Source organism: Variovorax sp. efr-133-TYG-130, assembly GCF_030208835.1.
In the GTDB taxonomy this organism is placed as follows: domain Bacteria; phylum Pseudomonadota; class Gammaproteobacteria; order Burkholderiales; family Burkholderiaceae_C; genus Variovorax.
The window spans coordinates 54,588-112,258 of record NZ_JARVTD010000001.1; the positions used below are offsets into that span (position 1 = coordinate 54,588).

The following is a 57,671-nucleotide window of genomic DNA, read 5'->3' on the forward strand; positions in this document are numbered from 1 at the left end:
CGCAGGGGCGGGCTGCGCATCCTGGTGCTGTCGGCCTCCGAAGATCCGCATGACGTGGAGACCGCGCTCGAGGCCGGCGCGCAAGGCTTCGTCCACAAGTCGGCCGACAGCCGGCAGTTGCTGGATGCGCTGCGCCGTGTGGTCGGCGGCGAGCAGAACGTGGTGCATGTGTCGCCACAGGGCGCTTCGCCGCTGCCGGTGCTGTCGATGCCGACCGACAGCCTGAGCCAATTGACCGCGCGGCAGACCGAGGTGCTGCACCTGCTGTGCGAGGGCCTGCGCAATGCGCAGATCGCACAGCGGCTGGAGACCTCCGAGAAGACCGTCAAGGCCCACATCTCCGCGATCTTCGCGGCGCTCGGCGTGTCCAACCGCACGCAGGCCACGATCGTGGCGCGCCGCGCCGGCATGCTGGGCAAGCCACGCTAGGCAGCGCGGCAGCCCTTTCCGCCGGCCGCCTTTACCCGCGGTTCACCCGGCAGACAACTTGTGCCGCTCCGCACGTGGCTCAATCCGGCCTCATGCATTCGGACGCAACGGTATTCACGGAGATGCGCTTCTGGGGCCTGGTGCTCTGCTCGCTGGTGCTGCCCACCGCCATCTTCATCATGCTCTTCGTGCGGCGCGAGTTCTCGAAGGTCACCGTGCTGGGCTTCGGCCTTCTGCTGATCCTGCTGGCGGGCGTGGACATCTTCCTGCTGCGCGCTCTGGCCACCATGGCCCGGGCCACGCCGTCGCTGGCCGACGACCTGGTGTTCTCGTCGGCGCTGTCGATCGCGCTCTATATCTTCCCGGCCGCCTTCGGCACCTTCGGCCTCAACATGGTCTCGCATGTGCTCATGCACTACCTGAAGCAGAAGGAGCTGCGCTTCGAGCGGCACCAAGTGCCGCAGCGCCAGCGACAGACCGGCGCGCCTTCGCGGACTCGCGCACCGGCCGTGCGGCGGATACGGCCACAAGCCGATGCTGAGGAAGATGCCCGACCCGATGAATCCCCAGGCCGTGCGCCTGGCTCGCGCTGGCTCCACGCCAGTCCGGGCGTTCGCCGGCGGCGAGGCGCCGCGGCGCGCCCGCCAAGTGCATCGAGATCTTCGTGAGCAGGAACAGCATCAACCCGGCTCTGCCTCTCGAGGCCGAGCGTTCCCGTCGGCCGCGAGCAGCAGCCTGTCGACCCACTCGCGCAGCGCACCCACTTCCACCGGCTTGTGCAGGATCGGAATGGAACGCGCGGCCGCTTCGATGAGGCGCGCAGGATCGGTGTCGCCGCTCACCAGCAATGCGGGAATCGCAGAGTCGTTGTATTCCTCGTGCAAGCGGTCGATGGCCTCGATGCCGGTCTCGTGATCGCGCAGGCGATAGTCGCTCACGATCAGCCCGGGCTTGCCGGGTACCTCGGCTATCTGCTCGACCAGTTCGTCCGGCCCGGCGGCCGCGATCACGCGATGCCCCCAGCTTTCGAGCAGCAGCCTCAGCCCTTCGCGGTTCTGCGCGTCGTCGTCGATCACCAGGATCAGTTGCCCTGTGGCCGGCTTCGCGTGCGCGTGCGTGGCGGCGACGGATGCGCGCGCTTGCGTGGCGGCTGTCACGCCGCCCTCGGCACCGGTGATGTCCGGCGCCGATGCCTGTTGCTGCGCATCGACGCTCAGCATGAAGACCGTGCCGCGGCCCTCGGCCGAGTGCAGCGACAGCGGGTGCCCCAGCAGCGCGGCGGTGCGCCGCACGATGGCGAGGCCCAGGCCCAGCCCCTTGCCGCGGTCGCGCTCGGGATTTCGCAACTGATGGAACTCCCAGAAGATGCGTTCATGCTCGTGCTGCGGAATGCCCGGGCCGGTGTCCCAGACCTCGATGCGCACCGCGTCGCCGCCGCGCCTGCGGCAGCCGATCAGCACGCGCCCGTGTGGTGTGTGCGCTATGGCGTTGCTCACCAGGTTGCGCAGGATGCGCTCCAGCAGCATCGGGTCCGAGCGCACGAAGGCGGCGCAGGGCCGCACTTTCAGCACCAGTCCCTTCTGCCGGGCCTGCGGCGTGTATTCGGTGCGGATCTGGTCGAGCAACCGGTCGAGCGAAAAACCCTGGATGCGCGGATGGATCACGCCCGCATCCAGCCGCGAGATATTGAGCAGGGCATCGAACAGATGCCCCATCGCGGCACTGGCCTTGGTGATGTTGTCCAGCAGGTAGCGGCCATGCGACGACAGCCGCTCGTTTGCCAGCAGGCCGAGGAAAAGGCTCATCGCGTGGACCGGCTGCCGCAGGTCGTGGCTCGCCGCCGCGAGAAAGCGCGACTTCTCCAGGTCGCTGCGTTCGGCGGCTTCCTTTTCAAGGCGCACTTGCTGCAGCAGCGCCAGGTTCTCATAGCCCAGCCGCAGCGCGTTCAAATGCGTGCGGTTCATGCGATGGATGAAGGCGACAGTAGCCACCAGATAGGCCGCGCCGCTGGAAACCAGCGCCAGGTTCACCGCCGAAGGCTGGGCCGCGAGCGCTATGAAGGTCGGCGCAAAGGTCGGCACGACGAACGCATACACGGCGGGCAGCACCATGTAGTTCGAATACGTGGCGCCGGTGCCCAGGCCGAGCAGTATCACGAGAAAAAAGAGTTGGTACTCCAGTGGGACGAAGAAGGTCCAGTAGGCGAACGGCAACCCCCACAGGATGCCCGAGGCGATGTTGCCGAACACCATCTGCCGCAGCCATCGCTCGCCCGCCCCAGGGCGGCTGCGCGTCCGCGCGTAGTACAGCATCGCGCCGAACCGGAAGGCCGCGACGAGCAGCGTTGCCGAAATCCATGCGGCCACCTGCGTGCGCGACACGACCGCCAGCATCACGTACGCCACCACGCAGGCCGAGATGACAGAGCCGGCCAGCGCGAACGGGAAGCTGCGCAGGAGGACGGAGAGTTGGACTTCGAAGATGCGTTCGGATTCGGACGGGGAGGAGGGGGAAGGAGTCATGTGGATTCGCCTGGACTCAGACTTCGGAGCGTGTTCAGGCGCTATCGAAAAATAGCAGGGAACGAATTCGATAGCCGGTTTAAATCGTGTGGACGATGACTTGGCGCATGCCTATGGCGCTCGAGTTTTGGGTGGCAGCAGGCCACAGAATACATTTTTTATCATTCCGTCCTCAGGATGCTCACTGCTCAAGGCCAAGGTGTAGGAGGTGATCTTCTTCTTTCCGACTGTCATTCCCATCATTTTGGCCTCCCCGTTATGGCGAAGATAGACGATTATTCCGTCGAAGCCTTCTTCTATAAATTCATCCTTGTAATTTTTAAGAATTTTCTGCAGTTTCTTTTGGCTGCTCCAATCCTTTTTCAGAAACACTCTCTGAACCAATTCATTGTCGATGTTCTTTGGGCGCTTCTTCATGTAAAGCCGAGATTGCCCCACTATCCAGTTGCCGTTGCAAGTTGTCGCTTCGTCGCTAAAGAATTGTTCAATTTTCTGGTCGACCACCTTTCCTTCGGCCGATTGGTCCAGATTCACCCAGACGGCGTAGGGGCCATAGACGTACCCCGCCGATACTGAAGAAATGGCCAAGGCACCTGCTAAAAAAAGTAAGGTAAATCGAATGTTTCGAATAAAAAATGACATGATTTCTTAGGGTTTAGTCGATGGATGGTTTTTTCGATTTTTTGGGCTTTTCATTTTTGATATTCATCGACTCGTTGAGCGCGTCTGCATCTTGAATGTCGAGTCCTGGCGCGAGTAGATCCTTCTTTGACTGTTCGAAGTAGGCGGTCGGGATGAAGTATTTGAAATTCTTTGCAGCCCCCAGGGGCTTGATATTTCGATTTTTCCTGTCTGGCGGCGTAGGGATTTCTGGTATTGTCGACGTGAATGCCGAGAAATTTATTCTCTGATTTTGATTTCCTCCCAGCAGAATTGGGTTGCCGGATTTGCTTATCGCGTAGATGAATCCGACATGTATTCCTTGTCCGTACTTGGTGGTTTCCACGGCTATGGCACCATATATCGGCCTTTCAAGCTCCAAAAACAACGGATTCCTGATCTTCGACGCCTCCTTCTTGGATTTTTCTTTTGGTCCAAATACTTCGTAGAAACCATGTGCTCGGGCCTTGTCTGATTTACGATCCGGATAGCCAGCGTTTTCGATGGGGTATCCTGCTCGCATCAGGCACCAGTTCACGAACGCCGCGCACCAGGCATTGTTGCGGCCTTCCAAGGATTTGAGGCCATCGCCGATTTCCGCGTGATAGTTGATTTTGTTTTGCAGCGTGGTCTCGACTTCTCCAGCTCTGAGCTTCGCTTCCGCGATGGCAATCGGCATCCACGGCGCGCGGCCAAGCGTCGGATTGAGGAGCGCTAGAACCTTTCCGGTTCCTTCTTTGGATCGCTCCTGATCCGTCGTCCTTGCGCTGGATGGGGCAGGTGGTGATGGCCTATGAACCCCCGCATTTTTCTTGGCATTTCCGGAAATAAATAAAATTTCGCCGGGAAAAATAAGATCACTGTGCAATCCATTGCGCTCCTTGATTGAGGCAATACTTGTTCGATATAGTTTTGCGATTTTCCCGAGACTATCGCCCGGCTGAATCACATAGCTCACGGGTCCTTTATTTGCCGGTGAAGAGCTATTGATCTTTTCCGACCCCGCAACGCCCTTCCATTTCCTGAACTTCGCCAGCAGGTTGAAATCCTTGCCCGTCTCGCCGCCGATGGATCCAATCTGCACCGGCTCCTTGGCTTTGGGACTGATCACCTTGACGGCCACGGTCGATCTGTCCACCGGATGAATCACCGGAGGAAACCGCCCGGTGGCATCCGACTTCAACCTCTCCTCGCCGTTTTCCCTCTGCAGAATGATTTCCGCATCAGGCACGGGCTGGCTGCCATCCGTCGCGTTGATCCTGCTCACGGCCGCCCATGTCTCCTTGCGGGTTTCCGGCCGTGCGTGAAAGCCTTCTATCGTCGCGATGCTGTCGACGATCTTTTCAATCTCGGCGCCGGTGCATTCGTTGATCTTCCTGTCGGCCGGGATGCCGCTCGTCCTGAGCAGGTCGTCGATGTATTTCCCGGTGTTGTTCTCGTGCTTGGGTGCGTAGTTGGGAATGGCCTCCGGAATGGTCCGTTCGCCGTGCATGCGCTTCAGGTTCGCCTTCAGCTCGGCTCGACCTGCGTCTTCGTCGGGGAATATCAGGAATGTCCTGCCCGACCGGGTGGTGGCGAACCCGACGTAGCCCCGCGCTTTTTTCGGCGCAGGCAGGCCGTCCACCATCCGGGCTGTCAGGTCCCCGGGGTTGTTGATGCGCCACGGCAGCGTTCCGCCCGAGCGAAGCAGGTGCCGGCCGTCTTCGCAGATGAACTCGGCGACTTCGATGTTGGGATGGTAGGTGGCGGATATCAGCTTGGGCATGGTCGTTTTTTGCTGTTCAGCCCGGTCCGTTCAGGTAAGCCTGCACGGAGGACTCGGAGAGAAAGTGGTCGGTGCCCGTGCTCCCCCCGGGCGGTGCGTACTTCGAGCCCTCGAGATCCGGCGGGTCGTCGTCCAGACCGTCGCTGTCCTCGGGCCCGGCTGCATCGGAGTCGTCCTCACGCGTGCGGATCGTCGGAACCTCGCTCCAGTCCCAGGCCTCCTCGCCCACGATCAGCACGGCCTCGTCGGGCGTGTCGAATTCGATCCGGGGCAGCCTGCCGTCCTCGGGGATGACGCCTTCGGCCCTGGTCTGCTGCTTCTCGTCAACGATCCGGTAGGGCAGGCCGGTCATGGCCATGTGCCCGAACACTTCGTCGCTGCCCAGTGGCGCGAAGCGCACGCTGTACCTGTCGTCGAGGCTCACGCCTTCCATTCGCTGGAGCTTGGCCATGTCCATCGGGCCGGCGTAGCTGTGGGTGCGCGCATGTTCACGCCAGAGGCCTTGGGTGCCATGCACGATGCCGGCGCGGTTCCACTTGGTGAAGCTGCCGCCGCCGCTGACCACGATCTCTTCCCGGGCGGTGATGCTGATCCGGTCGGCCTCCTGCTTGATGTCGAGCCTGGCCAGCAGGTTGATGCTGTTCTGCAGAGCGACGATGTCGATGCCGGCGGTGGCGGCAGTCAGGCGGATGGCCTTGTAGGCAAAGAGGCGCGCGGCTTCCCTGACGCTGACCAGGAAGCTCCTGCCCGCGCTGATGCTGGTGTGGCCGCCGCTGCTCAGTGCGTTGTGCGTGATGCTGGCGATATGAGTGGCGCCGGTCGCGGTGCTCTGGATGCCGGCCGCGCTGGCGAGCACGAGGTGCGGCTCGCGGAGCTCGGGAAACGTGCCGTGTTGCGAGCCGCCCTTGATGGCGTCGTTCTGTTCCTTGAGAGCTTGCGTGACCGCGTCCTGGTCGCCCGCTTCGTGCGCCTTGGCCTCCTGCGCGGTCCGGCCCTGGCGTTCGTGCAGGTCGCGCGCCGCCGTCAGGCGGGCGACGGTCTCCCCGAGGTCGGTGATGTGCGCTTGCGCATCGGGGCGCGCCTCGGTGGTGAGCAGCAGTCCCTTGGCGGCGCGAACCGACGCATGGCCGTCCGTGCGCAGTTCCGCGCCTTCGCCCCGGTCATCCGCGCGGCCTTCCGTGCCGTCGATGCGCCCGATGTGGCCAAGGCTCAGGCTGCTGCAGAGGTGATCGCTCTTGAGTTGCGCCTGGATCTTGCCGGGGTGGTCGTCCAGTGCCAGGTGGTTGCCGCGCGCGCCGCCTGCGCGGCCCGAGCCGTCGTCGGCACGCAGTTCGCGGCTGCGGATGCCTGACAGGTTCGCCTGGTCGGGCAGGCGCCATGCAGGCATGTTCGTGGCGTTGAACACGCGCCCGGTGACGATGGGGCAGTCGGGGTCGCCGTTCAGGAAATCGACGACGACCTCATGCCCGACGCGCGGCAACGCCGCCGTGCCGAAGGTGTCGCCCGCCCAAGACATCGACACGCGCACCCAGCAACTGGAGTTCTCGTTGCGCGCGCCAAGGCGATCCCAGTGGAACTGCACCTTGATACGGCCGTGCCGATCGGTCCACGTCTCTTCGTTCTTCGGGCCGACCACGATGGCCGTTTGCGGCCCGCGCGTGCGAGGCCTCGGCGTGACGCGCCGGGGCCGCCATGCATGGTCGGCAGGTTGCGCTTCGAAGGCAAAGCGTTGGACGGAACCTTCGCCGGCACCCGTGCCTTCGCTGGCCTGGATGTTTTCCTGCAGTTCGTACTCGACGCTGGTCAGCAGGTACTTGCGGTTCTGATCGTCCCTCGGGTGATTGGCGAGTTCGAAGACATGGCCCGGCGCCAGTTCGCGCCTGTTCGAGCGCCCGCTTGCGACGCAGCGTTCGCTCAGCTGCTCTTCGGTGCGAATGCGCGTATGGATCTCGCCGTCATCGTGCTGCGTGTAGCCGCCGGGCCATTCGTAGCATTCGAAGTCGTCGTGCGTGTGCCCGGCTGGCGCCTGTCGCTGGCTCGAGAGATCGGCCGCTGGCTTGAGAAAGTCGTAGTCGTCGGTGAAGTGAAGGCCGGAGCGCACTTCTTCACCGGGCCTCCATTCGAAGATGCGCTCGCCCGGGTTGGCGCGGTTGCCGCCGGTCATGCCCGCCTTCTCCGATGGATGGAAGCGCACCGTCTCGCCGCCCGGCAGCGGGTCGTGCGAGGCTGCGATGTCGTCGGCGAACACCAGAACATGGCGCTGTGCCTCGTGCCTGAAGTAGTAGCAGATGCCTTCCAGTTCGCACAGGCGAGAGACATACGAAAAATCGCTCTCGTTGTACTGAACGCAGTAGTCCCGCACCCGGTATTCGCGGCTGAGCCTTTGCTCCACCGGATAGCCATAGCGGCCGAGCACTTCGGCGAGGATATGGGGAACCGACTTGTCCTGGAAGATGCGAAAGTCGCTTCGAAGCGTTGCGAGCCACAGCCACGGGCGCAGCCTCATGCGGTAGAAGCTCTGGCGGGCGTCCACTTCGGCCAGCCCGAAGAACGCGGTGATGCCGCCCAGGTAGCGCATGTCGCCGCTCTCGGTCTGCACTGCCACGGTGGCGGGCTTTCCGAGCAGCATCTTCGCGTCGATGCCGTTGCTGTTGCCGAGCAGGTCGACTTCGAAGTCGTAGAGCCGGCTCAATGCCTCGCGCCCCGCCAGCCGGTGAAACTGAAGCGCCTCTCCCAACGGCGTCTGAATGGTGACCCGGCGCGTCATGGCAAAGCCGGGCCATCGAAGATGGACATTGGTGGTTCCTCCCTGATATCGCGGCCGCTTCAGTCGCAATCGGCCATTGGTTTTTGCGGAGTATGAAAGCGCTCGGGGTTTCCCCGGTGCCCGTTGCGAGATACGCCGCGGATTCGTGAATGAGTACACGTGCCTGTGTGCGCCTGCAAGCATTGGCAATCTGTGTGAGCCGAATGTGCGCGGGGCGGCAAGACTTGTCGCGTGCTCATGGTTTTCCCGAAGCTGGTGCATGCGCTCGTGCCGCATGCACCGCAATGTCGCTGGGCGCGCGCGAGGGGAACTATTTTTTAGTTCGCCCGTTGCGAAAAACGGTGCTTGGTGCGCGCGCACTGCACTCCTAGCATTCGCCTCGCTGCCTCACATGCCTTCGTCCGCATCGCAAGGCGGCACACAAGAGCCGAACGACTTCACCTCATCGCATCGAAGAAAAGGAATCCGACATGGCCAACCTCCGCGACCCGGGTCGCCGCAGCCTTCTCAAGACGTCGCTCATCGCGGGCGGGCTCTCCGCCGGCGGACTGCTCTCGGTCGACGCCTTCGCGCAGGGCAAGGCGCGCATCAACATGCAGCTGGGCTGGATCGTCGGCGGCAACCAGATCGGCGAAGTGGTCGCCAAGCGCATGGGCTTCTACGAGCAGGAAGGCATCGACTTCGCGATCCAGCCCGGCGGCCCGAACATCGACGGCGTGGCCATCATCGCCTCGGGCCGCTACGAGGTGGGGCAGGTTTCGTCGAGCCCGTCGATCATGCTGGCGGTGTCGCAGGGACTGCCGATCAAGTGCTTCGCGGTGGGCGCGCAGAAGCACCCCTACACCTACTTCTCGCTCGCCAGGAACCCGGTGCGCAAGCCGGCCGACCTGGTCGGCAAGCGCGTGGGCATTCCTTCGACGGCGGCCATTCTTCTGCGCGCGCTGCTGGCCAAGAACAAGATCGCCGAGAAAGACGTCAAGGTGGTCTCCATCGGCGCCGACATGTCGCCGCTGCTCACCGGCCAGGTCGACGTGGTGACGGGCTGGCTCACCAACACCACCGCCATCAAGGTGCTGGGCCCCGACATCGCCTCGCTCACGCAGTGGGATGCGGGCGTGCGCCTCTATGCGCTGCCTTACTACGCATCGACCAAGACCCTGGAGACGCAGCCCAAGGTCATCGAGGCCTTCCTGCGCGCCACCGCCAAGGGCTGGCATTACGTGCGCGCCAATCGCGATGCGTCGGTCGACATGCTGGTGAAGGAGTACCCGAACCTCAAGCGCGAGGACGAGCGCGTGGCGGTCGACGCGATGCTCGAATACGCCTTCGGCGGCCTCGCGCAAACGCAGGGCTGGGGCGCGATGGACCCGGCCGTGTGGCAGGAGCAGATCAACACCTACGCGGAGCTGGGCCAGTTCACCGCGCGCACGCCGAAGGTGGAAGACGTGATCTCGCTCGACGCGCTCAAGGCCACCGCCGCCGCGCGCGCCATGAAGGGCTGACGCGCCATGGCCGCCGTTCTCAGTACACCGCCCGCCATCGCCTGCCGCGACATCGGCGTGCGCTTCTTCACCGAGCGCCGCGACGTCACCGCCATCAAGAGCCTGGACCTCGACGTGGCGCAGGGCGAGTTCCTCACGCTGCTGGGCCCCTCGGGCTGCGGCAAGTCGACCTTCCTGCGCGTGGTGGCCGACCTGCTGCAGCCGAGCAAGGGCCGCATCGAGGTGCTGTCTTCCACGCCGCAGGCCGCGCGCAAGAACCGCGACATCGGCTTCGTGTTCCAGGACGCGGCGCTGCTGCCCTGGCGCACCGCGCTGCAGAACGTGGAACTGCCGCTGCAGGTGGGCGGCGGCGCAAGCCGCAAGGGCCGCCGCTCGCCGCGGGAGCTGCTCGAGCTGGTGGGCCTGAAGGACCGCCTGAACGCCTTTCCGCACGAGATGTCGGGCGGCCAGCGGCAGCGCGTGTCGATTGCGCGCGCACTGGCCAGCGACCCCAAGATCCTGCTGATGGACGAGCCCTTCGGCGCGCTCGACGAGATCACGCGCGACAGGCTCAACGAAGAGATCCTGCGCGTGTGGCGCGAGACCGGCGTGACCATCCTCTTCGTCACCCACAGCATCCACGAGGCGGCCTTCCTCGGCCAGCGCGTGCTGATGCTGGCCGCCAACCCCGGCCGCGTGCGCGAGATCGTGCCGGTGGAGCTGCCCGCCGAACGCACGCTCGAAATGCGCGAGACCCCCGAGTTCGTCCGACTCACGAGCCACCTGCGGCGCGTGCTGGAAACCTGCTGAGGCCGAAGCCATGAATACCCGTTCCATCGATACGACCGTGCCTGGGGCGCCAGGCGCCATCGGCGCGCCGCCCTCGGCCGATCCCGAATACCTCGCCTGGGCCGCCGCGCGGCAGAAGCGCATCTGGCGCCGCCGCATCCTGCCGGCGCTGGGCATCGTCGGGCTCATCGCCCTGTGGTGGCTGGTGATCGTCGCGTTCGGCGTCAAGCCCTTCATCGCGCCCACGCCGTGGGCCGTGCTGGAAACGCTGTACGCCAAGCGCGACGTGCTGCTCGACAACCTTTTGCCCACAGCCTTCGAGGCGGCCGGCGGCTTCGTGCTGGGCAACCTCGCGGCCATCGCCGTTGCAACGGTCTTCGTGCACAACAAGACGCTGCAGGACATCTTCTTTCCTGTGGTGCTGATGTTCAACGCCGTGCCGCTGGTGGCCAAGGCGCCGGTGCTGGTGCTCATCATGGGCAACGGCATGGAGCCGAAGATCACCATCGCCGCGCTGGTGTGCTTCTTCCCCACGCTGGTGAACATGGTGCGCGGGCTGGAGTCGGTCAACCCGCAGGCGATGGAGCTGATGCGCGTGCTGTCGGCCAGCAAGACCGAGATCTTCTTTCGCCTGCGCCTGCTGAACGCGTTGCCCTACCTGTTCTCGGCCCTGCGCATCGCGGCGTCGATGTGCGTGATCGGCGCGGTGGTGGGCGAGTGGGTGGGTGCCACGGTGGGCATCGGCGCCATGATTCTGCAGGCCACCTTCAACTTCGATTCGCCGTTGCTCTACGCCGCGATCGTGATGAGCGCAACGCTCTCGGGCCTGTTCTTCTTGCTCGTGACGCTGGCCGAACGCTGGGTCATCCGCTGGCAGCCGGAGGCCGCGCCCTGACCGTTCGGGCGCATTCCAAAAACACAACCAGACATTTCAACAGGAGATTTCTATGAGCCGTATTGGCGACTGGATGCAGGAGCCCGCGCACGACGTTCGCGTGGCAGCCGAATCGGACGTGGTGGTGGTCGGCGGCGGCCCTGCCGGGCAGGCCGCGGCATTGGCGGCCGCGCGCAACGGTGCGAGCGTGACGCTGCTGGAGCGCTACAACCACCTGGGCGGCCTGGCCTCGGGCGGCATGGTGCTGGTGCTGGACGACATGTGGGACAGCCACCAGCAGGAGATTTCGGTTCGCGGCATCTGCCTGGAAATGATCGAGCGCATGTCCGCGCTCGGCCTGGCCGAGTACCCGCGCCAGCAGGACTGGGGCACGCTGCCCGAATCGGTGCGCCGCTGGAAGCGCTGGGGCACCTACGACTTCCACAGCAAGGAGAAGCCGCACCCCATCTGCTTCGCCGCCGCCTTCGACCCCGATGCGTGGAAGCGCACGTCGCTGGAGATGGTGCTGCAGGCCGGCATCGACCTGCGGCTGCACTCCTGGTTCTCGCGCACGCTGGTGGAAGACGGCAAGGTCAGGGGCGTGGTCTGCGAAACCAAGGGCGGGCGCGAAGCCATTTTGGGCAAGGTGGTGATCGACACCACCGGCGACCTCGACGTGGCGGCATCGGCCGGTGCGCCGCACATCAGCGGCAGCTACATCGTGACGACGGTGTTCCGCCTCGGCGGCGTCGACACGGAAGAAGCCGAACGCTTCGAGCGCGAGGAGCCCGTGGCCTGGCAGGCGCTGGACCGCGAGATCAAGCACATGCTCGGCGGCGCCTGGGAAGCGTGGTGGCTCAAGACGCCGCTGCCGGGCGTGGTGTGGTGCAACTGCCCGCACATGCCGGGCCTCGACGGCCTGAAGGTGAGCGACCTGACGCGCGCCGAGGTGCAGGGCCGCGCCACCATCCACAAGGTGATCGAGTTCGTGCGTGCCCATCTGCCGGGCTTCTCGAAGTGCGTGCTGATCGACATGGCACCGCAGACCGGCATCCGCCAGACCCGCCTGCTCGAAGGCGCCTACGTGATGACCAAGGAAGACGTGGCCCAGCGCACGCGCTTCGAGGACAGCGTGGCGCGCGGACGCGACTACTACTACCCCTACCGCACGCTGCTGCCGCGCAGCGTCGAGAACCTGCTGGTGGCCGGGCGCCACTACTCGGCCACCTCGGCGGCGCAGAAGATCTCGCGCGAGATTCCGCCCTGCATGGCGATGGGCGAGGCCACCGGCACCGCCGCGGCGCTGGCCCTGAATGCCGGCGTGACGGTGCGCGAGGTCGACATCGCGAAGCTGCAGAAGACGCTGCGCGCCCAGGGCGCCGACCCCGGCGACCAGAAGGGGCCGAACGCCGACGTGCCGGCCATCGCCCGTTCTTTCGCGAAGGAGGCCGCATGACGACCGCTGCCGATGCACTGCCGCTGGACGGCATCCGCGTGATCGACTTCACGCAGGTCATGATGGGCCCGGTCTGCACGCAGATGCTGGCCGACCACGGCGCCGACGTGATCAAGGTCGAGCGCAAGGGCGCGGGTGACCTGAGCCGCTCGACCTTCGCGCCGGTGGCGGGTGAAGACAACCCGATCTTCTGCAGCCTCAACCGCAACAAGCGCAGCGTGGAAATCGACCTGCGCGACGCGGCGCAGATGGAACTGGTGAAGGCGCTGATCGCCAGCGCCGACGTGGTCACCAACAATTTCCGCGCCGGCGTGATGGAGCGGCTGGGCCTGGGCTACGAAGACTGCAAGCGGCTCAACCCGCGCATCATCTACGCGGTGGGCACCGGCTTCGGCGAGACCGGCCCCTACGCCCACAAGGGCGGCCAGGACGTGCTGGCCCAGGCGCTCACCGGCGTGATGGCGCGGCGCGCCGACGCCTCGGTGCCGGTGTCGATCTACCCGACTGCGCTGGCCGACTACACCGCCGGCATGCACATGGTGCAGGGCATTCTGCTGGCGCTGCTGCAGCGCGAGCGCACGGGCGAAGGGCAGAAGATCTCGGTGTCGCTCTACAACTCCATGCTGGCCATGCAGATGCAGGAGGCGGCCATGGTGATGATGGAAGACTCCGAGGTGAACTGGGCCGCCATGCCGCTGTCGGGCGTGTTCGACACGCAGACCGGGCCGCTGGTGCTGGTGGGCGCTTTCAAGGCCAACCCGCTGCGCGACATCTGCACCGCGCTGGGCATCGAAGACCTGTCGCTCGACGCGCGCTACGCCACGCTGTCGGCGCAGTTCGCCAACAAGGCGGCGCTGCACGCGATCTTCCACGAGCGCTTTGCGAGCAACACGCGCGAGCACTGGCTTGCGAAGCTCGAAGAGCAGGACCTGCTCTCAGCCCCCGTGCGCGACATGCGCGAGGCGCTGGTCGATCCTCAGACGCTGCACAACGCGATGATCCTCGAGGGCGGCACGCCGTCGGGCCGTGCGCTGAAGTTCATTGCCAGCCCCATCCACATGTCGGGCGCCAGGGCCGGCCTGCGCCGCGCGCCGCCCAAGCTCGGGCAGCACACGGCCGAGGTGCTGGCCGAGGCCCGCGCGCTGATCGAGGAGGCCGATGCATGAGCGTGCTCTACGAAGTCATCGACCACGTCGCCACGGTCACCATCGACCGGCCGGATGTGCTCAACGCGGTCGACCTGCCGACCGAGGCCGAATTGCAGCGCATCTGGAGCGACATCGAGTCGCGCAGCGACATCCGCGCCGTGGTGCTGACCGGCGCGGGCGAGCGTTCGTTCTGCGCCGGCGCCGACCTGAAGAACACCTCCAACCTCAAGGGCGTGGACTACTGGGCGGCGGCGCGGCCAGGCGGCTTCGGCGGCATCGCGCTGCGCGAGACGCTCGACGTGCCGGTGATCGCACGCGTCAACGGCCTCGCGCTGGGCGGCGGCTTCGAGATGGTGCTGGGCTGCGACATCGTCGTGGCCTGCGAGGAGGCCAGCTTCGGACTGCCCGAGCCATTGGTCGGACGGCTCCCGCTGGACGGCGGCATGCTGCTGCTGCAGCGCCAGATTCCCTACCGCCAGGCCATGGGCATGATGCTCACCGGCCAGCGCGTGAAGGCGCAGCGCGCGCTGGAAATGGGCCTGGTCAACGAGGTGGTGCCGCGCGCCGAGCTCGACACGGCCGTCAACCGCTGGGTGCAGCAGATGCTGGCCTGCGCGCCGCTGTCGCTCAAGGCCATCAAGCAGGTGGTGCGCCGCACCGGCACGCTGGCGCCGGCCGAGGCGCACCGCGTGCGGCTGCCGGCGCTGGTGGCGGCACTGCAGTCGCAGGATGCCGACGAGGGCGTGCTGGCCTTCCAGCAGAAGCGCAAGCCGCAGTGGCTGGGCCGCTAGGCCGGCCGCGTCAGCGAAGGTACGTGCCATGCCCCACGTCATCACCGGCGCCTGCATCGACATCAAGGACGGCGCGTGCGTCAAGTGCTGTCCGGTCGATTGCATCTACGAAGGCGAGCGCACTCTGTACATTCACCCGGATGAATGCATCGACTGCGGCATTTGCGTGTCCGCCTGCCCCACGCAGGCGATCTACGAAGACCTTCGGCTGCCGCCCGAAATGGCACATTTCACGGCCATCAACCGCGAGTTCTTCGCGGCCGGCGTCAGCGGGCTGGGCTCGCCCGGCGGGGCGGCCGACACCGGGCCGGTGGCCTGCGACCACCCCGGCATCGCCCTGGAGCGCGCGAGGCCGGCCGGATGAGGCCTGCGCGCGAGGAAGGGCCGGCTGATGCACGCCAGCATCCTCAAATACTTCATCGAAGTGGCGAGCTGCGGCTCGGTGCGCAAGGCTTCGGAGCGGCTCTACGTCGCGGCGAGCGCGGTCAACCGGCAGATCCACAAGCTGGAAGACGAGCTGGGCGTGGAGCTGTTCGACCGCATGCCCAACGGCCTGCGCCTGAACGCGGCCGGCGAGCGCCTGCTCAAGCACGCGCAGGAAACGCTGCACCAGTACCAGGTGATGCGCACCGAGCTCGACGCGCTCAAGGGCGAGCGCACCGGCCACGTGAAGGTGGCGGCCATGGACTCGTTCTTCGAGGAGCTGCTGCCTTCGGCGGTGGAAGACTTCCTGCAGGTGTTCCCGGCCGTCACGTACACCATCACCGCGGTGCAGCCGATGGACGTGCCCCAGATGGTGATGTCGGGCCAGGTCGACGTGGGCATGACCTTCGTGAGCCGGCTACCCGGCGGCGTGGCAGCGGTGGCGCTGGCCAACCTGCCGATCGGCGTGGTGATGCCGCCGGGCCATCCGCTGGCCAACCACGCGCGCGTGTCGCTGAAGGAGTGCGCGCGCTATCCGTTCCTGCGATCGAGCTCGCACCCGGTCATCAGCGCCGCGCTGTCGCCCGAGTTCGCCGCGTTCTGGGACGACATGGAGCCGGCCGCCACCTGCAATTCCACGCCCATGCTCAAGCGGCTGATCATGGCCGGCAAGGGCATCTCGTGCTTCTCGAAGATCGCCTTCATCGAAGACCTGAAGCGCGGCGACCTGATCTGGCGGCCCTTCGAGCTGCCGGCGCTCGACCAGCTGCAGGTCGGCATCGTGGTGCCGTCGCAGCGGGTGCTGCCGCACGTGACGCAGAACTTCGTCGGCCGCATGGCGCGCCGGCTGACCCAGCTGGAGATCGCAGCCGCCGCCGTGTGAACGCGGGTGGCGGGTGCGCCCGTTTTTCAACCCAAGGAGACACGACGACATGAACGATCTGAAGGACAAGGCGGTACTGGTCACGGGCGCGAGCACGGGCATAGGCGCGGCGGTGGCGCGCGCGCTGGGGCAGGCCGGCGCGCGGGTGGCGGTGCACTACCGGGGCAGCGCAGACGAGGCGCGCAACGTGGCGCGCGACATCGAGGCCGCCGGCGGCCGCGCGCTGCTGGTGCAGGCCGACGTGGCCGACACCGCCGCCGTCGACCGCATGGTGAAGACGGTGCATGCCGAGTTCGGCCGCATCGACGTACTGGTCAACAACGCGGGCGGCTTCGTGAAGCGCTCGCCCATCGTCGATGCGGACGACGACTACATCGACGCGGTGTTCCGCCTCAATGCGCGCTCCGTGGTGGCGGTGAGCCGCCGCGTGATTCCGCTGATGGCCGCCAGTGGCGGCGGCGCGATCATCAACGTGACCACGCAGGCCGCGCGCACCGGCGGCGGGCCGGGCGCGGGGCTCTACGCGGCTTGCAAGGGCTTCGTGTCGACCATCACGCGCACCATGGCCAAGGAACTGGTGAAGGAGAAGATCCGCGTCAATGCGGTGGCGCCGGGCGTGATCGAGACGCCTTTTCACGACGGGCATTCGAGCCCCGAGGTGCTGCAGAACTTTGCCAATGCCATTCCCATGGGGCGGCTGGGCACGGCCCAAGAGTGCGTCGGCGCCTTCCTGTTCCTGGCGAGCGAGGCGGCCAGCGGTTATGTGACCGGGCAGGTCATCGAGGTCAACGGCGGGCAGGTGATGCCCTGACGGCCGTGCGCGCCGCTCAGCTCAGGTCGACGTAGCCGCCCAGCTTGCCGCAGTGCAGGCAGCCGAACACGAACACCGCGAAGCTGCGCTCGCGCGACGGCGTGTCGAGCAGCCATTGCCAGCCTTCGCCGGCATCGAGGTGCGCGTCGTCGCAGGTCTCGCGCACGAAGTCGGCGGCCGGCTCCGACGCCAGCAGCGCGCGGTCGACGTGCTCGATCTCGCCGAGGAAGCGGCCGGCGTCGTTGCAGTGCGCCCACCATCGCTCCTGCTGCCAGCTGAAGAAGCTGGGCGTGCGTTGCGACACTTCTTCGATGATGCGCATTGGCAGCTCGACCTCGCCCATGCCCACGCCGGCCGCGTCGTTGAATTCGCCGTCGAACTTCGCCGCGGCCGAGCCGTCGGCGATGCACCAAGGGCAGAAGTGCGATTCGTCGCCGATGGCGTAGAAGCTGCCGCCGTAGATGTAGCCGGTGGCCTGGCCGCAGCACTGGCAGGTTTCGCCGGACGTACGCATCACGCCCGATTCGAACGGATCGGCGTAGTAGCGGAACACGGGCAGTGCACGCGCGGGGTCGGGCTGCACGGCCTCCGGCACGCGGGCCTGGTCGATGGCCGCCTGCAGGTCGCAGGCATACGGCGCAGAAAATTCACCGGTGTGCACGTCGAACAGCAGGATGTCTTCGGCGATGTTGCCGCTCGCGGGGTCGCGGCGCACGAAGAGCTGGCGGTACATCGAGTAGTCGTGCGCAATGCTGATGCCGTCGCGCGGAAAGCGCGCGTCCTGCAGCGCGAGCCGTGTGTAGTGGAGAACATCTTCGGCGGTGCGCTTCATCTGCTTGCGGTCGCTGGCGTCGAAGACCGGATGCAGCTGCCACTCGGCATCGCGTTTGCGCGGGTCGCCGAAGCTGCCGCCGTTGGACGCGGCATAGCGGCTTCGCAGGATCGGGGGCAGGGCGGCGCCCAGTTTTTCTTCGAGCGCGCGCAGTGCGCTTTCGGGTGCGGGTGGGGGCTGAGTGTGTCGATTCATGGAGACGAATGAAGGACCGGGTTGCAGTATGCCGAACACCGCGCGGCCCATCGAACGCCTTCTAGAATCGTCCTCGCATTTCTTCTTGCGGCCGCATGCGGCTCGCCCGGAGCGCAACGCTCCTCCTCACGTTTTTTTCCCTTTTAATGCCTTCCAGATTCCGACTCGCTCTTTCTTCCTTTTTTCTTACCCTGTCCGCTGCCACCGTCTGCGCCGCATCCACGCCTCAGCTCGTGCGCGTGCCCGAATCCGAGTCCGAGCGGGCGACGCAAGCTTCACAGGTTCCGGCGCTCGACCGCGCCGTGACCGATTTCGCCGGCCTGGCCTCCGGCTCCTACTACTGGCCTGAAGGCCTGAAGGCCTGCTGGCAGAACAGCTGATCGCCGGACTGGCATCGCGGCGCCACCGGCAGCAGCAGGCGCTGCCGGACGGCAAGCGTCTGCTGTCGTCGTACCGCTTGCCCAACGGCGGCAGCGAGCGCTCGGCCCTGCTGGTGGACGACCGAAGCGGCGAGGTGCTCGCTGCCGCGCTGGCGCACCGCGAATGCGGTGTGAAGTCGTCGTCCACCGGTTGCCGCGACGACCAGCACGCAGTGCTGTCGATCTTCCTGCGCCCCGGCGTCGATCGCGCACAGGCGCAGCCACTGGTCGACTGGAGCCGCACGGTGCCGAAGGAAGACCTGGACTCCGGCAAGGAAGAGAAGTTCGAGAAGACCGAGTACACGACCATGGACGCCGCGCACACCAACGCCCGGCCGGTCGCGCGGCCGAAGGGCTTTTCGCAGTCCGTGCCGCTGTATCCGAGGGCTGTGCTGCACTACACCGGACAGGACGCCCTGAGCGACGCGAAGGCCAGGCGCGTGCTGCGCCTGCAGACCGTCGACACCGTGGCGCAGGTGCTCGACTTCTACAGGAAGCTGTCGCCGCCGCTCGAGGGCATGCAGTCTGAAGCGGACGAGCGTTCAGGCTATGTGCTCGGCAGCCTCAAGGGCACCGCCTTCTCCGTCAACGCCAAGGTGCCGCGCGACATGCCGGCCATCACCAACATCGAAATCGAGATCGCCGAATGAGCGCGCTGTTTCCAGGGAAGGCACTGGCCTCGCTGCTGCTCGCCTGCACGCTCGGCGCCTCCGTGCACGCGGCGCCCGTCACCACCGAGCTGCCTCCGCCCCGGCTGAAGCTCAGCGAACAACCCAAGATCCGCAGCGCCGTGACTGCCATGGTCGGCTATGCGCGCGGCAGCTACACCGATGGCGACAGGCTCATCGCGGCGCAGGTGCTGGACGGCATGCGCTCGCGCTTCGACGTCACGCGCACCGTGTGGCCCGACGGGCGCACGGTGATCGCGTCGGTGAGCGGCGAAGGCCACGGCGAGGAGCGCTCCGCGCTGCTGCTCGACGGCGAAGGTCGCCTGCTGGCGATCGGCCTGGTCAACGGCCACTGCCGCGATTCCACCAAGCGCGACGAGCCCAAGGTGTGCAACCCCGACCCCCAGGCCGTGCTGACGATCTTCCATCCCGCCGACGCCAGGCCGTCGGATGCCGAGCCGCTGATCGCATGGGCCAGGACACTGCCTTCGTACCACGCGCTCATGGCCGAGAGCGATGACCCCGCCGAAGCAGCGGCTGCGCAGAAGATCGCCACCGTCGAATACATCGCGGGCCAGCCGACGGCGCCGGGCTGGCGCGATTCGGAGCTCCCGGCGGGTTTTCCGGCTTCGTTGAAGCCGCTGCTCGTGCAGGCGGGGGAGGTGAACAGCACCGCCAGCGCCGGCAAGATCGTGATACCGAAGGGGCTGGCCGGCAAGCCGATGTACACCGACCGCGAGAACGCCGAGCTCAAGGGCGCCCGCTGGCCCGATGCCGAAGTGACGCTGCGCAGCTACGCGGCATTCGACGACCTGGTCGCCACCTACCGCGAACTGGCCAAGGGCGCGACCCTGGAAGCCGGCAACAGCGAGCGCGAGGCCGTGTTCAGCGGCACCGACGGCGCGGGCCGCTACACCGTGCGGCTGCGCGATGCGAAGGAAACCGGCGTGTTCATCACGGTGTCGAGCTGGAAGCGCAAGTAGCGATGCGCAGCCAGGGCCAGCGCGACTGGTAGTCGCGCGCCTTCGCGTTGAACATCTCCGGCATCGGCAGCAGCGGATTCATGCGCAGGATGCCGGCGGCCAGGTCATCGAGCCCGTCGGGCGCGTAGAGCGAGCCGTCGGCCAGGTCGATGCCCACGCGGGTGCAGGCGATGAGGTAGCGGTCGATGCCGTCGCGCGCGGACCGCAGGCGCGGGTATGGCGCCTTGAAGCGCTGTTCGTACCAGAGGTGCACGCGCGCCTGGTTCTTGACCTCGACGGTCGCGCCCAGGTCGGCGACGGCTTCGTGCACGCGGCGGATGACGGCGTCTTCAGCCTCCCATGACAGGTCGCTGTCGTCGAAGTAGAAGACGTCGTAGTCCTTCACGCCCCAGCCTGGTGGCCGGCCGGCGGTGTGGTTCCAGGTGGCCTGGAACAGGCAGCCGGCGGTGAGGAAGCCCTGTTTCAGGCCGAGGCGGGGGAGGCGTTTTGCGAGCGCCGCATTGACGGGGTCCCGCATCGCCTGCGCGATGAGGTCGTCGGGCGTCAGCGCCAAGGCGATCAGCCGATCTCGGCGATCAGTTCGATTTCCACGCAGGCGCCCATCGGGATCTGCGCCACGCCGAAGGCGCTGCGTGCATGCGCGCCCTTTTCGGGGCCGAAGACTTCGGCGAAGAACTCGCTCGCGCCGTTGGTCACGAGATGCTGCTCGGTGAAGGTGCCGACCGAGTTCACGAGGCTCATCACCTTGACGATGCGCTTGACCTTGTTCAGGTCGCCCACGGCGGCGTGCAGCGTGCCCAGCAGGTCGATGGCGATGGCGCGTGCGGCCTGCTTGCCTTCCTCGGTGCCGATGTTGGCGCCCAGCTGGCCGGCCCAGACCTTGCCGTCCTTCTTGGCGATGTGGCCCGAGAGGAACACGAGGTTGCCGGTCTGCACGAAGGGCACGTAGGCGGCGGCGGGGGCGGCGACCGGGGGCAGGGTGATACCGAGGCTGGAAAGTTTGTCGTAAACGCTCATGGAGACTCCTTGTCTTGGGATTGCGATTGTGTCTGTGTTTGCGGTACCGCCTCGAGCACTTCCCCCACCGGCTGCACGGTCACGCCGACGCGCAGCGTGTGCCTTGCGCCGCCATGGAGTACGCCGCGCATCGGCGACACGTCGGAGTAGTCGCGGCCGATGGCCAGCGTGACGTAGTCCTCGCCGGGCTGGCGGCCGTTGGTGGGGTCGAAGTCGGCCCAGCCGCCGGGGCTGTTGCCGCCGTCCCCGCTCTTGCCGGGCAGGTACACCGACACCCACGCATGCGAAGCGTCGGCGCCCACCAGCCGGGGCTGGCCGGGCGGCGGCTGCGTGAGCAGGTAGCCGCTCACGTAGCGCGCCGGCAGGCCCATGGTGCGGAAGCACGCGATCATGATGTGGGCGAAGTCCTGGCACACGCCCTTGCGCTGCGCGAGGGCCTCGACGGCGGGGGTGTTGATCTCGGTGCTGTCGGCGTCGTAGTCGAAGTCTTCGTACATGCGCACGGTGAGGTCCATCGCCACGTCGAAGGCGGGCCGCCCGGGCACGAAGCTGGCGCGCGCATAGGCGGTGAAGTCGTCGTGCCGCGGCACGTAGGGCGACGGAAAGACGAACTCCGAGGCGGCGTCGAAGGTGGCGTCCTTGCGGAAGCGGAAACGCTCGCGCACCGCCTCCCAGGGCAGCTCGCGCGCGATGGCCGGCGAGAGCACGGGCACCGAGGTCTCGACCACGCTCTCGGCGGTGACGACCAGCTTGTCGTGCGTGGCCTCGAGCGCGAAGAAGGCGCGGGTGTTGCCGTAGAGGTCGGGCGTTTCGTTGCGCTGCGCGGGCGTCGGCTCGATGGAGAGCTTGTGGCTCACCAGGCGCTGCGAGTCGGTGGCCAGCGGCCTCAGGTGGGCCAGGTGCTGTGCCGTCTCGACCGGCGGGGAGTATTCGTAGCGGGTTTCGTGCGTGACGTGCAGCAGCATGGCGTTGGCCCCGGCTCGTTGGCTACTTGCCCGCTTGCTTCGGCTCGGTGCCGAAGTGCGAGGCGTAGATCCTGGCGTAGGTGCCGTCGGTGCGAATTGCCTCGAGGCCCTGGTTGATCCTGGCGAGCAACTCGGCGTTGCCCTTCTTCACGGCAATGCCGTACTTCTCGACCGGGAAGCTGGCGTCGCTCACCGTCTTGAAGCCGCCCGCCGCGTTGTTCGCGAGGTAGTGCACGACCACGCCGTTGTCGGCCACCACGGCTTGCACGCCGCCGGCTTCAAGTTCCTTCAGCGCGAGCGGGGTCGACTCGAAGCGCTTGATGGCGGTGCTCGACTTGCCGAGCAGCTTGCCGACCACCTCGTCGCCGGTGGTGCCGTTCTGCACGCCGACCTTCAGGTTCTTGATGTCCTCGAACCTGGCCACGGGCGAATCGCTCTTGACTGCGATCAGCTGCTTGGCGTCGAAGTACGGCTGCGAGAAGTCCATCGTCTGGCGGCGCTCGTCGGTGATGGTGATGGCCGACACCAGCAGGTCGCGGTCACCCTGGTCGAGCGAGTTGAAGATGCCTTCCCACGGCGTGTTGACGAACTTGACTTCGATGCCGGCCTTCTGCGCGACGGCCTTCACCACGTCGATGTCGAAGCCCACGATGTCGCCCTTGTCGTTCTGCGACTCGAAAGGCGTGTAGGCGGCGTCGGTGCCGACCACCAGCACGCGGGCGGCGGCCGGCGGTGGCGATGGAGGCGCGCTGGCGGAGGCGGCGGGCGTGGCTGCTTCCTGCTTGCCGCAGCCTGCAATGGCCAGGGCCGTGAGCAGCGCGGCGGCGGTGAGTGCGAAGCGGCGGTTGATGATGTTGCTGGGCATGGATGTCTCCTGGATCTGTCGGGAAACGCCGCGGAACCGGCTTTGCCGGGCCGCGGGCGTTGCCCCCGGTGAGGGGGAGTGCGAAGCGACACGAAGTGCGCGAAGCATGGGGGAGAGCGAGTTCACGCGCCGACCGAGCGCAGCGATTCCGAAGTGAGGGTGAAGTAGCGCGTGCCGATGGCGTCGGACACGTGGTACGCGGCCGACTCGCAGTTGGCCAGCAGTTCGGCGAGGGCCGGGTAGTTGGCGTCCGGGCCGGCGGCGCAGAGGTGTTCGAGCGTCCAGCCGGCAGGGTCGGGCAGCTCGTACGACAGGGCGGTGAGCTTGCCCGGCGCGCTGCCGGCCAGCCGCGCGATGCGTCCGCGCAGCGTCTGCGTGACCCAGGCGAGCGAGCGCGGGTTCTCGGCGTCGAGCACCAGCAGGTCGACCATGGTGGCGACGTCGCGGCGCTGCTGGTAGCGCGCATGGAAGGTGATGGTGCTGTCGAAGAGGGCCACCATCGCCTCGAAGCCGCTCACCTCGTGCACCGCGCCGTTCTCGAAGCCGGCCTGCAGCGCGTTCGACAAAAAGCCCAGGCGCTCGATGTGGCGGCCGATCGAAAGCAGCCGCCAGGCGTCGTCGCGCGTCATGCGGTCGGTCTGCGCGCCGGTCATGGCGGCCAGCGCGGTGCTGGCGGATTCGAGCGCGCGCAGCGCGGCGCTGGAGGCGAAGCTGCCTTCGCCGGCCTGCTCGGCGGCGCGGCGCAGGAATTCGGTCTCGGCGCGAACGATCTGGTTCCAGTTGTCCTGCGACAGCCGCTCGCGTACGGCGGCCGCGGCCTGCCGTATGCACCGCAGGCTGAAGCCCACGCTGCCGCCCCGGTCGACGTCGCCCAGCTCGGCGATCAGCGCGCGCTCGAACACGCGGCGCGACTTCGGCGCGCTGGGCGCCTCGGCCGGCACCAGCGCATTGCGCAGCGCCACGCGGTGCAGCCAATCGAGCAGCGGGCGCGACGACTGGTCTTCGCCGCCCAGCAGGTTGAGCGTGAGGCGCGCCATGCGCACCGCGTTCTCGGCGCGCTCGGTGTAGCGGCCGAGCCAGAACATGTTCTCGGCGGCGCGGCTGGTGACCGGCGCGCGGTGCCGTGCCAGCGATGCCGGCGTGGCATGCGGCTGCAGCAGCGTGGTGCGGTCGACTTCGCCGAGCGTCTGCACCCACACGTCGGCGCTGCTGCCGCCGCGCTGCATGGAGGCGATCTGTGCGTCGGGCCCCGCGAGCCGGGCCAGGCCGCCGGGCAGCACGCGCCACGACTGCGCGCCGTCGCTCACCGCGAACACGCGCAGCATCACCGCGCGCGGCGCGATGTGGCCCGGGCCCAGGTCGTTGGCCCAAGTGGGCATCTGCGACAGCGGCTGGTAGCCCTGCACGGTGTGGACGTCGCCCTCGCGCACGATGCGGCCGGCCCACTCGTCGAGCTCGCGCCGGCCGAGCTGGCTGCCGAGCACCGCGTCGAAGCTGGCGCGGCCTTCGAACCCGGGGTAGGTGGGCTTGATGGCGCAGTCGGCCAGTTGCGGCAGCACGGCTTCGAGCGCGGCGCGCTCGCCGCACCACCAGGTGGGCAGCGCGGGCAGCTTGAGCTTCTCGCCGATCAGGCGGCGCGCCAGCCCCGGCAGGAAACCGAGCAGCGCCGGCGATTCGAGGAAGGCCGAGCCCGGCATGTTGGCCACCAGCACGTTGCCCGCGCGAATGGCCTGCAGCAGGCCGGGCACGCCGAGCGTGGAGTCGGGCCGCAGCTCCAGCGGGTCGAGGAACTGGTCGTCCAGCCGCTTGATGAGGCCGTGCACCGGGCGCAGGCCCTGCAGCGTCTTGAGGTAGAGCCGCTGGTCGCGCACGGTGAGGTCGCTGCCCTCGACCAGCGTGATGCCCAGGTAGCGCGCGAGGTAGGCGTGCTCGAAGTAGGTTTCGTTGTACGGGCCGGGCGTGAGCAGCGCGATGTGCGGCGGCACGCCGGCCGGGCACATGCGCTGCAGGCCTTCCATCATGGCGCTGTAGGTGGCGGCCAGGCGCTGCACCTGCAGCGCCTCGAAGGCCTGCGGAAACTGCCGCGTGATGGCCAGCCGGTTTTCCAGCAGGTAGCCCAGGCCCGAGGGCGCCTGGGTGCGCTGCGACACCACCCACCAGTTGCCGTCGGGGCCGCGCGCGAGGTCGAAGGCGGCGATGTGCAGCCAGGTGTCGCCCGGCGGCTTCACGCCGTGCAGGGCGCGCAGGTAGCCGGGGTGGCCGCGCACCAGCGCCGGGGGAATGAGCCCCTCGGCCAGCAGCTGCTGCGGGCCGTAGACGTCGGCCATCACCCGGTCGAGCACCCGCACGCGCTGCAGCACGCCGGCCTCGATCTGGCTCCAGCTCTCGGGCGAGACGATCAGCGGGAACAGGTCGAGCGACCAGGGGCGCTGCGGGCCGTTGGCGTCGGCGTAGACGTTGTAGGTGACGCCGTTGTCGCGGATCTGCCGCTCCAGGCTGACGGCGCGCCGGGGCAGGTCGTTGAAGCCGCCCGGGCCGAGCTGTTCGAAGAAGTCGTGCCAGGCGGGCGTGAGCGGCGGTTGCTCGCCGGAAGGTTCCTGGGACTGGGACTGGGACTGTGACTGCGTCTGGGACTGAGATTGCGACTGAGAAGGCGAAGGCGACTGCGAAGCCGCCGGCCGCTGCTCCGCGGCGGCGTCGTAAAGCAGCGGGGCCGCGGCGGGCGCGGCCGCGCCACCCGCCGGCCGAGGGGCCGTCACCGGGGTGGCCTGCCCGCGCAATTCGTCGAAGTGTCCGGGCTGGGCGGCCGGGGCGAGCGCCGACGCCAGGGCCGCTGGAAATTCCAGTGCCTGGGCGCCGAACAGGGATTCGTTCAAGGGTTCCACAGGAGGGGGATTGTCACACCGCCGTCACGGCCCGGCCGCTTCGGCAGTGTGGTAGGCACCCCTTCAGCGCCGCAGGTCGAGCGTGAACGGGAACTCGCGGCTGCCCGGCAGCTCGATGGTGGCCGGCGGCGTGCGCATGAGGCCGGGCGTATGGCCGGTGCGCGTGAAGCGCGAATGGCGGCGGCTCTCGGCCTCGTAGGCGTTGACGGGGAAGGTGTCGTAGTTGCGGCCGCCCGGGTGGGCGACGAAATACTGGCAGCCGCCCAGCGAGCGCTTCATCCAGGTGTCGACCAGGTCGAAGGTCAGCGGGGCGTGGGCCTTGATGCTGGGGTGCAGCGCCGAAGGCGGGTTCCAGGCCTTGTAGCGCACGCCGGCCACGAATTCGCCCGTCACGCCCGTGGGCTGCAGCGGCAGCACCTTGCCGTTGACGGTGACGACGTGGCGGCTTTCGTTCAGCCCGGTCACGCGCACCTCGATGCGCTCCAGCGAGGAATCGACATAGCGCACCGTGCCGCCGGCCGAGCCTTCCTCGCCCATCACGTGCCAGGGCTCCAGCGCGTTGCGCAGCGACAGCTCCACGCCCATGGCCTGCATCTGGCCCACAAGCGGGAAGCGGAACTCGAAGTGCGGCGCGAACCAGTCGGGGTCGAAGGCGAAGCCGGCCTGGCGCATCTCGCTGATGACGTCGTCGAAGTCCATCTTGACGAAGGTCGGCAGCAGGAAGCGGTCGTGCAGCTCGGTGCCCCAGCGGGTGACGGGTGCCTTGTAGGGCTCATCCCAGAAGCGGGCTACCAGCGCGCGAATGAGCAGCTGCTGCGCAATGCTCATGCGCGCATGCGGCGGCATCTCGAACGCGCGCAGCTCCAGCAGGCCGAGGCGGCCGGTGCTGGAGTCGGGCGAATACAGCTTGTCGATGCAGAACTCGCTGCGGTGCGTGTTGCCCGACACGTCGATCAGGATGTTGCGCAGCGTGCGGTCGACCAGCCATGCGGGCATGTTCTGGCCGTAGATCTCGCGGTTCTTGGCGATCTCTTTCAGGGCGATTTCGAGCTCGTAGACCTGGTCGTTGCGGGCCTCGTCCACGCGCGGCGCCTGGCTGGTCGGGCCGATGAACATGCCCGAGAACAGGTAGCTCAGCGACGGATGGTTGTGCCAGTAGAGCAGCAGGCTGGCCAGCAGCTCGGGCCGGCGCAGGAAGGGGCTGTCGGCGGGCGTGGCGCCGCCCATCACGAAGTGGTTGCCGCCGCCGGTGCCGGTGTGGCGGCCGTCGGTCATGAACTTCTCGGCCGACAGGCGGGTTTCGAACGCGGCGTTGTAGAGGAACTCGGTGTGGGCGACCAGTTCCTTCCAGTTGTGGGCCGGGTGGATGTTGACCTCGATCACGCCGGGGTCGGGCGTGACGGCCAGCATCTTCAGGCGCGGGTCGCGCGGCGGCGGATAGCCTTCCATCACGATGCGCACGCCCAGGTCGCGCGCGGTGGCTTCCACGGCGGCGACGAGGTCGAGGTAGTCCTCCAGGCGCGCGAGCGGCGGCATGAAGACGTAGAGCACGCCCGAGGCGTTGCCCTTCTTCTCGGCCACCGGGCCGTTGGCGCGGCGCGGGTCGCGCACTTCGACGCACAGCGCGGTGCGCGTGACCCAGTGGGCGGATTCGCCGCGCAGCGGCTGGCGTGTGGTGGACTTGTCGGTGGCGTCGTCGGTTGCCGATGCATCGCCGCTTGCCGCATCGCCGGGGCTTTGCATGCGCAGCGAGGCGGGCACCACGGGCGGCGTGCCGAAGGTGTAGGGCACGTCACCGAGGCCGGCGGCACCAGCTCCGGCGGCGCCCGTCGTGTAGCGCGCGCGGTAGTCGGCCGCGCTCGGAAGTGCGCCGCGCGGCGCGGTCGGGTCGCGCTCGATCAGGTAGGGGTAGTCGCCCTTGCTGGCCCAAGGCTGGGAGTCGAGCGGCAGGCGGTAGCCCATCGGCGAGTCGCCGGGAATCAGGTAGAGCCGGTCGTCGCGCAGGAACCAGGGGCCGGTCTTCCAGGCCGGGCCCGCCAGCGCGGGAGCGTCGCTGTTCGCATTGCCGGGCTCGATGGGCAGCATGTAGCCGATCACCGCGTCGAGCTTCTGCGTGAACACGCGGCGCAGGCGAACGCGTTCGAGTTCGTCGTCGAGCTTCGAGTCGAAGGGGTCGACATTCACCGGCAGGCGGCGTTCGCGCCAGAGGTAGTAGTAGATGTCTTCGTAGCCGGGCTGGATGTAGCGCTCGGTCAGGCCGAGCTTGTGCGCCAGCACGGTGGTGAAGCGGCGTGCGTCTTCGCTGGTGTAGTGGGTGGGAAAGCGTTCGTCGGCGAACAGCTCGGGGTCGTGCCACAGCGTCTGGCCGTCGGCGCGCCAGAAGATCGACAGCGCCCAGCGTGGCAGCTGCTCGCCCGGATACCACTTGCCCTGGCCGAAGTGCAGGAAGCCGCCCTTGCCGTACTCGGCGCGCAGCTTGTGCACGAGCTCGGTGGCGTAGCCGCGCTTGGTGGGGCCGAGGGCGTCGGTATTCCACTCGGGCGCGTCGCGGTCGCTGGTGGCCACGTAGGTCGGCTCGCCGCCCATGGTGAGGCGCACGTCGCCGGCCTTCAGGCGCGCATCGACCGCGTCGCCGAGGGTCAGCACCTCGGCCCATTGCTCTTCGGTGTAGGGCTTGGTGACGCGCGGCGATTCGTAGATGCGCGTGACCTTCATCTCGTGACCGAACTCGACCTCGGATTCGTCCACGCCGCCCTCGATGGGCGCGGCGCTCGATGGCGTGGGCGTGCAGGCCAGCGGAATGTGGCCTTCGCCGGCCAAGAGGCCCGAAGTGGCGTCGAGGCCGATCCAGCCAGCGCCCGGCAGGAACACCTCGCACCAGGCGTGCAGGTCGGTGAAGTCGACCGTGGTGCCGCTCGGGCCGTCGAGCGCCTTCACGTCGGGGGTGAGCTGGATCAGGTAGCCCGAGACGAAACGCGCGGCCAGTCCGCAGTGGCGCAGCAGCTGAACCAGCAGCCAGCCCGAGTCGCGGCAGGAGCCGCTGCCGTTGGCCAGCGTTTCTTCCGGCGTCTGCACGCCGGGCTCCATGCGGATCAGGTAGTTGACGTCTTTCTGCACCTGCTGGTTGATGCCGACCAGGAAGTCGATTGTGCGCTGTTCCTTGCGCTCGACCTTGTCGAGGTAGGCCTCCAGCAGCGGCGTGACCGGGTCGGCCACGAGGTAGGGCGCGAGTTCCTCGGCCTGCGAGGCCGTGTACTTGAAGGGGAAGTTCTCCGCCTGCGGCTCAAGGAAGAAGTCGAAGGGGTTGTAGACCGCCATTTCGACCACGAGGTCGACAGTGACCTTGAACTCGCGTGTCTTCTCGGGAAACACGAGCCGCGCCTGGTAGTTGGCGAACGGGTCCTGCATCCAGTTGACGAAGTGCTCCGCGGGTTCGACCCGCAGCGAATACGAGATGACGTTGCTGCGGCAATGCGGCGCGGGACGCAAGCGCACGACCTGAGGGCCCAACTGCACCAGGCGGTCGTATTTGTAATGGGTGACGTGGTGTAGAGCGGCGTGGATAGACATGCGTTTTTGTGTGCAGTACTGGCAGATTGCATCGGAAAGATGTCTCTGGTGAGACGCATACTAGCCGAGATGCTTAGCAATTAACGCGCCACTGAGCGTGAGTCGGGGAGGGTTTGCATCATGTGTCCGGACGTTCTTTCATGACGCGATTTCACGCGTCGGGCAATGCCGTGGGCGGGTCGCGAGGCTTCGCCGCATTGGGCGGATCGCTGCTGGGCGCGGCCCTGCAATTGCAGCAGCCGTCGCTCTGGCCCGCATGGGTCTATGCCGTCTTGCTGCTGGCGGCCGTGGCGGGTCTCGGGCGATGGCGCCGGCCTTTTTTTTTCATCGAGCGGCGCGTGCCGGCCATGGTGCTCGCACTGCTTTGCGGAGCCATGGCCGGGGCGGGGCTGGCGGGCTGGCGCGCGGTGGTCTACGCGGGCGGCGCGCTGGCACCGGCGCTGGAAGGGCGCGACCTCGTGGTCACGGGCGTGATCGCGGAGATGCCGCAACGCAACGAAGCCGGGACGCGGTTTCGGCTCGATGTGGAGTCCGCGCGCTGGGCCGATGCGTCCGTCGGCGAGCCATTGGCGGTTCCGGGCCACGTCTCCCTCGGCTGGTATGCGGAGAACACGGGGCTGTGGGGGCGCTCTTCCGGGGATAAGGCCGCGTCCGCGAGCCCGGTCGCTTCCGTGCACGCCGGCGAGCGATGGCGCCTTGCCGTGCGCCTCAAGGCGCCGCACGGCAACGTCAATCCCTTCGGCTTCGACGGGGAGCTGTGGGCCTGGGAGCAGGGCATCCAGGCCAATGGCTATGTGCGCACCGGTGCGCGAGATGCCGCGCCGAAGCGCATCGCCGTCACCTGGCGGCATCCGGTCGAGCATGCGCGCGAAGCCGTGCGCGACGCGATCTTCGAGCGCGTGCCCGACCGCGCGCGGGCCGGCGTGATCGCGGCGCTGGTCACGGGCGACCAGCAGGCCATCGACCGCGCGGGCTGGGATGTGTTCCGTGCCACCGGCGTGGCGCATCTCATGTCGATCTCGGGCCTCCACGTCACGATGTTTGCGTGGCTGGCGGCCCATGCCGTTGGCTGGCTGTGGCGGCGCTGCCCGCGCCTGATGCTGGGCCTGCCCGCGCAACAGGCCGCGCTGGTCGGCGGCGTGTTGCTGGCGGGGCTCTATGCGCTCTTCAGCGGCTGGGGCGTGCCGTCGCAGCGAACGGTGTGGATGCTCGCGACAGTCGCCACGCTGCGGCTCACCGGGCGGCGCTGGCCTTGGCCGCATGTGTGGCTGCTGACCGCGGCGGTGGTGGTGGCGCTCGACCCATGGGCGCTGATGCAGGCCGGCTTCTGGCTCAGCTTCGTGGCGGTGGGCGTGCTGTTCGCCACCGATGCGTCGGTGCCCGGCGAGCCGCGCGCGCGGGCTTCGGCACGGCTGCTGGGTTTCTTTCGCGAGCAATGGGTCATCACGCTGGCGCTCGCGCCGCTGAGCCTGCTGCTGTTCCAGCAGGTGTCGCTGGTCGGGTTGCTGGCCAATGCGGTCGCGATCCCGTGGGTCACGCTGGTCGTCACGCCGCTGGCGATGCTGGGCGTGGCCATCGCGCCGCTGTGGGACGCGGCCGCGTGGGCGGTGCATGCGCTTTCGGTGCTGCTGCAATGGTGCGCCGGCTTGCCGCTCGCCACGCTGTCGATGGCCGCGCCGCCGCTGTGGATGGCGGCTTGCGGCGTGGCTGGCGGCGTGTTGCTCACGATGCGCCTGCCGTGGTCGCTGCGCGTGCTCGGCCTGCCGTTCCTGCTGCCGGTTTTGCTGTGGCAGGCGCCGCGTCCCGCGGCGGGAGAGTTCGAGTTGCTGGCCGCCGACATCGGGCAGGGCAACGCGGTGCTGGTTCGCACCGCCACGCACAGCCTGCTATACGACACCGGTCCGCGCTACAGCCTCGAAAGCGATGCCGGCCACCGCGTGCTCGTGCCGCTGCTGCGCGCCTATGTCGAGCGCCTCGACATGCTGGTGCTGAGCCATCGCGACACCGACCACACGGGCGGAGCGCAGGCCGTGCTCGCGATGCAGCCGCAAGCGGACTTGCGCAGTTCGATCGAAGCCACGCATCCGCTGCAGGCCCTGCGTCCGGCGCGGCGCTGCGAGGCCGGCCAGCGCTGGACATGGGACGGCGTGGATTTCGAGGTGCTGCACCCCGCGGCGGACGACTACCAGGCCTTCACCGCCAAGCCCAATGCCGTGTCGTGCGTGCTGCGCATCGGCAACGGCCGTGCCGCCGCGCTGCTGGTGGGCGATGTCGAGCGCATGCAGGAGGCCGCGCTGGTCGCGCGCGCGCCGGAGTTGCGCGCCGACGTGCTGCTGGTGCCGCACCATGGCAGCAAGACCTCGTCGAGCGAAACCTTCCTCGACGCCGTGCAGCCGCGCATTGCACTGGTCCAGGCGGGCTATCGCAACCGCTTCGGCCACCCGGCGCCCGAGGTGGCGGCGCGGTACGCGGCCCACGGGGTACGGCTGGTCGACAGCCCCCGCTGCGGTGCCGCCCACTGGCGCAGCACGCAGCCTGACGATGTCGCCTGCGAGCGCGAGCGCCATGGGCGCTACTGGCGGCATCGTGTGCCTGAACGCGCTGAAATCGTGAATTAATTGTCAAATTAAACGTAAAGTACTCATCACTGAGGTAACGCCGGCGGGTGGTCGCGTGCGTTATACGGTCCTGAAACAACGCAAAGGGAATGCCATGCAAGATCGCAGCAGTTGCCGGTGGGGCCGGTTTTCCGGGCCCGCGCCATGACCACCGCCGTCCCGACCATCACCAGCGCGAGCGCGACGGCCACGACCGGCGCGCGGCTCAAGACGCACCGCGAGGGTCCGGTGCTGGTGCTGACCCTGAGCAACCCGGCCGCGCGCAACGCGGTCAACCCGGCGGTCTACCGCGCGGCGGCCAAGGCGCTGCGGGCCACCTCGGGCTTTCGCACGGTGCGCGCCATCGTGCTGTGCGGGGAGGGCGAGCACTTCAGCGGCGGCGGCGACCTGCGGCGGCTGGCGCGGCAGCGCAAGTTGCCCGAGGCCGAGCAGCACGGCCACCTGGAGGCGCTGAACGAGTGGATCATGGCGATCCAGGAAGCGCCCCAGCCCGTCATCGCGGCGGTCGAAGGTGCGGCCGTGGCGGGCGGTTTTTCGCTGTGCCTGGCCTGCGACCTCATCGTGGCGGCGGAAGACGCCAGGTTCGCCATGTCTTACGTTAACCTGGGGCTCACGCCCGACGGCGGAGGTTCCGATTCGCTGGTGCGTTCGCTGCCGCCGCAGGCGGCCCTGGAGATGCTGCTCGACGGCAAGCCCTGCAGCGCCAGGCGGCTGCACGACTGGGGCGTGGTCAACAAGGTGGTGCCGCGCGGCAGTGCCTGCGCCACGGCGCTCGAATGGGCGCAGGAGCTTTCCCGCGGGCCGTTCGAAGTGCAGGCGCGCATCAAGCAGCTCGTGCACTCTGCCCGGGGCCGCAGCCGGCGGGAACAGCTCGATGCCGAGCGCGAATCTTCCGTTGCCAGCCTCTACGGCGACGAGAGCGGGGAGCGCATCAAGGAATTCCTCTCGCCGCGCAAGAAGCAGCAGCCGCCGGCCGAAACCCCGGTGCGGTAGCCCGAAAAAAAAGAGCTTCGCCCCGTCTCCGGCCGCCGCATAAGGGGTTCTACTGGCCTCGAACTTGCTAAGCTACGGCTCAAGGAGATTGGTCGTTCCATGCACAAATTCGACGAGATGTATGAGCAGTTGCCCTATGCGGGGGCTGCGATCCGACAGCATTACAAGCGCTACGACCAATGGCTCGCGAAGCAACCCGGTGAGGTGATGCGTTCGCGGCGTGAAGAGGCGGAAATGATTTTCCGCCGGGTCGGTATTACCTTTGCCGTGTACGGCGCGAAGGACGAAGACGGTTCCGGCACCGAGCGGCTCATCCCGTTCGACCTGCTGCCGCGGATCATTCCGGCCAACGAGTGGGACAGCATGGAGAAGGGGCTGGTGCAGCGCGTCACGGCGCTCAACCGCTTCCTGCATGACGTCTACCACGACCAGGAAATCATCAAGGCCGGCATCATCCCGGCCGAGCAGATCCTGAACAACGCGCAGTTCCGCCCCGAGATGATGGGCGTCAACGTGCCGCACAACGTCTACTCGAACATCTCGGGCATCGACATCGTCCGCGCCCCCGATGCCGAGGGCAACGGCGAGTACTACGTGCTCGAAGACAACCTGCGCGTGCCCAGCGGCGTGAGCTACATGCTCGAGAACCGCAAGATGATGATGCGGCTCTTCCCGGAGCTGTTCAACCAGAACCGCATCGCGCCGGTCGCGCACTACCCCGACCTGCTGCTGGAGACGCTTCGCGCCAGCGCGCCGCCGGCCACGGCCGAGCCCACGGTGGTGGTGCTCACGCCCGGCATGTACAACAGCGCCTATTTCGAGCACGCCTTCCTCGCGCAGCAGATGGGCGTGGAGCTGGTCGAAGGGCAGGACCTGTTCGTCAAGGACAACTTCGTCTACATGCGTACCACGCGCGGGCCGAAGCGCGTCGACGTCATCTACCGCCGCGTGGACGACGACTTCCTCGACCCCGAGGTGTTCCGCCCCACGTCCACGCTGGGCTGCGCGGGCCTGATGCGCGCGTACCGCGAAGGCAACGTCGTCATCTGCAATGCGGTGGGCACCGGCGTGGCCGACGACAAGTCGATCTACCCCTACGTGCCGAAGATGGTGGAGTTCTACCTCGGCGAGAAGCCGATCCTGAAGAACGTGCCCACCTACATGTGCCGCAACAAGGACGAGCTGCAATACACGCTCGACAACATGAAGGACCTGGTCGTCAAGGAAGTGCACGGCGCGGGCGGCTACGGCATGCTGATCGGCCCGGCCGCCACGCAGGCCGAGATCGAGGACTTCAAGAAAGCCGTGATCGCCAAGCCCGACGGCTACATCGCCCAGCCCACGCTGAGCCTGTCGACCTCGCCCACCTTCGTGGACGCAGGCATCGCGCCGCGCCACATCGACCTGCGGCCCTTCGTGCTCTCGGGCAGCGAGGTGCAGATGGTGCCCGGCGGCCTCACGCGCGTGGCGCTGAAAGAAGGCTCGCTGGTGGTCAACTCGTCGCAGGGCGGCGGCACCAAGGACACCTGGATTCTCGAAGCCGACCGCGCGCCCAAGCCCAAGGCGGCGCCCGCGCAGTCGCAAAGCCAATCGCTGTAGGAGCACGACGAAGATGCTGTCACGTACCGCCGACCATCTCTACTGGATGTCCCGCTACACCGAGCGCGCCGAGAACACGGCGCGCATGCTCGACGTCAACTACCAGACTTCGCTGCTGCCTCAATCCGCCGAAGTCGCCAAGTACGGCTGGCAGGGCGTGCTCTCCATCAGCGAGCTGCTGCCCTGGTACAACCAGAAGTACGACCAGATCGCGCCCAAGGAAGTGATGGAGTTCATGGTCAAGGACGAGAGCAATGCCTCGTCCATCGTGTCGTGCCTCAAGGCCGCGCGCGAGAACGCACGTGCCGTGCGCGGCGCGCTCACCACCGAAGCCTGGGAAACGCAGAACACCACCTGGCTCGAAGTGAACCGCATGCTGCGCGCGGGCGACTTCGAGCGCGACCCGGGCCAGTTCTTCGAGTGGGTGAAGTTCCGCTCGCACCTGTCGCGCGGCGTCACGCTGGGCACCATGCTGCAGGACGAGGCCTTCTACTTCTCGCGCCTGGGCACCTTCCTCGAACGCGCCGACAACACCGCGCGGCTGGTCGACGTGAAGTTCCACGCGCTCAACAGCGAGTTCTTCGGCGCCGCCACCGAGGAAGACCAGGAGTACGACTTCTATCACTGGAGCGCCATTCTTCGCAGCGTCTCGGCCTTCGAGGTCTACCGCAAGGTGTACCGCGACGTCATCAAGCCCGAGCGCGTGGCCGAACTGCTGATCCTTCGCGCCGACATGCCGCGCTCGCTGCATGCGAGCCTGGTCGAGGTGGTCAACAACCTTGCGAAGGTGCAGAACGAGCAGAGCGCCGAAACCCAGCGCCGCGCCGGCAAGCTGCTGGCCGACCTGCAGTACGCGCGGGTCGACGAGATTCTTGCGACGGGGTTGCACGCGTATCTCACGCAGTTCCTCGACCGCGTGAACGAGCTGGGCGGGCGGATCAGCCAGGACTTCCTGGTTCCTGCGCATTGAAAATCGTGAAAGCGTCATCTCTCTTGAGGGAGATGACGCCCGCTCCGTTCGGAGCAGAGTTTTGACAATTGTTGACGCAACGACATCGGCAACGTCAAAAGTAAACAATATGAATTAACTCGCCTGATTTGATGTTTTTCAGGCGTTTAAAAGCGTGCATTAATACCTTGTAAACACGCGCTGCCCTCCCATAATCGCGGTCCTCAGTTTTCATTTGGTCACAAATGATGCTGGGCTATGACAACTGTGAGGGAGCGTGAGCGATGAATCGGCACTTGCACCGCGTGGTATTCAACGCGGCCAGAGGGATGCGCATGGTGGTCCAGGAAACGGCCACCAGTACTGGGAAGGGCGCTAGCAGGGCGACGACCGCCGCAGGTGTTGCAGCGCTCGCTGGTGCACTGATCGCAGGTGCCGCACAGGCCCAGATCGCCGGAGCCCCGAACGTCCCCGGCAACCTTCGCCCGACCGTTCTGACTGCGCCCAATGGCGTGCCGCTGGTCAACATCCAGACGCCTTCCGCCGCGGGCGTTTCGCGCAACGTCTACAACCAGTTCAGCGTAGGCGCGAACGGCGCCATCCTGAACAACAGCCGGGTGAACGTGCAGACCCAACTGGGTGGGTTCGTTCAGGGCAATCCCAATCTGGCCACAGGCCCGGCGCGCATCATCCTCAACGAGGTCAACGGCGGAACGCCCAGCCATCTGCGCGGCTACATCGAAGTGGGTGGGCAGCGCGCGGAAGTGATCATCGCGAACCCGGCGGGCATCAGCGTCGACGGCGGCGGCTTCATCAATGCCAGCCGCGCCACGCTCACCACCGGCACGCCGCAGTTCAACGCCGTCGGCGGTCTCGACAGTTTCCTGGTTCGTGGCGGCACCGTCACCATCGACGGCGCGGGCCTCGATGCCAGCAAGACCGACTATGCGGCCATTCTTGCGCGCGCCGTGCAGGCCAACGCGAGCATCTGGGCGAGCGAGCTCAAGGTGGTGACCGGCGCGAACCAGATCAGCGCGGACCATAGCCAGATCACGCCCACGACAGGTACTGGCACTGCGCCGACCTTTGCGCTCGACGTCGCTGCCTTGGGCGGCATGTACGCAAACAAGATCGTCCTGATCGGAAGCGAAGCGGGCCTGGGCGTGCGCAACGCGGGAAACATCGGAGCCGGTGCCGGTGGGCTGGTCGTTACGGCAGCGGGCCGCCTCGAGAACATCGGCACGATGGAAGGGCAGCGCGTGGAACTGACCACGCCTGGTGACATCTCCAACCGTGGAGGCACGATCCGGCAGGGCAGTTCGGCGGGCCTGACGATTGCTTCGCCGGTCCTGAGCAATGCCGATGGCGGCGTGATTGGCGCCGAGCCTGTGAGTAGCGGTGCAAGCGGCGGGGTAACAGCAACTCCAGGCACCTCGATGCCGAGCAGCGGTGGGGGCACGGCCACACCATCGACAACGGACGCAGGCGGCACCAGCACCGGGGGTAGTTCCACCCCGGCGGCTTACACACCACCCGCACCAGGCCTGATCGCCGCAGGCGGCACCATCTCCAACGAAGGGGGCAAGATCTACGCGGGCGGTCCCATCACGCTCAACACGCCGCAGGTCAACAATGCGGGGGGCTCGCTCAATGTGGCGACGATGGCTGTCGCGGGGCCGAGTTTCAGCAATGCGGGCGGTACGCTCAATGTCAGCCAAAGCTTCGGGGCGAACGTCGGTACGTTCGACAACACGGGTGGCAAGCTCAATGCGGGCAGTCTGAACATCGCCACCTCCGGCGATCTGCTCAATACCGACGGCGTGTTGAGCAGTGCAACCGATACCGGCCTCACGGTCGGCGGCATGCTCGAGAACACACGCGGCTCGCTATCGGCCGCGGGTGCGATGAGCGCGAAGGTCGCGGGGGCCAGCATCAACAACAGCGGCACTCTGACGTCCAATCTGGCGCTGACGCTGAACGCCGGCTCGCTGCAGAACACTCAGGGCAGCATTCAGTCGGCGCAGTCCAGCGTTCAACTTGGCGTGACCAGCGTGCTGAGCAACGGTAGCGGGGGCAGCATCGATGCGGCCACCGACGTGAACGTCCAGGCCGGTTCGCTCGCCAACAGCGGCAGCATGCGCGGTGCTAACGACGCGAACATCGCGGTCGGTACGGCGCTGACCAACGACGGCAATGTCACAGCGGGCCGCAACACGACAATTACCGCAGGGAGCGTTCAAGGGGGCTCGGCCAGCGTGTTCGGCGCGGGCGTGCAGAACGACGGGAAGCTCGGCGGTACTGGCGACCTGCGCATGACCGTCAGCGGCGCATTGGTTGCCAACGGCACCAACCTCGCGGCGGGCAACGCCACGCTGCAGGGCGCAAGCGTCGATCTATCGAGGAGCCAGACCAGCGCCGCCGATGTCGTGGTCACTGCGACGCAGGGCAATGTCGTGACGAGCAAGGCCTCCGTCGTCACGCCAGGTACCTTGAGCATCACCGCCAATGCCCAGCCCGGCCAGACGCTGGTCAACGAGGGCGGCCAACTCAACGCCGGCCAGCTCAACCTGAGCGTCTCGAACATCGCCAACAACGGCAGCGGCGAGATCGTGCAGACAGGCGCCGGCATCACCCGCATCGTGACATCAGGGGCCATCGACAACAGCGGTGCAACGCTGGCGAGCAATGGCGGCCTCGACCTCGCCGCTGCCAGCCTGACCAACAAGGGCGGCACTCTTCGCGCGGCCCAGACGTCGGACCTGACGGTGACGGTATCAGGCCTGGTGGACAACCGCCAAGGCGAGATGAGCGCCGGCGGCAACGCCGCGCTTAAGGCGGGCAGCCTCGACAACGATGCGGGCCGCCTCACGGCTGCGGGGGATGTGTCGAGCACCACGAGCGAAGCGACCAGCAACCAAGGCGGCACCGTTGCCGCGAACCGCAGCACCACGCTGACTGCCGCAAGCCTGGACAACACGGGCGGCACCGTTTCCGCGCTGAACACGCTGACGGCCCAAGTTCAAGGCGCCGTGAAGAATACGACGGGTACGCTGGTCGCCAACCAAGCGCTTGTGCTCGGTGCGGGCTCTCTTGGCAACGACAAGGGCTCGATCCAGTCGACCCAGGCCGCAGCGAAATTGAATGTGAGCGGCGCGCTGGCCAATGCCTCTGGCTATGTCGCAGCAGCAACCGATCTGACGGTCAAGGCAGGCAGCCTCTCCAATGCAGGGAGCCTGCGCGGTGGCAATGACGCCAGCTTGTTGGTGGACGGGCAACTGGCCAACGATGGCAGCATCACCGCGAGACGCAACACCAGCGTCGCAGCTGGCAGTGTGCAAGGCGGCAGTTCGGGTGTGATGGGGGCTGGCATCGAGAGCGATGGCAAGCTCGGCGCAACGGGGGACCTCCGCGTGAGCGCCAGCGGCGCGCTCGTGGCGATGGGAACGAATCTCGCGGCCGGCAACACCACCTTGCAAGGCGCGAGCGTCGATCTGTCGACCAGCCAGACCAGTGCCGCGAACATTGTGGTCACGGCCACGCAGGGCGATGTCATCACCAGCAAGGCCAAGGTGTTTACCCCCGGCGTGCTGGTGATCACCGCCACCGGCAACTCTGCGCAAACCCTTGTCAACGAGGTTGGTCAGCTCAACGCGCGTCAACTCCAGATCAGCGCGTCGAACATCGCCAATACGAATGCTGGCGAGATTGTGCAGACCGGCGCGGGCGCGACCACCATCGCCGTGAGCGGCACGTTGAACAACGATGGTTCGCGCATTGCCAGCAATGGTCAGGACCTGACTCTGCAGGTGGGGGCGGCGACGAACAACGCCGGCAGGATCGAGCATGCGGGCAACGGCACCTTGACCATCGCAGGCGGCAGCTTCGATGGCGCCAACGGCCAGATTACGACGAACAGTGCGCTGGTCGTCGCCATGTCAGGGGCCTTCAACCAGGACGGTAGCAAGGCAGCAACCAGCGCCAAACAAATCACCATCGACGCAGCCTCGCTGAGCAATCGCGGTGGACAGATTGTCCAGACCGGCAGCGATGCGACGCGCATCACCGTGGTCGGTGCGCTGGACAACAGCAACGCGGGTGTCATTGCCAGCAACGGCAAGATAAGCATTCGCGCAGGCGGCTTGTTGAATCGAGGCGGCTCCATTCGCGCCGCGGAGGCTTCCAGCCTCGACCTGAACGTCGGCGGCCTTCTCGACAACAGCAGCAAGGGTGTGATCGGCGCAGGCGGCAACACCACGATCGCAGCAGGCAGCCTCAACAACAACGCTGGCAGCGTAACTGCGGTCGGTGACCTCGGCGCCACCATCGCAGGCACTGCAACGAACGTCGGTGGCACGCTCGCGGCCAACGGCAACACCACGGTTGGCGCCGCCAGCCTGGACAACAGCGCGGGAACTACCGCCGCAGTCAACGGCAAGCTGGCTGTCACGACGATGGGCCAGACGATCAACAACAGCGGCACCCTGCAAGCAGGCGGCATCACCACCTTGAGCAATGGGGGCCTGCTGAACCGATCAGGCAAGGTGTTCGGTGCCAGCCTGAGCGTGGACACCCACGGCAACGCGCTGGACAACGGTGCGAGCGGCACGATTGCCGCGACCACGACGGTGGCCATCAGCTCCGGCTCTCTGACCAATGACGCCGGGCTGATTCAGTCGGGTAGTGCGATGACCATCAACACGAATGGTCAGAGCCTGAGCAACACCAATGCGTCGAGCTACAGCAACCAGCAGGGCGGCATCACCAGCGCGGACACACTCGACCTGAAGACGGGCGCGCTGAACAACACAGCCGGCTTCGTCGGCTCGAAGAATGCGCTGACCGCCGACACACTGGCATTCACCAGCACCGGCGGTGGCCTGGTGCTTGGCCAGTCCGCGGTGTCCATCAACACGCATGGCGCGAGCTACAAGAACAACGGCGGTAAAACACAGGCAGCGGGCAATGTCTCGATCAATGCTTCAGACATCCAGAACTCGAGCGGCCTTGTGCGCTCGCTGGCCACGACGACGCTGAATGCCGGCTCCATCGTCAACACCAATGCCCAGGGCACCGACCAAGGCATTGAAGGCAAGAACGTCGTCATCGGCACCGGTGCGCTGAACAACGACGCGGGGGCGATCCGCGCCGATGTCAACGCCACCATCACCAGCGGAGGAACTGTCAGCAACAAGAGCGGGCTGGTCTCGGCCGGCGATACGCTGGCTGTCGTCGATCCGAATGCCGCGAATCCCGGTGCCAAGACGCTGAACCTCGTGAACACCAACGGCACGTTGGTGGCCGACAAGAGCCTGAAGATCGATGCGGCCACCTTCAGCGGCGACGGCAAGGCTGTGTCGGGCAAGAACCTGAGCATTGCGCTCACGCAGGACATCGTCAACAACGGCGAGGTGAGTGCCAATGGAAACCTGAGCTACACCACCACAGGCAACTTCACCAACAACGGCAAGCTGCTGGCCGGCCAAACCCTCACGGTAGGCGGCAACAACGTCGACAACACGGTCAATGCCGAGATGTCCGGTCCGAATACCGTGGTCAATGCCAGCGGTACGCTGACCAATCGAGGCCTGATCGACAGCCGAGGTGCAACGCAGATCAATGCCGGCACGCTGAAGAACATCGGCACGGGTCGAATTTACGGCGACGCAATTTCCATTGGCGTGGGCGCGCTCGAGAACGATGCCGAAACAGCCAACGGCGTTACCAAGGCAGGATCCATCGCGGCGCGCAGTAGTTTGAGCATCGGCGCTGGCACCATCGCCAACCGCAATCACGCGCTCATTTTCAGCGCCGGGAACATGTTCATTGGCGGGGGGCTCAATGCAGCCCGTCAGGCAACCGGTCAAGGCGGCACGCTCGATAACCTGAGCGCCGACATCGAATCTCTGGGCGACATGACCATATCGATGGCCAACGTCAACAACAGGGACGTGCACATTCAGATGGGTACGCCGAAGGTGACGTCCGAAGTGCTGACCGGCATCGCCCCCAAGACGCTCGTGGGCAGCGGTGTAGGCAGGACCACGACTTACCCCTTGAACGAAGTCAATGTCGATCCGGCCAGCGGCTCCGTGTTCCGGAAAGACACCGGCGAACTCGTCGGTATCGGTGGCTATGCCGTCTGGACCAACAACCTCACGACTACTGAAGACACCGCGATCAACATCGACCCTGCTCGCCTTGTCGCAGGCGGCAACTTGAGCGTCAATGGCCGTCTCTACAACGAGAACAGCCAAGTGCTGGCCGGCGGAACGATCACGGCGAACAGCTACCAATCGAGCCAGTTGAATGGCCAGCGCACGGTCACTGGCCTCGCAAACGTCATCGACAACCAAGGCGCAGTGCAGGGGGTGAACATCCCCCTCTTTGCAGCACCGACCTCGGTTTCCCTGGGCGCCTACAAGTACCAGGAGCACATCAACGCCAGCCAAGGCTATAACGCCGGGGTCGCGCCCGTCGGCGGTGCAACGGGCAATGCAGGCGGCGCCGGTGGTGTGAATGGGAGTAGCGGCCCTGGCGTCATCGTCGAAGTTGCTGCCAATGTAGGAGACTTGATCAGGGCTGACGGCCAGCGCGCGAGTGGCGCGTCGGGCGCCAGCGGGCCAGGAGGGACGACGGGGACGAGTACTGGTGCAGGCACCACGAACGTTGCCGCGAACGGCTCAGCACAGGGGGCAGATTCGTCGGCCCAAGCGGGTGCGAGCCGGACCGTGCCGATGGTCGTGCGCACCAGCACGCCGAGCATCGGCATACCCACGGCCAGCCTGTTCAGCATCCGTGCGGGCGGAAGCTACCTGGTCGAGACGGATCCGCGCTTTGCCAACTACCGCAATTGGCTCAGCAGCGAATACCTGCTGAACAGCCTTGGTCTGGACCCCAACAACATCCTCAAACGCTTAGGCGACGGCTTCTACGAGCAGAAGCTTATTCGCGAGCAGGTTGCCCAGCTTACGGGGTATCGCTATCTGGATGGGTACAGCAACGACGACGATCAGTACGCCGCGTTGATGGATGCAGGAGCGACCTTCGCGAAACAGTACGGCCTGCGCCCAGGCGTAGCTTTGAGCGCGGCGCAGATGGCGCAGTTGACCAGCGACATAGTTTGGCTCGTGGAGCAGACGGTGACGTTGCCAGATGGCAGCACCCAGCGCGTCCTCGTGCCTCAGGTCTATGTGCGTGTGCGCCCTGGCGACATCGATGGCTCCGGGGCGCTCCTGAGTGCCGATGCGACTGTTATCAAGAGTTCGGGGGATGTCGTCAATACCGGCACCATTGCTGGTCGCTCTCTGGTGTCTATCACCGCCGACAACGTCAACAACCTCGATGGCGGGCGGATCGCGGGTGGCAATGTCGGTATCGATGCGCGCAACAATATCAACAACATCGGAGCCAGCATCACGGCGAGAGATGCCGCAGTCCTGACGGCCGGTGGCGACATCAACATAGAAACCACTACGCGATCCCGTGGCACGACTACTGCCATCGACCGTGTGGCCGGGGTCTATGTCACCAATCCGGGCGGCACGCTGATTGCCTCGGCCGGGCGCGACGTCAACCTGGTTGGCGCAGTCCTGGTCAGCGCGGGCTCGGCATCCGTTGCCGCTGGGCACGATGTCAACCTCGGCACCGTGACCGAGGGATACACCATCTCGTTCGCAAACAAGAACATTGCGGGTGTTTCTTCGGAGAGTCGGGAGGTGGGTTCTGTCATCCAAGGGCAGGACAACGTGCGTCTCGCTGCCGGCAACAATCTGAACATCCGTGCCGGCGCAGTCGCCAGCGCTGATGGCGCATTGGTCGCCACGGCCGGCAACGACATCAATATCACCGCAGGCCAGGAGACGAGCAGCGTGGCCGCAGCCACGCACCGGTCGTCCAAATCCCTGTTCAGGAGCAACAACTCCAGCACCTTGGACAGCACCAGCACCGTGGATGTGCTGTCCAGCAGTCTGAGCGGCAAGACCGTGGCCCTGGCCGCCGGCAACGACATCAACGCCCAGGCTGCGCAACTGAGTTCGCAGGACGCGATGAGCCTGTCGGCCGGGCGCGATATCAACCTCACGACCGCCAATCGGACCACTCAAGACTTGCACGCCAGCCAGCAGCGCAGCAGCAGCACGGGGTTTTCCAAAGCGTGGGCTGTTGCCTCGGATGCCGGAGGTCCAGTCGGCGGCTATGGCAATCGCCAGTTCTCTGGGAACAGCGCCAGCGCCGACATCAAGACCCAGGCTATCGGCACTACCATCTCGGCGGGCAGCCTGCAGACCATCAGCGGGCGCGATACGACCTTGCAAGCGGCCATCGTCGTGGCTGACAAGGACATCACCATGATGGCCGGGCGCAATCTCACCATCGAGAGCGCCCAGAACACCGAACTCAGCAGCAGTTCCTCGGCCAACGGCAAGAGCGGCTTCATCGGCTCCTGGGCGCAACCTGGATTGGGAAACATCAAGGACTTCGGCGCCCAGGCGACCATCCGCACCACTCAGCAATCCAGCCAGGCGGCCAGTCTCACGGGCAACGTGACATTGGTGGCTGGCAACGAGTACCGCCAGACCGCCAGCAGCGTCCTGGCTGCGGGGCAAGGAGGCCCCTCGGTGGGTGGAGATGTCAACATCCTTGCCAAGAACGTCACCATCAACGAGGCGTACAACACTGAGCAAACGGTCAGCATGCAGCGCAGTTCCAGCAGCAAGCTCGGTGGCAGCGCCAGCTTCATGGGGGTGAGCACCGACAGCCTGCGAAATGCCCAAAGCACCGTGCGGGCGATGGAAGACACCCGAGGCAATGGCCGTATGCAAGCCCTGGGTGCGCTGAATCTGGCTATGGCGGGCCGGCAAGCCTACGGCGCGGGCAGCACGCTCGCTGGCGCTTTGAGCGGCAGTGGCCCCAGCCTGACCGATTTGAGCAACATGGGTCAGCTCAGCTACGGCGTGAGCGTGAGCGCGAGCCGCAATACCAGTCAGGGCACCAGCGTCACGACCAATACCACGGCCGTGGGTTCCAGCGTGACGGGGGCCAACAACGTCAACATCGTGGCCACGGGCTCGGGCGCCAACTCAAACATCCATGCTGTGGGCTCCACCATCGCGGCGGGCAACACCGTCAACCTGGCGGCAGACAACGACATCCTGCTCGAGGCCAGCAAGAACACCAGCTTGACGGTGGGCCAGAACTCCAGCCACGGCAGCAGCGTCGGGGTGACCTTCGGTGCCGGCGCGCAGACCGGCTTCAGCATCCAGTTGGGCGTTCAAAACGGCAAGGGCAGCGACAACCAGAACGAGACGACCTACAACGCCACCCAGGTTTCTGGCGGCAACGCCGTGAACGTCTCTAGTGGTCGCAACCTCACGCTCAATGGAGCGACTATCGAAGGCAGCCGCGTGATGGCGGACGTTGGGGGCGACCTGAACATCACCACCTTGCAGGACGTGAGTGTGGGCGCGAGCCGCCAGTCCAGCAGTGGCTTCGGCGTGAGCATCTGCGTTCCACCGATCTGTTACGGGGCAGTGGCCACGGTCAGCGGCAATGCAGCCAGTGCCAAAGCGGATGGCGTCTTCATCAGTCCGAACACCCAGGCGGGCATCAAGGCGGGGGATGGCGGCTTTGACGTGAACGTCAAGGGCAACACGAACCTTACGGGGGCAGTGATCGAGAGCACCCAGGCGGCCATCGACGCGGGCAAGAACAGCTTCCAGACGGGTGGCACGCTCAGCATGGTGGACTTGCAGAACGTGAGCCAGTCCAGCGGAAGTAGCTATTCGGTGGGGGGGAGTTTGAGCGTGGGCCAGACCACAAACCCGAATGCCACGCCGCAGCAGCAGGCCGCGCAAGACCGGCTGTCACAGCCGGGCATCAAGCCTGGCGGCGCGGGCGTGGGCAACTACAGCGGCAACAACCAGAGCAGCACGACGGGCAGCGGGATCAGTGGCGTTGCGGGGGACCAGACGGTCAGAACCGGAAGCACCGCCAGTGCGGGAATTTTGGTCAAGGACTGGAATACCCAAGCCATCGTCCAGAACGTTCAGGCCCAGGCGCAACTGACACAGCAGTTCCAGCAGCAAGCGGGTCAAGCCGTAGGTGTCTATGCCAACGACAAATACAGGACGGCCATGACGAACGCGGCCTTGGCGGCCAACTCGGCCGATGGAACCTACGGCGGGCAAACAGCCGACCAGTGGCAGCAGCAGGCCAATGATTGGGCAGAAGGTGGCTCCAACCGTGTAGCCATGCATATGGTGGTTGGCGCGCTTGGCGGTGGCGTCGGCGGTGCGGTGGGAGCAGGCGTCAGCCAAGCGTCCATCACCACCATCGCCAATGTCATGGGTCAGTTGAATCTGCCGCAGTCTGTGCAAGATGGGCTTGTCACGGCCGTCAGCACAGCACTCGGTGCGGCCACGGGCGGTGGTGCCGGCGCAGCCAGTGCATTCGATGCCACCACCAACAACTATCTGACCAGCACACAAGTCAAGGACATGATGGCCGCGCTGGCGGGTGCCAGCAACCAGGACCAGCGCAACGCAATCCTTAACAGCTACGCCGGCATCAGCGCAGTGCAAAGCGCCGCCTTCCTCAACTGCAAGGAGAACTGCGACCAACTGGCCAAGACCATCCAGGAGGGCAGCGACGCCCTCTGGGCAAGCAACACCCAACTGGCCAAGTATGCGGGCGGCGCTTTCGGCATGACCACCAACGTGGCGGTCAACACCATCCAGGATCTGCAAAATAAAGATGGCATCCGAGTGGCCAACCAGATTGCGCTGAACGTCGCGAACGGCCAGTTCAAGCAGTATCTGCAAAACACCACGGGGCCGACCAGCGACAACGTCAGCAGCGCCATCAACCAGGCGCTGAGTTGCGGCACGACGCAGTGCATTAGCGATAACTACAACGCCCTTCGAAAATTACAGGACGGCGCCACCGGCAACGATCTGAAGGCGCTGGTTCTTGTGGGTCAGCAGTTGCTGGGCGAGGCACAAGCGATGGGCAGTTGCGTGGCGGGAACCAACTGCGCGTTTGCAACCTCGGGTGCCGGCATGGCGGCGATGCGGGTCTATGGGGCCATGGGGGAGGCTGCGGTGGCCGCCGGTCAAGCGGCGGCGACCAATACGCCGCCGGCAGTCATCCGGGTCGGTTATGCCGACGTCCAGATCATCGAGCGCAATGGCACGGTGCTGACCTACAACGCCAAAACCGGCAACTACGAGCCCGCGCCCCAACTGCCCGCGCCAACCAGCACAGCTGTTGGCGTTGCGAACACGTCACCGGGCTCCGTGATTGCGGTGACGCGCGACTCCAGCGGAACCTCCATTCCCGTGGTGTTTGCCAGCAATGCGTATAGCTGGGGGCCAACTGATCCGAACAACCTCATTGGGTCGCAAAGCGTCGACCATGAGCGCGCGGCCATCTCTTACGCCCAGGCCACGGAGAATGTGGTTACCGTCGTCGATGCGCGGCTGTCCAATGGCAATGGCTTCGATCCCTCGTACATCAAGCAAAATGCCGATGGCGGCTACCAGTTGGTCATCGTGGAAGATAAGTCGGGGACCGTGGGCAAGCTGACGGCGTTTGGGGAAGGGTCTAGGGGAGAGGCGCAACTCAATAAGAATTTGGCGCAGTTGCGGGCCAAGATTGAGAGTGATGCAACGATTCCGGAAGATGCTAGGCGCGTCGCTATGCAACAGATTGATAACCTAACTTTTCAGACCCAACTCTTCCTTGGCCCCACATCCAATCCGCCGCAGGCGGCCCTAGACGCACTGCGCAGCGCAACAGGCGGGAGAACTTCGGCCACCAGCGTTATTGTTCTTCCCAGAATCCTAAAAATTGATCCATGAGCACAATCAACGAAGAATGGAAGGCCCAACTGACGCGGCGGATGGGACCTCAAGGATTATTTGATGTAGTCAAACGAGTCGAGCGCGAAGGTCTTTTTTTGGATTGGTCGCGTTCGAGAGAACCGTTCATGTCTTTCGATCTAAATTGCGGGATCGACATACTTTGCGGCGCACCTGAGCAGACCGAACTTGCAAACACTTATTTGGGGTGGGTCCGTCAAAAAATCGAACGCGCCAAAACCGAGCCCCAGCGCTGGGAGCGCGATGGGCTTGGCGGTTGGGGCAACGAATGGAAGGCTCGGCGCTGGTTCAACTTCCAACGGGGCGACTTGTTCAGCCGCTGCCTGCTTGGCGAGGCCTTCGTGCTGGAGCCGTGTCACTTCGAGGCACTGCAAGGCTGTGCCGAAGAAGTGGCGGCCCTCAAGAACAGTTTTTGGGACGAGATGAGCCAATCGGCATTGATCGAATGCGCTCTGACTGCGGCTGCGTGGGGCCGCCTGGACATGGCTCAGTCCATCATCAAGATGCGCCGCTCCTTTAAATGGACCCAGCGCTATGCCGAGTGGGCACGCAGCCTGATCGATCAGTTGGCGGCGCTGCCCACAGGTCAAACCGTTGCACCCGACTCAGCGTTGGTGGCTCACTTCGACAGCCTGTTCGATGAAATCCGTCACCCAACTCTACTGCTTAGGACTGGCGAGGTGGCGCGTGAAGCCGCGCGCCGAGGTGAAGACATCAGCCCCACAAGCTGGCCTCTGCTGCGTCTGAACCTTGCAATGCTCAAGCAGCGCTATTTCTTGGGCAAACCTGAGGTAGCGCCGGGCATGCGTGATCTGGTGGCGCTGGTCAGCGCTTGATGTATGCCGCCTTGAGTGTGTCGCACGAAGTTCACACCCCTGCTGCTGGACTTGGAAGACCATTTGCGATCTCGCGCAGCCATGTCCTGCGCTCCTTTTCAATTCAAGCCAAATCAGCCCGCAGCGTCGGTAGAACAGGCGCAAACAACTGTCGATTTCAGTAGCAATCCAACCATGAATCGCCAAGCTCATCGTCTTGTCTTCAATGCCGCTTGTGGCCTGTCAATTCACAGATAAATATGTCGCTGCTCCATACCCTTCGCCTTCATCGCATTTTCGCTGTCTTCGCCTTCGTTGGTGGCTTTCTCCTGCTGTCCGGCTGCGCCACCAAACTCACACAGCCCATCACCGGCTACACCTGCTGCAACCTGCGCCCCGACTACGGATGGGTCTCCAGCACCAACATGCTGGGCGGAGCCATCGTGCCGGCCGGCGAGTCTGCCGTGATCGACACCGTGAAGCGTGACAAGTACGCATACGGAATGATTGGCGGCGATTACGTCTCTCTGCGCGACGACACGGCCCGCAGCAAGGAGGACATGCAGCGCTGGATGCGCCAAATCGTCGTTCCGACAGACCCAAAGTTGACGCTCGTCACTTGGAGCCCCGACGTGCAGAAGGCCGTTTACTCTGCCAGGGTCGTCGTCGGCATGACGCGGCCTCAGGTGCTGATGTCGCTGAGCTATCCCTCGCGCAACGACACCAAGGACCTGGACGGCAACACTTGGCGCTACTGGACGACCCAGGAAGATGAGCCGGTGGACATCCTCTTTGGCGCCGATGGCGCCGTGAGCGGTTTCTCCGGCAAGCCGTCCGCTGTCCGCACGGTCGAGTTCAAGCGCTGATCATGATCCATCCCGTTGGCGTGCATCTGCGCACGCGCATGGCCGTTGCCGCAGCCCTTGTCGTATCACCGCTGGCGGCACTGGCTCAGCAGTCTCCGACAACGCCACAGCCCTTCGTCGAGCAGCAACGCCAGCAGGAGCGCGAGCGCGCCCTGCGCGAGCAGAATGAGCGCACCGTCGACCAGCGCCCGCAGGCTGCGCCGCCAGCGCCAGTACAGCGCATTCCTGAAGCGGAGTCCCCGTGTTTTCGCATCGAGCGCGTGCTGCTCGTTGGAGAGCAGTCTGAGTCTTTCCAATGGGCCGTTGCTGATCTGTCCGGCCCTGAGGGCAACGATTCACCCGTTGGCCGTTGTCTGGGCACGGCTGGTGTCAACGTAGTTCTCGCCCGTGCGCAGCAGGCCGTCATTGCACGCGGCTACGTCACCACTCGTGTACTGGCCGCGTCGCAGGACTTGTCCACCGGCACGCTGACTCTCACACTGGTGCCCGGCCGCATCGCCGCCATTCGGACGACGCCAGACTCTTCGTCCACGCTGCTCGGCAGTTCTGCTTTGCTGGCCACGGCCATTCCTGTGCGCCCAGGCGATCTCCTGAACCTGCGCGACATCGAACAAGGCCTAGAAAACCTCAAGCGCGCCCCCACCGTCGAAGCCGATATCCAGATCGAGCCTTCGACCGCGCCCAACGCCAAGCCCGGCGACAGCGACCTCGTCGTCAAGTACGTCCAGGTCAAGAAATGGCGCGTCACCCTGAACCTCGACGACAGCGGCACCGAAGCCACCGGCCGCTATCAGTCCGGCGCCACCCTGTCCCTGGACAACCCCTTCGGCTTGAACGACCTGTTCTACGTCAGCGCCAACCACAACGTCAACAACCACGTGTTCAGCGATCCGGCCAAGGGCACCGAAGGCCAGACCGTTCACTACTCGCTGCCTTATGGCTACTGGCTGCTGGGCCTCACGGCCTCCAACAGCCAGTACCACCAGAGCGTGGCCGGCCTGAACCAGGATTACGTCTACGCCGGCAAGTCCAACAATGCCGAGGTCAAGCTTTCGCGCCTCGTCTACCGCGACCAGAGCCGCAAGACAAGCATTGCGATCAAGGGCTGGCGCCGCGAGTCGCGCAACTTCGTGGACGACACCGAGGTCGAGGTGCAGCACCGCGTGGTCGGTGGCTGGGAGCTCAGCCTCAATCACAAGGAATACATCGGCGAGGCGACGCTCGAAGGCACGCTGGCCTACAAGCGCGGCACCGGCGGCTTCGGTTCGCGCGCCGCGCCGGAAGAAGAGTTCGGCGAGGGCACCTCGCGGCTGAAGCTGTACACGGCCGATGTCACGCTCAACGCGCCGTTCAAAGTCGGCGAGCAGAAGCTGCGCTACTCCGGCCTGATCCGCGCCCAATGGAACCGCACGGCGTTGACACCGCAGGACCGCTTCGCCATCGGCGGACGCTACACGGTGCGCGGCTTCGATGGCGAGACGAGCCTGATGGGGGAGCGCGGCTGGCTCATCCGCAACGACATCGGATGGGCCGTGGGTAAAAGCGGGGCGGAGCTGTACGTCGGTGCCGACTATGGCCACGTCGGCGGCCGTTCGACGGTCGACCTGCTCGGCCGCAGCCTGGCCGGCGCCGTCATCGGCGTACGCGGCCAGTGGAGCAAGCTGAGCTACGACTTCTTCGTCGGCGCGCCGATCAGCAAGCCGGAGGGCTATCGCACCGCGAAGGTCACGCTGGGCTTCAATCTCAACACGAGCTTCTGATGCGTCAAGTGCTTGTGCAGCTTACGAGTTACCGCGAGAACGACTCCACCGCCACCGGAATCTCCGGCGCCTGCCAGCGGTAGGCGCCGCCCAGCACGTCGCGCTCGGGCTTCTGCCCGTTCCACTGGATGTGGAGCAGGTCCATCAGGGTCCAGCCGGTCCAGTCCGCGCGAAACGGCTGCTGCATCTCGCTGGCCGGCAGCGGCTGCTGGTTGCGCCACACCACGGCCGGAATGCGGTAGCCCGACGCGGTCGAGGGGCTGTGGCCCGCCCGGTCGCTCACATGGCCCACTTCCTGCCCGTGGTCCGACAGGTACATCCATGCGCGGTAGTCCTGCGGCTTGCCCGCGCTGCGCGTCTGCTGCAGCAGCTCGGACACCACGAAGTCGTGATACAGCAGCGCCGCGTCGTACTCCTGGCGGAAGCGCCGCACCCATGAGGAGCGGCCGTTCTTCACCAGGCCGTTTTCCACCGCGTCGATGTCGTCGTCGAAGGGGTTGGCGTTTGCCGGAAAGCGCAGGCTGTAGTGCGGATGCGCGCCCATCAGGTGGACCACGATCAGCTTGCGCTCGGTGCTGGTGTCGGCCAGCGCTTCCTGCACGCAGTCGAGCACCTCGCCGTCCAGCGAGGCGCTGGCGCGGCCCGGCGTGCGGTTGACCATGTCGACCACGTCGGCGAAGCGCGCATGCTGCTGCTCGATGGCCAGGTCGTCGTGGTTGCTGATCCACCAGACCTTGTAGCCCGCGGCGCGCGCCAGCGCCAGCACGTGCGGCGGGTTCTCGCTGTCAGGCAGGCCGAAGCGGAACATGTTGCGCAAGGCGGGCAGGGTGCTTGCGTCCACCGACCATGCGTTCTTCAGCACCGCCATCTGCTCGCCGGTCTGCGCCTTGTGCGCCTGCAGGCGCGGCGTGGTCGGGCGGCCGTAGCCGTACAGGCCCATGTTGTCGCGGTTGATGCTGTCGGTGATGACCAGCACCACGGTGGAAGGCCCGGCCTGCGTGATGACGGGCGCAATGGCCTTGGCCTGCGCCGTCAGGCGGTCGCGTTGCTGCTGCTGGTCGGCCCAGGCGGCCTGCAGCGTGCGCAGCGACTGGGCCCACTGGGTCCAGAAGATCGCGGGATGCAGCCGCCTCCACGGCTTGCTCGCATAGGCCACGCAGGACACCAGCAGCGCCAGCGCCAGCAGTGCGGTGATCCAGCGGGCGGGGCGCGCTGCTGTCGGGGCCACCGCGCCGCGCCGCGCGAACATGCCCACCAGCAGGCCCGAGGCGACCAGCAAGGCGCCCCACACGGCCGCCGAGCGCCAGTGCATCCACAGGTACTCCGTGCTCTCGCGCGCGTTGGTGTTGGCTGCCGCGCCCAGCACCATCGCGCCGTCGGGCGCGGCTTGATAGGTGTCGAGGAGGTAGGCCCGCACTGTGGCGTCCAGCGCGAAGCCCATGGCCCAGAGCCAGACCAGCACCGTGCGCAGCCGACGCACGCGCGCGCTGCGCAGCGGCCATGCGAGCCACAGCACCATCGGCAATGCCAGCACCGCGAGCTGCGCGATGCGCCGGCCGTCGTGGCCCAGCGCGATCAGCGCCAGCAGGGTGGCGCCGACCACGCCGCAGGCAAGCCATGCGCCGTGGCGGGGCTGGGGTGGGGCAGCGGGGAGGGAGGTCAAGCGGGCAGCGCCGGCAGCGCGAACAGGAATGGGCGGGGCGGATTCTGCCCCGCCCGAAGCGCAGGGTACCGCAGTCTCCCCGGCTGCGCAGGGGGCTATGAGGCCGCAGGGCTCGCTGGGGGAGAGGTGGGCGAGGGGGGGTGTCGGGGAAATCCCCGCGGAACTTATTGAGCCGAGGGCGCCCAGACGGGCTCGCCCGGCTCCGCCGGACATTCACTCCTTACGTTCGATAGAAAGGAACCCCAGCTCCATGGATAGATTCAGTCGATGGCCCGCGCTCCTGCTCGCATTCTTCCTCGCATGGGTGGCCGCGCCGTCCGTGTTCGCGGCGGCGCCGTCCTCGCAGATGGTCAGTGCCGCCGTTCCCACGCTCAACATGCGCACCGGCCCCGGACAGCGCTACGAGACGCATTGGACAGTGAGCAAGGGCTACCCCTTCCGCGTGATCGGCAGGAAAGGCGACTGGCTGAGGGTCAGCGACTTCGAGAACGACAAGGCCTGGGTCTACCGGCCCATGACCAGCAAGACGCCGCACCACGTCGTGAAGGCGAAGGTCGCCAACCTGCGGCGCGCGCCGAGCACCCGCAGCCCCGTGTTGAAGAAGGCCGGCTACGGCGACGTGCTGCGAACCATCGAGCGCAGGGGCGACTGGATCAAGGTGCGGCACGAAGGCGGCGCCACCGGCTGGGTCCAGAAGCGCCTGACCTGGGGCTGGTAGGCGGCGACGTGCGCCGGGCCGCCGTTCAGGTCGCGGTGGCCTGGCGCACCGCGCGTTCCCAGCGCGCCATCGATTCCTCGGCCTGCGCGCGGCCCATGGTCGGCAGGAAGCGGCGCTCCACCTTCCACAGCTTGGAAAGCTCGCGCGCGTCGCTGTAGAAGCCGGTCGACAGGCCCGCCAGGTAGGCGGCGCCCAGCGCGGTGGTCTCGACCACTTCGGGCCGCACCACCGGAATGCCCAGCAGGTCGGCCTGGAACTGCATCAGCAGGTCGTTCACGCTGGCGCCGCCGTCCACGCGCAGTTCGGCCACCGGCTTGCCGCCGGCGGCCACCGCGTCGCGGCTCATGGCCTGCAGCAGCGCGGCGCTCTGGTAGGCGATGCTTTCCAGCGCGGCGCGCGCGATGTGCGCGACCGTGGTCCCGCGCGTGAGGCCGGTGATCGTGCCGCGCGCGTCCGCGTCCCAGTAGGGCGCTCCGAGGCCGGTGAAGGCCGGCACCATCATCACGCCGCCCGCGTCGGGCACGCTCTCGGCCAGCGACTGCACTTCGGCGCTGCCCTTGATGGCCTTGAGCCCGTCGCGCAGCCACTGCACCACCGCGCCGCCCACGAACACGCTGCCTTCCATGGCGTACTGCGGCGTCGCATCGGTCTGCGCGGCGCTGGTCACGAGCAGGCCGTTGTGCGAGGGCTGGAACGCGCCGCCGGTGTGCATCAGCAGGAAGCAGCCGGTGCCGTAGGTGTTCTTGGCCATGCCGGCCTCGAAGCAGGCCTGGCCGAAGAGGGCGCTCTGCTGGTCGCCGGCCACGCCGCCGATGGGCAGCGTGTGGCCCAGCAGCGTGGTGTCGGTATCGGCGAAGTGCGAGCTCGATGGCTGCACCTTCGGCATCAGCGCGGGGGGAATGTCCAGCGCTTTCAGCAGCTCGGCGTCCCACGCGTTGTCGTGCACGTTGAAGAGCATGGTGCGCGAGGCGTTGCTCACGTCGGTCACGTGGGCCTTGCCGCCGGTGAGCTGCCAGATGAGCCAGCTGTCGATCGTGCCGAAGGCCAGTTCGCCGCTCTGCGCCTGCGCGCGCGCGCCGGGCACGTTGTCGAGCAGCCAGCGCAGCTTGGTGCCGGAGAAGTACGCGTCGATCACCAGGCCGGTCTTCCGGCGGATGGTGTCGCTCATGCCTTCTTCGCGCAGTTGCGCGCACAGCGGCTCGGCGCGGCGGTCCTGCCAGACGATGGCATGGTGCACCGGCTGGCCCGTCTTGCGGTTCCACAGCACGGTGGTCTCGCGCTGGTTGGTGATGCCGATGGCGTGGATGTCGGTGGCCTGCAGCCCTGCCTTTGCAAGCACCTCGCGCGCGGTGGCGAGCTGGCTGTGCCAGATTTCCATCGGGTCGTGCTCGACCCAGCCGGGCTGCGGATAGATCTGCGTGAGCTCTTTCTGCGCGATGGCCACGATGCGGCCTTCGCGGTCGAACACGATGCTGCGCGAGCTGGAAGTACCCTGGTCCAGGGCCAGCAGGTAGGTCGTCATGTCGTCTCCGTGTTTCTTTGTTCTTCAGTTGTCGCGCGCGATCTCCAGCCGGACCTGCGCCGCGAGCAGCAGGTCGGGGAAGGGCGGCGGCGGCTCGGCGTCGGTGAACAGCCGGTCGATCTGCGAGAGCGTGCCCAGCTGGATCATCGCGGGCCGGTTGAACTTGCTGGCGTCGGCCGCGAGCCAGACCTCGCGCGCCTGCGCGATGATGGTCTGCGCCACCTTCACCTCGCGCAGGTCGAAGTCGCGCAGCGAGCCGTCGGCCTCGATGCTCGACACGCCGATCAGCGCGATGTCCACCTTGAACTGGCGGATGAAGTCGATGGTGGCCTCGCCCACGATGGCGCGGTCGCGCGGGCGCACCGAGCCGCCGGCCACGATCACCTCGCACGAGCTGTTGCCGCTCAGGATGGTGGCCACGTTCAGGTTGTTGGTGATCACGCGCAGGCCGGTGTGGCGCAGCAGCGCCTTGGCGACGGCCTCGGTGGTGGTGCCGATGTTCAGGATCAGGGAACAGTCGTTGGGCACCAGCTCCGCCACGCGGCGGGCGATGCGCGCCTTGCCCTCGGCGTGCAGGGTCTCACGCTGCTGGTAGCCGATGTTCTCGGTGGTGGAGCTCGGCACCCGCACGCCGCCGTGGAAGCGGGTCAGCAATCCCTCGTCGGCCAGCCGCTGCACGTCCCGGCGGACCGTCTGCAGCGTGACGCCGAGCATTTCGGCCAGTTCTTCGACGGTGACGGAGCCGCGCGTGCGCACGGTTTCCAGGAGATTGATCTGTCGGGGATTGGAGTTCACAGGGGCGTCGCGAAGGGCAGGAAGACTGCGGCAAGGTTACAGTGCGCGTCAATTTAAAACGAAAGAAAGCGAATCCAGATTGAGGGAATTTTCGGGGAAAATCGCGCTCAAAGGAATGAAATTGAAAGAATTCGAAAATACAATGGCTTCCGTCAGCGAACCCAAGCCATGAACCAACGGATCCATCTGCTGTGAGCGATTTTTCCTCGAATCCGCCTGCGCCCGCCACCGATTGCGACGTTCTCATTGTCGGCGGCGGCATCAACGGCTGCGGCATCGCACGCGACCTGGCCGGCCGCGGCTGGCGCGTGGTGCTTTGCGAAAAAGACGACCTTGCCTCGCACACCTCTTCTTCCTCGACCAAGCTGATCCACGGCGGGTTGCGCTACCTCGAGTACTACGAGTTCTCGCTGGTGCGCAAGGCGCTGCAGGAGCGCGAAGTGCTGCTCAAGAGCGCGCCCCACATCATGTGGCCGCTTCGCTTCGTGATGCCGCACGACCCGTCGATGCGCCCGGCCTGGATGATCCGCATCGGCCTGTTCATGTACGACCACCTCGCCAGGCGCGAGGTGCTGCCGGGCTCGCGCAGCGTCGACCTGCGCCGGCATGCCGCCGGCAAGCCGCTGAAGGAGCAGTACAAGCGCGGCTTCGTCTATTCCGACGGCTGGGTCGACGATGCGCGGCTCGTGGTGCTCAACGCGCTGGACGCGCGCGCGCGCGGCGCCGAGGTGCTGACCCGCACGCGCTGCGTGCACGCCCAGCGCGACGCCGACGCCTGGACCGCCACGCTGGAAGGCGCCGACGGCAACAGGCGCACGCTGCGCGCGCGCGCCGTGGTCAACGCGGCGGGGCCGTGGGCCGAGTCCTTCCTGCGCGGCGTGGCGCAGTCGGCCAAGGGCGAGGCGCTGGCCACCAAGAGCCTGCGGCTCGTCAAGGGCAGCCACATCGTGGTGCCGCGCCTGTTCGAGCACGACCATGCCTACATCTTCCAGAACCCCGACAAGCGGATCATCTTCGCCATTCCCTACCAGGACGAGTTCACGCTGATCGGCACCACCGACATCGAACTGAACGGCGACGACCCCGGTGCGGCGCGCATCGCGCAGGAAGAGATCGACTACCTCTGCACCCAGGCCAGCCGCTACTTCGACAAGCCCATCGTGCCGAGCGACGTGGTGTGGACCTATTCCGGCGTGCGCCCGCTGCTGGACGACGCGTCGGGCGATCCGTCCGCCGTCACGCGCGACTACCTGCTCGAGTCGAACACCACCGCCGCGCCGCTGCTGTCGGTGTGGGGCGGCAAGATCACCACCTTCCGCAAGCTGGCCGAGGACGCGGCCGACGAGGTCGGCAAAATGCTGGGCCAGTCGAGCGCGCAGCGCCCGGCCTGGACCGACGGCGCCTTCCTCGCGGGCGGCGACCTGTCGGGCTGGATCGGCGCCGCGAAGCGTCCCGACGACGACTTCGAGCGCTTCGTGTCGGCCGTGCAGGCAAAGCACCCCTGGCTCTACGGCCATCTCGCGCGGCGGCTGGCGCGGGCTTACGGCGCGCGCATCGCCGACGTCCTGGGCGATGCGAAATCCTTCGCCGGCCTGGGCGCCGAAGTGGCACCCGGCCTGTTCGAGCGCGAACTGCGCTTCCTGCAGGACAACGAGTGGGCCGTGACCGCCGACGACGTGCTCTGGCGCAGGTCCAAGCTGGGGCTGCACTACACGCCCGCGCAGCGCGAACAGGTTGCGCGCTGGCTGCAGGCCAATCCCAGGCGCGGCTGAGGCCCGGCGCAGGCCTGGCGCAGGGGCTGGCCACCCCAACCATCGGCAGTCGTAGACATGACTGATGGCAGATGCTTTTGGCGCTTGCTTCGCGTACATTCGACGGCCCCCGAAAGCCACCGCCAGTGATCTCCAGCCTTTCCAGTCTCTCCAGCCCCGTCGCCGCGCCTCGCAACAACGTCCCCAAGCGGGTCCTGGTTCTCCGCTACTCGCAGTCCGGCCAGCTCGACCAAGTGGCCGAGCAGATCGTGGCGCCGCTGCGCGCCGACCCGTCGATCCAGGTGCATGAAGAAGTGTTGCGGCCGCTGCAGCCGTTTCCCTTTCCCTGGCCCTTCCTGACCTTCTTCGACGCCTTCCCGGAGTCGGCCCACATGATGCCGCGGCCGCTGGCGCCGCTGTCGCTTGGCGGCGATGAAGACTTCGACCTCATAGTGCTGCCTTACCAGGTGTGGTTCCTGGCACCTTCGCAGCCGGTCGCGGCGTTCCTCAAGCATCCGGTGGCCGCGCGCCTGCTCGAGGGGAAGCCG

39 protein-coding genes (2 of these 39 cut by a window edge) are annotated in these 57,671 nt (G+C 66.4%); 25 read left to right on the forward strand and 14 right to left on the reverse strand.

Annotated elements, in window-relative coordinates:
* Together QRN67_RS00300 and QRN67_RS00305 are read left to right on the forward strand one after the other, a co-directional pair.
* Window positions 1-429, forward strand: the 3' portion of a protein-coding gene (locus tag QRN67_RS00300) for a response regulator transcription factor (protein ID WP_081267187.1). Its footprint begins 219 nt before the window's first position; only the last 429 of its 648 coding nucleotides appear in the window; its start codon lies beyond the left edge, outside the window; it ends in the stop codon at window positions 427-429.
* A gap of 92 nt (window positions 430-521) precedes the next feature.
* Complete coding sequence (locus QRN67_RS00305) at window positions 522-1,097, forward strand: hypothetical protein (RefSeq protein WP_285409714.1); 576 nt, start codon at window positions 522-524, stop codon at window positions 1,095-1,097.
* 12 nt (window positions 1,098-1,109) lie between these two features.
* On the opposite strand, the gene QRN67_RS00310 is transcribed toward QRN67_RS00305, so the two are convergent.
* The 4 genes from QRN67_RS00310 to QRN67_RS00325 form a co-directional block, all read right to left on the reverse strand.
* Window positions 1,110-2,951, reverse strand: a complete 1,842-nt coding sequence (locus QRN67_RS00310) for an ATP-binding response regulator (protein WP_285409716.1) — start codon at window positions 2,949-2,951, stop codon at window positions 1,110-1,112.
* Between the two features lie 111 nt (window positions 2,952-3,062).
* A complete protein-coding gene (locus tag QRN67_RS00315) occupies window positions 3,063-3,593 on the reverse strand; it encodes a hypothetical protein (RefSeq protein ID WP_285409718.1) in 531 nt (176 codons plus the stop codon).
* Between the two features lie 13 nt (window positions 3,594-3,606).
* Window positions 3,607-5,376: a LysM peptidoglycan-binding domain-containing protein gene (locus QRN67_RS00320; RefSeq protein WP_285409719.1), complete on the reverse strand. Its 1,770-nt coding sequence runs from the start codon at window positions 5,374-5,376 to the stop codon at window positions 3,607-3,609.
* A gap of 16 nt (window positions 5,377-5,392) precedes the next feature.
* On the reverse strand, window positions 5,393-8,143 hold the full coding sequence (locus QRN67_RS00325) for a type VI secretion system Vgr family protein (protein WP_285409721.1): 2,751 nt from the start codon (window positions 8,141-8,143) through the stop codon (window positions 5,393-5,395).
* Window positions 8,144-8,613: 470 nt separating this feature from the next.
* Here QRN67_RS00325 and QRN67_RS00330 point away from each other — a divergent pair, with 470 nt between their 5' ends.
* The 9 genes from QRN67_RS00330 to QRN67_RS00370 are packed head-to-tail and all read left to right on the forward strand — an operon-like array spanning window position 8,614 to window position 16,799.
* On the forward strand, window positions 8,614-9,645 hold the full coding sequence (locus tag QRN67_RS00330) for an ABC transporter substrate-binding protein (protein ID WP_285409722.1): 1,032 nt from the start codon (window positions 8,614-8,616) through the stop codon (window positions 9,643-9,645).
* Window positions 9,646-9,651: 6 nt separating this feature from the next.
* Window positions 9,652-10,434 (forward strand): ABC transporter ATP-binding protein, encoded by a 783-nt coding sequence (locus QRN67_RS00335; RefSeq protein WP_081267182.1) that lies wholly within the window; start codon window positions 9,652-9,654, stop codon window positions 10,432-10,434.
* A gap of 10 nt (window positions 10,435-10,444) precedes the next feature.
* Window positions 10,445-11,308 (forward strand): ABC transporter permease, encoded by an 864-nt coding sequence (locus QRN67_RS00340; protein ID WP_285409724.1) that lies wholly within the window; start codon window positions 10,445-10,447, stop codon window positions 11,306-11,308.
* Window positions 11,309-11,360: 52 nt separating this feature from the next.
* Complete coding sequence (locus tag QRN67_RS00345) at window positions 11,361-12,743, forward strand: FAD-dependent oxidoreductase (RefSeq protein ID WP_285409725.1); 1,383 nt, start codon at window positions 11,361-11,363, stop codon at window positions 12,741-12,743.
* Window positions 12,740-13,909, forward strand: coding sequence for a CaiB/BaiF CoA transferase family protein (locus tag QRN67_RS00350; RefSeq protein WP_285409727.1), 1,170 nt, complete (start codon window positions 12,740-12,742; stop codon window positions 13,907-13,909). The genes QRN67_RS00345 and QRN67_RS00350 overlap by 4 nt, the downstream gene beginning before the upstream one ends.
* Window positions 13,906-14,682, forward strand: coding sequence for an enoyl-CoA hydratase-related protein (locus QRN67_RS00355; protein ID WP_285409728.1), 777 nt, complete (start codon window positions 13,906-13,908; stop codon window positions 14,680-14,682). The genes QRN67_RS00350 and QRN67_RS00355 overlap by 4 nt, the downstream gene beginning before the upstream one ends.
* A gap of 28 nt (window positions 14,683-14,710) precedes the next feature.
* Window positions 14,711-15,046 carry a ferredoxin gene (gene fdxA, locus QRN67_RS00360; RefSeq protein WP_285409730.1) on the forward strand — a complete coding sequence of 112 codons (336 nt, stop codon included), beginning with the start codon at window positions 14,711-14,713 and terminating at the stop codon, window positions 15,044-15,046.
* A gap of 27 nt (window positions 15,047-15,073) precedes the next feature.
* Window positions 15,074-15,988 (forward strand): LysR family transcriptional regulator, encoded by a 915-nt coding sequence (locus QRN67_RS00365; RefSeq protein ID WP_106933957.1) that lies wholly within the window; start codon window positions 15,074-15,076, stop codon window positions 15,986-15,988.
* 49 nt (window positions 15,989-16,037) lie between these two features.
* Window positions 16,038-16,799, forward strand: coding sequence for an SDR family NAD(P)-dependent oxidoreductase (locus QRN67_RS00370; protein ID WP_285409732.1), 762 nt, complete (start codon window positions 16,038-16,040; stop codon window positions 16,797-16,799).
* Window positions 16,800-16,815: 16 nt separating this feature from the next.
* Here the strand turns inward: QRN67_RS00370 and QRN67_RS00375 are convergent, their stop codons facing one another.
* Entirely contained in the window at window positions 16,816-17,826 is a 1,011-nt protein-coding gene (locus tag QRN67_RS00375) for a CbrC family protein (RefSeq protein ID WP_285409734.1), read from the reverse strand.
* 95 nt (window positions 17,827-17,921) lie between these two features.
* Between QRN67_RS00375 and QRN67_RS00380 the strand changes: the two genes are divergently transcribed.
* The 3 genes from QRN67_RS00380 (at window position 17,922) to QRN67_RS00390 (ending at window position 19,896) form a co-directional block, all read left to right on the forward strand.
* The gene (locus QRN67_RS00380; RefSeq protein WP_285409736.1) at window positions 17,922-18,206 is read left to right on the forward strand and encodes a hypothetical protein; all 285 of its coding nucleotides are present in this window, start codon (window positions 17,922-17,924) and stop codon (window positions 18,204-18,206) included.
* 77 nt (window positions 18,207-18,283) lie between these two features.
* A complete protein-coding gene (locus tag QRN67_RS00385) occupies window positions 18,284-18,895 on the forward strand; it encodes a hypothetical protein (RefSeq protein ID WP_285409737.1) in 612 nt (203 codons plus the stop codon).
* The gene (locus tag QRN67_RS00390) at window positions 18,892-19,896 is read left to right on the forward strand and encodes a hypothetical protein (RefSeq protein WP_285409739.1); all 1,005 of its coding nucleotides are present in this window, start codon (window positions 18,892-18,894) and stop codon (window positions 19,894-19,896) included. Before QRN67_RS00385 ends, QRN67_RS00390 begins: the two co-directional genes overlap by 4 nt.
* Here the strand turns inward: QRN67_RS00390 and QRN67_RS00395 are convergent.
* The 6 genes from QRN67_RS00395 to QRN67_RS00420 all read right to left on the reverse strand — a co-directional run bounded on the left by QRN67_RS00395 (window position 19,868) and on the right by QRN67_RS00420 (window position 29,198).
* The gene (locus QRN67_RS00395) at window positions 19,868-20,449 is read right to left on the reverse strand and encodes a nucleotidyltransferase family protein (protein WP_285409741.1); all 582 of its coding nucleotides are present in this window, start codon (window positions 20,447-20,449) and stop codon (window positions 19,868-19,870) included. The two genes, QRN67_RS00390 and QRN67_RS00395, sit on opposite strands and share 29 nt — an antisense overlap.
* Before the next feature lie 5 nt (window positions 20,450-20,454).
* Window positions 20,455-20,913, reverse strand: a complete 459-nt coding sequence (locus QRN67_RS00400; protein WP_237675076.1) for a RidA family protein — start codon at window positions 20,911-20,913, stop codon at window positions 20,455-20,457.
* Window positions 20,910-21,878, reverse strand: coding sequence for a transglutaminase family protein (locus QRN67_RS00405; protein ID WP_081267170.1), 969 nt, complete (start codon window positions 21,876-21,878; stop codon window positions 20,910-20,912). The genes QRN67_RS00400 and QRN67_RS00405 overlap by 4 nt, the downstream gene beginning before the upstream one ends.
* A gap of 22 nt (window positions 21,879-21,900) precedes the next feature.
* Window positions 21,901-22,743, reverse strand: coding sequence for a basic amino acid ABC transporter substrate-binding protein (locus QRN67_RS00410; protein ID WP_285409746.1), 843 nt, complete (start codon window positions 22,741-22,743; stop codon window positions 21,901-21,903).
* Between the two features lie 122 nt (window positions 22,744-22,865).
* Window positions 22,866-25,628 (reverse strand): circularly permuted type 2 ATP-grasp protein, encoded by a 2,763-nt coding sequence (locus QRN67_RS00415; protein WP_285409748.1) that lies wholly within the window; start codon window positions 25,626-25,628, stop codon window positions 22,866-22,868.
* Between the two features lie 63 nt (window positions 25,629-25,691).
* Window positions 25,692-29,198: a transglutaminase family protein gene (locus QRN67_RS00420; protein ID WP_285409750.1), complete on the reverse strand. Its 3,507-nt coding sequence runs from the start codon at window positions 29,196-29,198 to the stop codon at window positions 25,692-25,694.
* A gap of 140 nt (window positions 29,199-29,338) precedes the next feature.
* Between QRN67_RS00420 and QRN67_RS00425 the strand changes: the two genes are divergently transcribed.
* From QRN67_RS00425 to QRN67_RS00460, 8 genes are all read left to right on the forward strand, one after another.
* Window positions 29,339-31,816, forward strand: coding sequence for a DNA internalization-related competence protein ComEC/Rec2 (locus tag QRN67_RS00425; protein ID WP_285409752.1), 2,478 nt, complete (start codon window positions 29,339-29,341; stop codon window positions 31,814-31,816).
* 144 nt (window positions 31,817-31,960) lie between these two features.
* The gene (locus tag QRN67_RS00430; RefSeq protein WP_285409754.1) at window positions 31,961-32,809 is read left to right on the forward strand and encodes an oxepin-CoA hydrolase, alternative type; all 849 of its coding nucleotides are present in this window, start codon (window positions 31,961-31,963) and stop codon (window positions 32,807-32,809) included.
* Between the two features lie 99 nt (window positions 32,810-32,908).
* Complete coding sequence (locus tag QRN67_RS00435; RefSeq protein ID WP_081267165.1) at window positions 32,909-34,408, forward strand: circularly permuted type 2 ATP-grasp protein; 1,500 nt, start codon at window positions 32,909-32,911, stop codon at window positions 34,406-34,408.
* 13 nt (window positions 34,409-34,421) lie between these two features.
* Window positions 34,422-35,378 carry an alpha-E domain-containing protein gene (locus tag QRN67_RS00440; protein WP_081267164.1) on the forward strand — a complete coding sequence of 319 codons (957 nt, stop codon included), beginning with the start codon at window positions 34,422-34,424 and terminating at the stop codon, window positions 35,376-35,378.
* Between the two features lie 263 nt (window positions 35,379-35,641).
* Window positions 35,642-47,212: a hemagglutinin repeat-containing protein gene (locus QRN67_RS00445; protein WP_285409756.1), complete on the forward strand. Its 11,571-nt coding sequence runs from the start codon at window positions 35,642-35,644 to the stop codon at window positions 47,210-47,212.
* Complete coding sequence (locus QRN67_RS00450; protein ID WP_285409757.1) at window positions 47,209-48,069, forward strand: hypothetical protein; 861 nt, start codon at window positions 47,209-47,211, stop codon at window positions 48,067-48,069. Before QRN67_RS00445 ends, QRN67_RS00450 begins: the two co-directional genes overlap by 4 nt.
* A 239-nt stretch (window positions 48,070-48,308) precedes the next feature.
* Window positions 48,309-48,914, forward strand: coding sequence for a hypothetical protein (locus tag QRN67_RS00455; protein WP_285409758.1), 606 nt, complete (start codon window positions 48,309-48,311; stop codon window positions 48,912-48,914).
* Between the two features lie 38 nt (window positions 48,915-48,952).
* Window positions 48,953-50,674 (forward strand): ShlB/FhaC/HecB family hemolysin secretion/activation protein, encoded by a 1,722-nt coding sequence (locus tag QRN67_RS00460; protein WP_285409837.1) that lies wholly within the window; start codon window positions 48,953-48,955, stop codon window positions 50,672-50,674.
* Window positions 50,675-50,702: 28 nt separating this feature from the next.
* On the opposite strand, the gene QRN67_RS00465 is transcribed toward QRN67_RS00460, so the two are convergent.
* Window positions 50,703-52,337 carry a sulfatase-like hydrolase/transferase gene (locus tag QRN67_RS00465; RefSeq protein WP_503010790.1) on the reverse strand — a complete coding sequence of 545 codons (1,635 nt, stop codon included), beginning with the start codon at window positions 52,335-52,337 and terminating at the stop codon, window positions 50,703-50,705.
* A 250-nt stretch (window positions 52,338-52,587) separates the two neighbouring features.
* On the opposite strand from QRN67_RS00465, the gene QRN67_RS00470 reads away from it, so the two are divergent.
* Entirely contained in the window at window positions 52,588-53,055 is a 468-nt protein-coding gene (locus QRN67_RS00470; RefSeq protein ID WP_106933970.1) for an SH3 domain-containing protein, read from the forward strand.
* A gap of 25 nt (window positions 53,056-53,080) precedes the next feature.
* Here QRN67_RS00470 and glpK read toward each other — a convergent pair whose 3' ends face one another.
* The gene (gene glpK, locus QRN67_RS00475; protein ID WP_285409761.1) at window positions 53,081-54,577 is read right to left on the reverse strand and encodes a glycerol kinase GlpK; all 1,497 of its coding nucleotides are present in this window, start codon (window positions 54,575-54,577) and stop codon (window positions 53,081-53,083) included.
* Window positions 54,578-54,601: 24 nt separating this feature from the next.
* Entirely contained in the window at window positions 54,602-55,372 is a 771-nt protein-coding gene (locus QRN67_RS00480) for a DeoR/GlpR family DNA-binding transcription regulator (RefSeq protein WP_081267160.1), read from the reverse strand.
* A 191-nt stretch (window positions 55,373-55,563) separates the two neighbouring features.
* Between QRN67_RS00480 and glpD the strand changes: the two genes are divergently transcribed.
* Together glpD and QRN67_RS00490 are read left to right on the forward strand one after the other, a co-directional pair.
* Window positions 55,564-57,144, forward strand: coding sequence for a glycerol-3-phosphate dehydrogenase (glpD, locus tag QRN67_RS00485; RefSeq protein ID WP_285409764.1), 1,581 nt, complete (start codon window positions 55,564-55,566; stop codon window positions 57,142-57,144).
* 125 nt (window positions 57,145-57,269) lie between these two features.
* Window positions 57,270-57,671 carry the 5' end (the start) of a dialkylrecorsinol condensing enzyme gene (locus tag QRN67_RS00490; RefSeq protein ID WP_285409766.1) on the forward strand. 603 nt of this gene lie beyond the right edge of the window, so the window shows 402 of its 1,005 coding nt (coding positions 1-402); the start codon lies at window positions 57,270-57,272; the stop codon falls past the right edge of the window.

Coding starts and splice junctions, on each gene's coding strand:
- QRN67_RS00435 (WP_081267165.1), top strand. CDS start 32,909: ATGCACAAATTCGACGAGATGTATGAGCAGTTGCCCTATGCGGGGGCT.
- QRN67_RS00330 (WP_285409722.1), top strand. CDS start 8,614: ATGGCCAACCTCCGCGACCCGGGTCGCCGCAGCCTTCTCAAGACGTCG.
- QRN67_RS00390 (WP_285409739.1), top strand. CDS start 18,892: ATGAGCGCGCTGTTTCCAGGGAAGGCACTGGCCTCGCTGCTGCTCGCC.
- QRN67_RS00460 (WP_285409837.1), top strand. CDS start 48,953: ATGGCCGTTGCCGCAGCCCTTGTCGTATCACCGCTGGCGGCACTGGCT.
- QRN67_RS00410 (WP_285409746.1), bottom strand. CDS start 22,743: ATGCCCAGCAACATCATCAACCGCCGCTTCGCACTCACCGCCGCCGCG.
- QRN67_RS00355 (WP_285409728.1), top strand. CDS start 13,906: ATGAGCGTGCTCTACGAAGTCATCGACCACGTCGCCACGGTCACCATC.
- QRN67_RS00350 (WP_285409727.1), top strand. CDS start 12,740: ATGACGACCGCTGCCGATGCACTGCCGCTGGACGGCATCCGCGTGATC.
- fdxA (WP_285409730.1), top strand. CDS start 14,711: ATGCCCCACGTCATCACCGGCGCCTGCATCGACATCAAGGACGGCGCG.
- QRN67_RS00335 (WP_081267182.1), top strand. CDS start 9,652: ATGGCCGCCGTTCTCAGTACACCGCCCGCCATCGCCTGCCGCGACATC.
- QRN67_RS00380 (WP_285409736.1), top strand. CDS start 17,922: ATGCGGCTCGCCCGGAGCGCAACGCTCCTCCTCACGTTTTTTTCCCTT.
- QRN67_RS00450 (WP_285409757.1), top strand. CDS start 47,209: ATGAGCACAATCAACGAAGAATGGAAGGCCCAACTGACGCGGCGGATG.
- QRN67_RS00320 (WP_285409719.1), bottom strand. CDS start 5,376: ATGCCCAAGCTGATATCCGCCACCTACCATCCCAACATCGAAGTCGCC.
- QRN67_RS00340 (WP_285409724.1), top strand. CDS start 10,445: ATGAATACCCGTTCCATCGATACGACCGTGCCTGGGGCGCCAGGCGCC.
- QRN67_RS00370 (WP_285409732.1), top strand. CDS start 16,038: ATGAACGATCTGAAGGACAAGGCGGTACTGGTCACGGGCGCGAGCACG.
- QRN67_RS00455 (WP_285409758.1), top strand. CDS start 48,309: ATGTCGCTGCTCCATACCCTTCGCCTTCATCGCATTTTCGCTGTCTTC.
- QRN67_RS00420 (WP_285409750.1), bottom strand. CDS start 29,198: ATGTCTATCCACGCCGCTCTACACCACGTCACCCATTACAAATACGAC.
- QRN67_RS00470 (WP_106933970.1), top strand. CDS start 52,588: ATGGATAGATTCAGTCGATGGCCCGCGCTCCTGCTCGCATTCTTCCTC.
- QRN67_RS00310 (WP_285409716.1), bottom strand. CDS start 2,951: ATGACTCCTTCCCCCTCCTCCCCGTCCGAATCCGAACGCATCTTCGAA.
- QRN67_RS00365 (WP_106933957.1), top strand. CDS start 15,074: ATGCACGCCAGCATCCTCAAATACTTCATCGAAGTGGCGAGCTGCGGC.
- glpK (WP_285409761.1), bottom strand. CDS start 54,577: ATGACGACCTACCTGCTGGCCCTGGACCAGGGTACTTCCAGCTCGCGC.
- QRN67_RS00315 (WP_285409718.1), bottom strand. CDS start 3,593: ATGTCATTTTTTATTCGAAACATTCGATTTACCTTACTTTTTTTAGCA.
- QRN67_RS00345 (WP_285409725.1), top strand. CDS start 11,361: ATGAGCCGTATTGGCGACTGGATGCAGGAGCCCGCGCACGACGTTCGC.
- QRN67_RS00440 (WP_081267164.1), top strand. CDS start 34,422: ATGCTGTCACGTACCGCCGACCATCTCTACTGGATGTCCCGCTACACC.
- QRN67_RS00375 (WP_285409734.1), bottom strand. CDS start 17,826: ATGAATCGACACACTCAGCCCCCACCCGCACCCGAAAGCGCACTGCGC.
- QRN67_RS00400 (WP_237675076.1), bottom strand. CDS start 20,913: ATGAGCGTTTACGACAAACTTTCCAGCCTCGGTATCACCCTGCCCCCG.
- QRN67_RS00305 (WP_285409714.1), top strand. CDS start 522: ATGCATTCGGACGCAACGGTATTCACGGAGATGCGCTTCTGGGGCCTG.
- QRN67_RS00325 (WP_285409721.1), bottom strand. CDS start 8,143: ATGACGCGCCGGGTCACCATTCAGACGCCGTTGGGAGAGGCGCTTCAG.
- QRN67_RS00425 (WP_285409752.1), top strand. CDS start 29,339: ATGACGCGATTTCACGCGTCGGGCAATGCCGTGGGCGGGTCGCGAGGC.
- QRN67_RS00405 (WP_081267170.1), bottom strand. CDS start 21,878: ATGCTGCTGCACGTCACGCACGAAACCCGCTACGAATACTCCCCGCCG.
- QRN67_RS00445 (WP_285409756.1), top strand. CDS start 35,642: ATGAATCGGCACTTGCACCGCGTGGTATTCAACGCGGCCAGAGGGATG.
- QRN67_RS00430 (WP_285409754.1), top strand. CDS start 31,961: ATGACCACCGCCGTCCCGACCATCACCAGCGCGAGCGCGACGGCCACG.